General features: G+C 38.0%; 52 protein-coding genes. 29 read left to right on the forward strand and 23 right to left on the reverse strand.

Annotation, left to right across the window (positions count from 1 at the left end; translation table 11 throughout):
- Positions 1 to 1,083 precede the first annotated feature (1,083 nt).
- The 8 genes from H4J69_RS04260 (at position 1,084) to H4J69_RS04295 (ending at position 11,215) form a co-directional block, all read left to right on the forward strand.
- Positions 1,084 to 2,436 (forward strand): sigma-54 dependent transcriptional regulator, encoded by a 1,353-nt coding sequence (locus H4J69_RS04260; protein WP_182251921.1) that lies wholly within the window; start codon positions 1,084 to 1,086, stop codon positions 2,434 to 2,436.
- A gap of 56 nt (positions 2,437 to 2,492) precedes the next feature.
- Positions 2,493 to 3,785, forward strand: coding sequence for a PAS domain-containing sensor histidine kinase (locus H4J69_RS04265; RefSeq protein ID WP_182245020.1), 1,293 nt, complete (start codon positions 2,493 to 2,495; stop codon positions 3,783 to 3,785).
- A gap of 298 nt (positions 3,786 to 4,083) precedes the next feature.
- Positions 4,084 to 5,337: an HlyD family secretion protein gene (locus tag H4J69_RS04270; protein ID WP_182214799.1), complete on the forward strand. Its 1,254-nt coding sequence runs from the start codon at positions 4,084 to 4,086 to the stop codon at positions 5,335 to 5,337.
- 69 nt (positions 5,338 to 5,406) lie between these two features.
- Positions 5,407 to 6,111 (forward strand): ABC transporter ATP-binding protein, encoded by a 705-nt coding sequence (locus H4J69_RS04275; RefSeq protein WP_182245021.1) that lies wholly within the window; start codon positions 5,407 to 5,409, stop codon positions 6,109 to 6,111.
- Complete coding sequence (locus tag H4J69_RS04280) at positions 6,108 to 8,561, forward strand: ABC transporter permease (protein ID WP_182245022.1); 2,454 nt, start codon at positions 6,108 to 6,110, stop codon at positions 8,559 to 8,561. The genes H4J69_RS04275 and H4J69_RS04280 overlap by 4 nt, the downstream gene beginning before the upstream one ends.
- A gap of 273 nt (positions 8,562 to 8,834) precedes the next feature.
- Positions 8,835 to 9,536 (forward strand): ABC transporter ATP-binding protein, encoded by a 702-nt coding sequence (locus tag H4J69_RS04285; RefSeq protein WP_182214793.1) that lies wholly within the window; start codon positions 8,835 to 8,837, stop codon positions 9,534 to 9,536.
- A gap of 256 nt (positions 9,537 to 9,792) precedes the next feature.
- On the forward strand, positions 9,793 to 10,752 hold the full coding sequence (gene epmA, locus H4J69_RS04290) for an elongation factor P--(R)-beta-lysine ligase (protein ID WP_182229883.1): 960 nt from the start codon (positions 9,793 to 9,795) through the stop codon (positions 10,750 to 10,752).
- Positions 10,753 to 10,831: 79 nt separating this feature from the next.
- A complete protein-coding gene (locus H4J69_RS04295; protein WP_182214790.1) occupies positions 10,832 to 11,215 on the forward strand; it encodes a MerC domain-containing protein in 384 nt (127 codons plus the stop codon).
- Positions 11,216 to 11,237: 22 nt separating this feature from the next.
- On the opposite strand, the gene glnG is transcribed toward H4J69_RS04295, so the two are convergent.
- From glnG to glnA, 4 genes are all read right to left on the reverse strand, one after another.
- A complete protein-coding gene (gene glnG, locus H4J69_RS04300) occupies positions 11,238 to 12,644 on the reverse strand; it encodes a nitrogen regulation protein NR(I) (protein WP_182214788.1) in 1,407 nt (468 codons plus the stop codon).
- Positions 12,634 to 13,728 (reverse strand): nitrogen regulation protein NR(II), encoded by a 1,095-nt coding sequence (gene glnL / locus H4J69_RS04305; RefSeq protein WP_182214787.1) that lies wholly within the window; start codon positions 13,726 to 13,728, stop codon positions 12,634 to 12,636. Before glnL ends, glnG begins: the two co-directional genes overlap by 11 nt.
- A gap of 76 nt (positions 13,729 to 13,804) precedes the next feature.
- Complete coding sequence (locus tag H4J69_RS04310; protein ID WP_182245023.1) at positions 13,805 to 14,326, reverse strand: DUF4124 domain-containing protein; 522 nt, start codon at positions 14,324 to 14,326, stop codon at positions 13,805 to 13,807.
- A 112-nt stretch (positions 14,327 to 14,438) separates the two neighbouring features.
- Positions 14,439 to 15,845 carry a glutamate--ammonia ligase gene (glnA, locus tag H4J69_RS04315; RefSeq protein WP_070375027.1) on the reverse strand — a complete coding sequence of 469 codons (1,407 nt, stop codon included), beginning with the start codon at positions 15,843 to 15,845 and terminating at the stop codon, positions 14,439 to 14,441.
- A 342-nt stretch (positions 15,846 to 16,187) separates the two neighbouring features.
- On the opposite strand from glnA, the gene typA reads away from it, so the two are divergent.
- The 3 genes from typA to H4J69_RS04330 all read left to right on the forward strand — a co-directional run bounded on the left by typA (position 16,188) and on the right by H4J69_RS04330 (position 18,729).
- Entirely contained in the window at positions 16,188 to 18,002 is a 1,815-nt protein-coding gene (typA, locus tag H4J69_RS04320) for a translational GTPase TypA (protein WP_070375026.1), read from the forward strand.
- Positions 18,003 to 18,314: 312 nt separating this feature from the next.
- Positions 18,315 to 18,494: a hypothetical protein gene (locus tag H4J69_RS04325; protein ID WP_182214783.1), complete on the forward strand. Its 180-nt coding sequence runs from the start codon at positions 18,315 to 18,317 to the stop codon at positions 18,492 to 18,494.
- Positions 18,495 to 18,543: 49 nt separating this feature from the next.
- On the forward strand, positions 18,544 to 18,729 hold the full coding sequence (locus tag H4J69_RS04330) for a hypothetical protein (RefSeq protein WP_070375024.1): 186 nt from the start codon (positions 18,544 to 18,546) through the stop codon (positions 18,727 to 18,729).
- Between the two features lie 157 nt (positions 18,730 to 18,886).
- Here H4J69_RS04330 and H4J69_RS04335 read toward each other — a convergent pair whose 3' ends face one another.
- Entirely contained in the window at positions 18,887 to 19,537 is a 651-nt protein-coding gene (locus H4J69_RS04335; protein WP_070375023.1) for a DUF2959 domain-containing protein, read from the reverse strand.
- Positions 19,537 to 19,770: a hypothetical protein gene (locus tag H4J69_RS04340; protein WP_070377078.1), complete on the reverse strand. Its 234-nt coding sequence runs from the start codon at positions 19,768 to 19,770 to the stop codon at positions 19,537 to 19,539. The genes H4J69_RS04335 and H4J69_RS04340 overlap by 1 nt, the downstream gene beginning before the upstream one ends.
- 100 nt (positions 19,771 to 19,870) lie before the next feature.
- Here H4J69_RS04340 and H4J69_RS04345 point away from each other — a divergent pair, with 100 nt between their 5' ends.
- The 3 genes from H4J69_RS04345 (at position 19,871) to dtd (ending at position 22,238) form a co-directional block, all read left to right on the forward strand.
- On the forward strand, positions 19,871 to 20,752 hold the full coding sequence (locus H4J69_RS04345; protein ID WP_182214782.1) for a virulence factor BrkB family protein: 882 nt from the start codon (positions 19,871 to 19,873) through the stop codon (positions 20,750 to 20,752).
- A gap of 84 nt (positions 20,753 to 20,836) precedes the next feature.
- Complete coding sequence (pip, locus tag H4J69_RS04350; protein ID WP_182245024.1) at positions 20,837 to 21,799, forward strand: prolyl aminopeptidase; 963 nt, start codon at positions 20,837 to 20,839, stop codon at positions 21,797 to 21,799.
- Position 21,800: 1 nt separating this feature from the next.
- Positions 21,801 to 22,238: a D-aminoacyl-tRNA deacylase gene (gene dtd / locus H4J69_RS04355; protein WP_182176497.1), complete on the forward strand. Its 438-nt coding sequence runs from the start codon at positions 21,801 to 21,803 to the stop codon at positions 22,236 to 22,238.
- A gap of 10 nt (positions 22,239 to 22,248) precedes the next feature.
- Here the strand turns inward: dtd and H4J69_RS04360 are convergent, their stop codons facing one another.
- Positions 22,249 to 23,001, reverse strand: coding sequence for a spermidine synthase (locus H4J69_RS04360; protein ID WP_182251922.1), 753 nt, complete (start codon positions 22,999 to 23,001; stop codon positions 22,249 to 22,251).
- Between the two features lie 50 nt (positions 23,002 to 23,051).
- Here H4J69_RS04360 and H4J69_RS04365 point away from each other — a divergent pair, with 50 nt between their 5' ends.
- Genes H4J69_RS04365 through H4J69_RS04380 form a run of 4 tightly spaced genes read left to right on the forward strand, consistent with a single transcriptional unit; the run spans position 23,052 to position 25,611 of the window.
- Positions 23,052 to 23,942, forward strand: a complete 891-nt coding sequence (locus H4J69_RS04365; protein ID WP_182214777.1) for a bifunctional GNAT family N-acetyltransferase/hotdog fold thioesterase — start codon at positions 23,052 to 23,054, stop codon at positions 23,940 to 23,942.
- A 22-nt stretch (positions 23,943 to 23,964) separates the two neighbouring features.
- Positions 23,965 to 24,450 carry a nuclear transport factor 2 family protein gene (locus H4J69_RS04370; protein WP_182214775.1) on the forward strand — a complete coding sequence of 162 codons (486 nt, stop codon included), beginning with the start codon at positions 23,965 to 23,967 and terminating at the stop codon, positions 24,448 to 24,450.
- Between the two features lie 17 nt (positions 24,451 to 24,467).
- The gene (locus H4J69_RS04375; RefSeq protein ID WP_182214773.1) at positions 24,468 to 25,301 is read left to right on the forward strand and encodes an SDR family oxidoreductase; all 834 of its coding nucleotides are present in this window, start codon (positions 24,468 to 24,470) and stop codon (positions 25,299 to 25,301) included.
- A gap of 1 nt (position 25,302) precedes the next feature.
- Positions 25,303 to 25,611, forward strand: coding sequence for a hypothetical protein (locus H4J69_RS04380; protein WP_182214772.1), 309 nt, complete (start codon positions 25,303 to 25,305; stop codon positions 25,609 to 25,611).
- A gap of 87 nt (positions 25,612 to 25,698) precedes the next feature.
- On the opposite strand, the gene H4J69_RS04385 is transcribed toward H4J69_RS04380, so the two are convergent.
- The 6 genes from H4J69_RS04385 to hutC form a co-directional block, all read right to left on the reverse strand.
- Positions 25,699 to 26,643 carry an SPFH domain-containing protein gene (locus H4J69_RS04385; protein WP_259366409.1) on the reverse strand — a complete coding sequence of 315 codons (945 nt, stop codon included), beginning with the start codon at positions 26,641 to 26,643 and terminating at the stop codon, positions 25,699 to 25,701.
- On the reverse strand, positions 26,643 to 27,560 hold the full coding sequence (locus H4J69_RS04390) for a slipin family protein (protein WP_070375014.1): 918 nt from the start codon (positions 27,558 to 27,560) through the stop codon (positions 26,643 to 26,645). Before H4J69_RS04390 ends, H4J69_RS04385 begins: the two co-directional genes overlap by 1 nt.
- Positions 27,561 to 27,604: 44 nt before the next feature.
- Entirely contained in the window at positions 27,605 to 28,057 is a 453-nt protein-coding gene (locus H4J69_RS04395) for an NfeD family protein (protein ID WP_182214770.1), read from the reverse strand.
- 496 nt (positions 28,058 to 28,553) lie between these two features.
- Positions 28,554 to 30,098 (reverse strand): histidine ammonia-lyase, encoded by a 1,545-nt coding sequence (hutH, locus tag H4J69_RS04400; protein ID WP_182214769.1) that lies wholly within the window; start codon positions 30,096 to 30,098, stop codon positions 28,554 to 28,556.
- An 88-nt stretch (positions 30,099 to 30,186) separates the two neighbouring features.
- On the reverse strand, positions 30,187 to 31,869 hold the full coding sequence (gene hutU / locus H4J69_RS04405; protein ID WP_182243152.1) for a urocanate hydratase: 1,683 nt from the start codon (positions 31,867 to 31,869) through the stop codon (positions 30,187 to 30,189).
- 64 nt (positions 31,870 to 31,933) lie between these two features.
- The gene (gene hutC / locus H4J69_RS04410) at positions 31,934 to 32,656 is read right to left on the reverse strand and encodes a histidine utilization repressor (protein WP_182214766.1); all 723 of its coding nucleotides are present in this window, start codon (positions 32,654 to 32,656) and stop codon (positions 31,934 to 31,936) included.
- A gap of 236 nt (positions 32,657 to 32,892) precedes the next feature.
- Here hutC and hutI point away from each other — a divergent pair, with 236 nt between their 5' ends.
- Together hutI and H4J69_RS04420 are read left to right on the forward strand one after the other, a co-directional pair.
- Positions 32,893 to 34,125: an imidazolonepropionase gene (hutI, locus tag H4J69_RS04415; protein WP_182214764.1), complete on the forward strand. Its 1,233-nt coding sequence runs from the start codon at positions 32,893 to 32,895 to the stop codon at positions 34,123 to 34,125.
- Between the two features lie 240 nt (positions 34,126 to 34,365).
- The gene (locus tag H4J69_RS04420) at positions 34,366 to 36,465 is read left to right on the forward strand and encodes an EAL domain-containing protein (protein WP_182244732.1); all 2,100 of its coding nucleotides are present in this window, start codon (positions 34,366 to 34,368) and stop codon (positions 36,463 to 36,465) included.
- A 51-nt stretch (positions 36,466 to 36,516) separates the two neighbouring features.
- Here H4J69_RS04420 and rraA read toward each other — a convergent pair whose 3' ends face one another.
- Entirely contained in the window at positions 36,517 to 37,002 is a 486-nt protein-coding gene (gene rraA / locus H4J69_RS04425) for a ribonuclease E activity regulator RraA (protein WP_070375007.1), read from the reverse strand.
- Positions 37,003 to 37,251: 249 nt separating this feature from the next.
- Between rraA and H4J69_RS04430 the strand changes: the two genes are divergently transcribed.
- Complete coding sequence (locus H4J69_RS04430; RefSeq protein WP_182222521.1) at positions 37,252 to 39,252, forward strand: bifunctional diguanylate cyclase/phosphodiesterase; 2,001 nt, start codon at positions 37,252 to 37,254, stop codon at positions 39,250 to 39,252.
- 107 nt (positions 39,253 to 39,359) lie between these two features.
- On the forward strand, positions 39,360 to 41,219 hold the full coding sequence (locus H4J69_RS04435; RefSeq protein WP_182222522.1) for a methyl-accepting chemotaxis protein: 1,860 nt from the start codon (positions 39,360 to 39,362) through the stop codon (positions 41,217 to 41,219).
- Between the two features lie 124 nt (positions 41,220 to 41,343).
- Here H4J69_RS04435 and H4J69_RS04440 read toward each other — a convergent pair whose 3' ends face one another.
- From H4J69_RS04440 to priA, 5 genes are all read right to left on the reverse strand, one after another.
- Positions 41,344 to 41,709 carry a gamma-butyrobetaine hydroxylase-like domain-containing protein gene (locus tag H4J69_RS04440; RefSeq protein WP_182222523.1) on the reverse strand — a complete coding sequence of 122 codons (366 nt, stop codon included), beginning with the start codon at positions 41,707 to 41,709 and terminating at the stop codon, positions 41,344 to 41,346.
- Between the two features lie 59 nt (positions 41,710 to 41,768).
- The gene (gene hslU, locus H4J69_RS04445) at positions 41,769 to 43,097 is read right to left on the reverse strand and encodes an HslU--HslV peptidase ATPase subunit (protein WP_070375003.1); all 1,329 of its coding nucleotides are present in this window, start codon (positions 43,095 to 43,097) and stop codon (positions 41,769 to 41,771) included.
- Positions 43,098 to 43,158: 61 nt separating this feature from the next.
- Positions 43,159 to 43,677: an ATP-dependent protease subunit HslV gene (gene hslV, locus H4J69_RS04450; protein WP_070375002.1), complete on the reverse strand. Its 519-nt coding sequence runs from the start codon at positions 43,675 to 43,677 to the stop codon at positions 43,159 to 43,161.
- Between the two features lie 133 nt (positions 43,678 to 43,810).
- The gene (locus H4J69_RS04455) at positions 43,811 to 44,365 is read right to left on the reverse strand and encodes an SPOR domain-containing protein (protein ID WP_182229894.1); all 555 of its coding nucleotides are present in this window, start codon (positions 44,363 to 44,365) and stop codon (positions 43,811 to 43,813) included.
- A gap of 103 nt (positions 44,366 to 44,468) precedes the next feature.
- Positions 44,469 to 46,685, reverse strand: a complete 2,217-nt coding sequence (gene priA / locus H4J69_RS04460) for a primosomal protein N' (protein WP_182229895.1) — start codon at positions 46,683 to 46,685, stop codon at positions 44,469 to 44,471.
- Positions 46,686 to 46,940: 255 nt separating this feature from the next.
- On the opposite strand from priA, the gene rpmE reads away from it, so the two are divergent.
- From rpmE to alr, 6 genes are all read left to right on the forward strand, one after another.
- Entirely contained in the window at positions 46,941 to 47,153 is a 213-nt protein-coding gene (gene rpmE, locus H4J69_RS04465) for a 50S ribosomal protein L31 (RefSeq protein WP_070374999.1), read from the forward strand.
- Positions 47,154 to 47,394: 241 nt separating this feature from the next.
- Positions 47,395 to 47,931, forward strand: coding sequence for an RNA polymerase sigma factor (locus H4J69_RS04470; protein ID WP_182222548.1), 537 nt, complete (start codon positions 47,395 to 47,397; stop codon positions 47,929 to 47,931).
- Positions 47,928 to 48,464 carry a hypothetical protein gene (locus tag H4J69_RS04475; RefSeq protein WP_182222525.1) on the forward strand — a complete coding sequence of 179 codons (537 nt, stop codon included), beginning with the start codon at positions 47,928 to 47,930 and terminating at the stop codon, positions 48,462 to 48,464. The genes H4J69_RS04470 and H4J69_RS04475 overlap by 4 nt, the downstream gene beginning before the upstream one ends.
- 24 nt (positions 48,465 to 48,488) lie before the next feature.
- Entirely contained in the window at positions 48,489 to 49,439 is a 951-nt protein-coding gene (locus H4J69_RS04480) for a DUF4097 family beta strand repeat-containing protein (protein ID WP_182222526.1), read from the forward strand.
- Between the two features lie 138 nt (positions 49,440 to 49,577).
- Complete coding sequence (gene dnaB / locus H4J69_RS04485; protein ID WP_070374997.1) at positions 49,578 to 50,996, forward strand: replicative DNA helicase; 1,419 nt, start codon at positions 49,578 to 49,580, stop codon at positions 50,994 to 50,996.
- Positions 50,996 to 52,174 (forward strand): alanine racemase, encoded by a 1,179-nt coding sequence (alr, locus tag H4J69_RS04490; protein ID WP_182222527.1) that lies wholly within the window; start codon positions 50,996 to 50,998, stop codon positions 52,172 to 52,174. Before dnaB ends, alr begins: the two co-directional genes overlap by 1 nt.
- 210 nt (positions 52,175 to 52,384) lie before the next feature.
- On the opposite strand, the gene H4J69_RS04495 is transcribed toward alr, so the two are convergent.
- The 4 genes from H4J69_RS04495 to zur all read right to left on the reverse strand — a co-directional run bounded on the left by H4J69_RS04495 (position 52,385) and on the right by zur (position 56,393).
- The gene (locus H4J69_RS04495; RefSeq protein WP_070374995.1) at positions 52,385 to 52,849 is read right to left on the reverse strand and encodes a chemotaxis protein CheX; all 465 of its coding nucleotides are present in this window, start codon (positions 52,847 to 52,849) and stop codon (positions 52,385 to 52,387) included.
- Positions 52,850 to 52,924: 75 nt separating this feature from the next.
- Positions 52,925 to 53,440: a DUF6702 family protein gene (locus H4J69_RS04500; RefSeq protein ID WP_182222528.1), complete on the reverse strand. Its 516-nt coding sequence runs from the start codon at positions 53,438 to 53,440 to the stop codon at positions 52,925 to 52,927.
- The gene (locus H4J69_RS04505; protein WP_182251923.1) at positions 53,440 to 55,794 is read right to left on the reverse strand and encodes a M1 family metallopeptidase; all 2,355 of its coding nucleotides are present in this window, start codon (positions 55,792 to 55,794) and stop codon (positions 53,440 to 53,442) included. The genes H4J69_RS04500 and H4J69_RS04505 overlap by 1 nt, the downstream gene beginning before the upstream one ends.
- Positions 55,795 to 55,955: 161 nt before the next feature.
- Positions 55,956 to 56,393 carry a zinc uptake transcriptional repressor Zur gene (zur, locus tag H4J69_RS04510; protein ID WP_070374992.1) on the reverse strand — a complete coding sequence of 146 codons (438 nt, stop codon included), beginning with the start codon at positions 56,391 to 56,393 and terminating at the stop codon, positions 55,956 to 55,958.
- Positions 56,394 to 56,677: 284 nt separating this feature from the next.
- Here zur and H4J69_RS04515 point away from each other — a divergent pair, with 284 nt between their 5' ends.
- Entirely contained in the window at positions 56,678 to 57,478 is an 801-nt protein-coding gene (locus tag H4J69_RS04515; protein ID WP_182244735.1) for an enoyl-CoA hydratase-related protein, read from the forward strand.
- Positions 57,479 to 57,671 lie beyond the last annotated feature (193 nt).

Raw genomic sequence — 57,671 nt, forward strand, 5'->3', positions numbered from 1 at the left:
CGAACTCAGAAGTGAAACGCAGTAGCGCCGATGGTAGTGTGGGAGTTCCCATGTGAGAGTAGGACATTGCTAGGCTTCTAATTAAGAAAAACCCGTTACTAACGTAACGGGTTTTTTGCTTTCTGACGTTTAAAAAAGACAGCATTTATACCGTAGAGAAGTAGCGCCAACGGTAGTGTGACTCATGTTCGACATGCCCATATGAGAGTAGGACATTCTCCGCTTCTATTTAGGTCGCTCTTTGAACGCGACATTAGTATATCCCTACACGTCAGAAACCCGTAGCTGATGCTACGGGTTTTTTGCTTTCTGGCGTTTAAAAAAGACAAAACCCATAACTAGCATGCACTAATAACAAGGGTAGTGTGACTTATGTTTGACATGCCCATGTGAGAATAGGACATTCTCCGCTTCCAATTAGGTCGCTCTTTGCCATCCTTGGCAACGCGACATTAGTATATCCCTACACGTCAGAAACCCGATTCGAAAGAGTCGGGTTTTTTGCTTTCTGACGTTTAAAAAATACAGCATTTATACCGTAGAGCAGTAGCGCCAACAGTAGTGTGACTTATCTTCGACATGCCCATGTCAGAGTCTGACATTCACCACTTCTCATTAGAAGGGGCAATCTTTAGCATTCTTGCCGCCTAATTGCATTTACCTAAGCCAACCAATTACATTTAACTACGCCACAATATCTTGGCACTATTAAACCTGTTACCTTTTGATAAATTAAACTCTGCTAATACAGACTTCTGCTATAGAACGGTCCTACTTTTCATATCAATTATTACCAATATTATGCTCACGATTTCTAGAGGAAGCGGACATAAGTATTATATTTATACATCAATTTCGCTGCTCAATTTGGGGGGATAACCATAACTATTAGCACTTTATAAATTTTATTAGTAGGTGACTTCGACTAATTTATTTAAGTTGTATTATTTGCTAAGTATAAATTTTTCTCTTATAAGCCAAGTAAAATATGATTAACTTAAAGTAACAATATTTGTCTTGTTCAATAATGATTGGCAACTTATTATATTAATTCATATTGTCAGTGAGTTATTATAAATAGTGATGTCTAAGCCTCAAATACTGGTTGTCGATGACAGCCCTGAAATTCGTTTAAGTGCAGCCTTTATTCTAGAAGACCAAGGTTTTTCGATACTTGAAGCAGAAAATCACCACTATGCCCAAGCAATATTAGCTGACAACAGTGTCGATCTAATTTTACTGGACATGAATTTTTCACTTGATACTACCTCTGGCGAGGAAGGTTTACGTTTCTTAACTTGGTTAAGTAAATCGGATTTTGTTATCCCTGTAATAGCCATGACTGGTTGGTCTAATGTTGACCTTGCTGTAAGTGCTATGCGACTTGGAGCTTGTGACTTTGTTGAAAAGCCATGGAATAATCAACGATTAATCCAAATTATTCGCCAACAGCTAAAAATGTCTGGTCTGCAAGTTCAGAATCAAAAGCTTAAACAGCAGTTAGAGTCTGTTACGGAACAAGATTTTACGTGGCGGTCTGAATCAATGGAGAAATTGTTACACCAAATAGATTCTGTTGCTGCAACTGATGCCAGTATTTTACTAACGGGTGACAACGGTACCGGTAAAAGTCATTTAGCTAAACGTATTCATGAACAATCTAATCGTGCTTTAGATGCATTTATTTCGGTAAATATGGGCGCTATTTCAGAATCTTTATTTGAAAGCGAAATTTTCGGACACAAAAAAGGCGCATTTACAGATGCTAAAGAAAATCGTATTGGTCGTTTTGAACTTGCCAAACACGGTACTCTTTTTTTAGATGAGATTGCTAATATTCCCCACTCGCAACAAGCTAAATTACTTAGAGTATTGGAATCTGGGGAATATGAAGTATTAGGTTCTAGCCAAACACAGATTGCTGATAGTAGAGTTATTTGCGCTACAAATGGTGATATCTCCAAATTAATAAGAGATGGAGATTTTCGTGAAGATCTCTATTTTCGTCTTAATACTATTGAGTTGAGAGTGCCGTCGTTGCAAGAAAGGTTTCAAGATATAGCTCCTCTTGCAAAGCACTTTATGACTCAACATGGTAAAAAATATAAACGTGAAGAATTAAACCTCTCACTTTCAGCAATAAAAGCGTTGGAAGCATATCATTGGCCTGGTAATGTCCGAGAAATGAGTCATTTAATGGAGCGTGCGGTTTTGTTAGCTCAGGGGGATAACTTGGAACCAGAAGATCTACATCTTTCTATGATTAAACAGAACAACAGGTTGCCCATGATGACACTAGAGCAGGCTGAAAAAACTTTAATCGAACAAGCACTCGAGCAAAATCATAATAATGTGCCTAAAGCATCGATAATGCTTGGGTTAACTAAATCATCTATGTACCGCCGACTAGAAAAACACGGTATAAACATTCAGTAGTAGCATTAAAGTTAAAATCGAAATGTTATACCGTCTTAAAATACGAGTCCGATCTTATGAAATTATTTATCTTTAAATCCTTAGAGCAGCTTTTACAAGTTTGTTTTATTACCACGAGTTTTATTATAGTAAGCTTGTGGATGGTTATTGGAATAATTCAGGATTGGACAGCGTTAAATATTGTTTTAACCAGTACTGGAGTTGCTGCAGTTTTTTTCTTATTATTCTCTTATATATATAGTAGAACCATTATTGCTTTTAAACGTGCAAGTATGCATCTTGACGCTGTTCGTAATAATGATTATTGTCAGTATTCGAAACCTGCTTTCACTAAAGGTAAGGTCATAGAGTTTCATCAAGATCTCAAAAATTTGAGTTCTCATTTACAATTACTCAAGTCACGCTACGATCAACATATTTTCCTTGTTTATCGACTTATCGAACAACTTGACAGCCCTATTATGGTCTTTGATGAACGACCTCAACTTACTTATGCCAATACAGCCTTTAATGAATTATTCCCCCAACCGTGGCAGATTTTTAGAAATTCCTCTCCAGGGTTATTAGGTCTTGAATATGTAGATAATAATTGGCGTTTCAAAGAAAAACCACGTGACAATAAATGGCAAATACGCCACAGCGAGTTTATTGATCAAGGTAAAACTCATCATTTAATGGTTTTTGTTAATATTGAATCCGCATTGAGGCAAAGCCAGCTTAGTGCTTGGCAACAGCTTATTCGAGTACTCGGACATGAAATTCGTAATTCATTAACGCCAGTATCTGCATTAGCACAAGGATTAAGTTTAAAAGCAGAGGGTGAAAGAGAAAAAAAAGCCCTAGATGTTATCACCGAACGATGCCAGCACTTGGAAGAATTTGTCAGTAGATATGCTTCTATCACCAAACCATTTCATTTAAATTGCCAAATGATTTCGGTCACTAATATCGCTCAACGTATTCAGAGACTACTTAAAGATATTGATTTTGAAATTGAAATAAAAACAGAAAATTTTTGGGCTGATCCTGCTTTTATTGAACAGGTTTTGTTAAATGTGATTAAAAATGCCGACGAGGCTTCTGAACCTGGAGAGAAAATAAAACTGGTCTTTAGGGAAAAAGGAAACACATCATTAATTGAAGTCGTTGATAACGGTCACGGATTTGCTAATTTAGATAACCTTTTTGTTCCATTGTATTCAACTAAGCAAAATGGTCAGGGTATAGGATTGAGTTTTTGCCGAAATATTATAGAACATCACAAGGGCACCATTGAACTTATAAACAACACTAATGCGTCCGGTGTTACTGTTTCAATATCCCTCCCATTGCCTTCAATTGCATCTTAAAATTTAATTACATCTACTAACTCTACTACAAATATTTATCAGTTATTTTAATCACTGAATCTTTACGTCACTTCTTATTAATTTTTCAATTGTTTTATATTTTACTGATAGAGTAATTTTTTTACCTTTCACTATAACTGGTTCATATTCGGTTCGTTTAGTTCGATAGCGGTCTACTTTATAATAAAATAATGTAAAAACAAATATATGTCATTGATATTGTTACTTAATACTTGTTGGCACGAATTTCGCTATAAGTATTAATTATTAGAAAATATTTATTCAAGGTGTCTCCTAAATGGATGTGAAAAAAGTAAAAACCAAGCAAAGCAAACTCAAATCAATGCCAGTGTACAGTGCTGTTGCGATTTTTTTGCTCGCTGCCCTGACTTGGTATGTGAGTACTCAAACTGGTGGTACTTCGGTTAAGCGTGACGACATGCTTTTTGGCACAGTAAAACATGGTGATTTACAGGTGGAAATCGAAGGATATGGTGCACTACGCAGTGATAAACAGGTACTCATTACTTCACTAACAAGTGCCACAGTTCAGGAAATTGTTCTTAAACCTGGCGCTCTAGTAACAGCGGATAGTATTATTATTCAACTGGCTAATCCTGAATTACAACAACAGGTAGATAGTGCAGTTAGAGAGCTATCTCAACAAAAAGCAAACTTACGACAACTAAAGTTAAATCAAAAACGTGAGATTCTTAACGAAAGTGGCAATTTTGCAGAATTGGAGGCGCGTTACGAAACAGCGAAAGTTAAACTAGAAGCACAGTCTGGTTTGGTTAAATCGGGCATAGTTTCAGTACTTGATTATAAAGAAAGCTTTGTTCAAGAAGCGCAGCTTAATAAGCGTATCAAAATCCATAAACAACGTACTACGGCTCTAAAGTTAGTTAATCAAGAAGCTATAAATATACAGAACGAACAAATAATGCAACAACAAGGGCAGTTAGATATCGCGCAAAACCGACTCGAACGCCTTACCGTAAAAGCGGGTTTTGATGGTGTATTACAACGCCTATCAGTTGAGTTGGGTCAAAGCCTCGCAGCGGGACAAGAAATTGCTCTTATAGGAAGCGTCGAAAATCTTATTGCTTTAGTTAGAGTGCCTCAAAGTAAAGCGCAACAAATATTTATTGGTCAAAAGGCTATTGTTGATACACGTCGAGACAAAATTGTAGGCACCGTTTCACGCATTGATCCCGTCGTAGTAGACAATACCGTTGAAGTTGAAATAGCGTTACCTGATCAACTGCCAGCGAGTGCTCGCCCGCAACTAAGTGTTGATGCCGTTATCATTACAGAGACCTTAGCTAACATCACCTATATGGAACGACCGGTCAACGGTCTAGCTAATTCAAATTCAAGTTTATTCCTACTTGATGATTCAAATAACGCAGCAATAAGAACCAAAGTAGAATTCGGTAAAGAAGCCGGTCGTTACATCCAAATAATTAAAGGAGGCAAAGTTAATGACATTTTTATTGTGTCTGATTTGTCGCTTGTGAAAAATTCAGAGCTGACTATAGACAGCTTTTAAATGCTATTTAGTCAATAACGTTAATTACAAATAATTTAAAAAATTCCCACACATTTAAGGAAAATGAATATGTCTGAAATAAAAATTGAAATGAAGAGTATTAGTAAAATATTTGAAACTGATGATGTTGAAACCCATGCATTAAAAGACGTTGATATTGTTATTCGTGCAGGAGAATATGTTTCTATTGCAGGCCCGTCAGGGTGTGGTAAGTCTACGCTACTTTCTCTATTGGGTTTATTAGATATGTCTAGTTCAGGTTCTTATACAATAGAAGGGCTCGACGTCAGCTCACTCACTCTTGATGAAGCTGCTGCTATTCGTAATGAAAAAATAGGTTTTGTTTTTCAATCATTTAATCTCATTGATGAACTCTCTGTGTTTGATAACGTGGCGTTACCCTTACAATATAAAAAAGAACTTCCAACAGACGAATTTATTAAAGCAAGAGTTGAAGCCTGTTTAAAAATGGTAGAAATGAGCCATAGAGCTGACCATAAACCTAACCAGTTGTCGGGTGGACAGCAACAGCGTATTGCTATTGCTCGTGCATTGGTTGCCGATCCTGCAATATTACTCGTTGATGAGCCAACAGGTAACCTTGATTCACAAAGTGGTGACACTGTAATGGCAGTATTAGCTGAACTCAATAAAAACGGCACGACTATTTGTATGGTTACACATGATGCGCGTTACGCTGACATGGCTAATATTCAACTTAGATTGCTTGATGGGCAAATTGTCAAAGATGAAGCATTAAAGGTGGCAGTATGAGGAAATTAATTCTTCGACATAAACAAGCTTGGGCCAGTCTGAAAAAGAAACCTGGCTTTGTATTAACCGTATTAATGACCATGGGTATTACTTTAGGCGCTTTGCTATGTGCTGTAACATTAAACTATTTGTTATTAGTTGAGCCATTACCTTACCCAGAGCAAGACAGACTTTTTGTCGCTCAACATAAACTTATTGGCGCTGAAAAAGAAACCAAAGGTGTTGCTTATACCTATCCTGGATTAGTGCACTTATACAAGAGTAAAGAAGCATTTGAACAAGCTGCCATCATTATTTATGGGCAAGATGTTATTATTTCTCACAGCAGTCAACCGCTTGTTAATACAGCATATGTAACACCTGAATTGCACCAGATCTTAGCATCTCCAATGGCAATGGGTCGAATGTTTGAAGTAAGTGAAGCAATGGATACTAATAATCCTGTTGCAATGCTTAGCTATAATACTTGGAAGAAAGAGTATAAAAGTAGTGCTGATATTCTTAATCAAAAAATTAACCTTAGTGGTATCAGTTACCGAATTGTTGGCGTTTTATCTGAAAATTTTGTTGAACCTGAACTGAACGGAATTGGACGAGAAACACAAGTTTGGATGCCATGGGACTATAATCAGACAGGTAATGGTCAGAGACAAAGCTTTGGCAATATTAACGGTGGTCTTAAGTTTATTGGTCAATTAAAAAATGATGTGAGTAAAAGCCAAGCAGAACAACTGTTAACTCCCTTAGTAAGTGATCGTTGGCAAGAAGGTGTTGCTGAGATAGGTTTTTTCAAGGGTTGGTCAATTGTTATGATTGTAACCCCAGTTAAAGAAATTATTCTCGGTGACAGTGAATCTATTGCGATAAAGCTGTTAGCGGGTGTGATTGGTTTAGTTTTGATCGCTTGTCTTAACATCACAAATCTGTTTATGGCACGTACGGCCGAAAAGCAACGACAAATGGCTATTCAAGCGGCGATTGGGGCGACTAAAAAACATTTATTTAAAGGCATGCTTGCTGAAACAAGTTTGTTGATGTTTATGTCTATAATCATTGCCTTGGTGCTTGCTAAAGTCGGATTTAGTGTAATGCAACAATATTTGGGTGCTATATTACCTAGGGTTAGCGAGTTATCTATTAACCCGGTAACCTTTGGTAGTGCAGTGTTAATTACCGTTGTATTTGCATTGTTTTTCGCAAAATTAAGTACCAGTATGATTAATTACCGCGCACTAAATACCACATTGCAAAGCAGTGGTAAGGGCAGTGGTTTACAGGTATCTAAAAAAATTCGTCAGGTGTTAATTGCCAGTCAGGTAGCATTAGCAACAGTGTTAGTATTTGCTAATATTAGCTTACTTAAAGATGCGGTTAAAACCATTAATGCACCCATTGGTTTTACAACAAATAACATTTCTACTTTAATTTTAAACTTTTCATCGACAGAATTTCCAACTGAGGAAGAAGCGATTCCAATCATGGCTGAAATAATGGATAAACTTGAAGCACTTCCTCAAGTAGAATCGATTAGTCAGACACGATCACCACTTGATGGCTTTAATGTTAGAGCACTAACCAATGTTAGTAATAATGAAAGGTATACTCCTTATTTCAATGGGATTGATCATACTTATTTTAATATGATTGAGCAGCAGATATTACAGGGTGACAACTTTACTGAAATAGACCGTAAAGATGGCAATAATATTATGATTGTTAACCAAGCCTTTGCTAGGCAGTTGAAAGCTGATAGTGATGTCATTGGTTTGCAAATATCGACAGGTCGCCCTGAGCCATTTAAAATCGTGGGTATTGTAAAAGACATTTCTATTCCTAACGATACACCTATAGGAAGCGACAATGCTGATATAGGAGTTCCAAGAGCTTATATACCCAATAACCTAGGCAACCAAAGCTTTATGCTTAAGGTTAAACCTGGTCAGACTGTTAGTCGTGAACAACTCGGTAAATTATTGTCCTCGGTTGATTCTAGATATTCTGTTTTTAGTTATAAATCTGCTGATGACATTCTAACTCAAAGATTGTTTGCTGAAATTACTACAGCCGTTACTACTGCAGTTTTAGCGAGTTTGGTATTTTTACTGGCAGGCATAGGTTTATATGGAATTTTGAGCTATGGCACTCAACTTAGACGCTTTGAACTTGGCGCTCGCATGGCCATAGGTGCAACACGTAAACACTTGCTTTCAATGATAATTAACGATAATACGAAAGCTGTATTGATTGGTTTTGTCGGTAGTGTCGTATTGTTTGCTATCGCTTACATTGGAATGAGTGAATACATTCAACCATTTATTACTTGGCAAGCATTACCTATGGTAGTGGCTAGTTTAGTCTTGATTATAATGGTTACTTTATTCGCCTGTTACTGGCCTTTAAGGCAATACATTAACAAGCCAGCAATATTTAGTTTGCGTGGTAGTGATTAAGTTCATGACTTTGAATAATGTCATGTTTAAAATTAAAATTTTAGCGTAACTCTATGAATTAATAATACACGTGGACGTGACGCGATTTTATAAAATAAAGGTGGGCATGGCCCACCTTTTTTATTGTTAGTCATTTAGCTAAACTTAATTCGTTTGCCTTAAATTATAGAGTAAGCTGGTAAATACAAAAGCACATTTTTAGCTTAAACTATGATTTATAGACACCTATGATTATCTCTTTATTTCGAAATTACAGGGAGACTAAGCGTTTCAATGACAATACCCATAATTAAAGTGCAAAAATTAGACAAGGTGTTTAGCAACGATGACATGCTAACCCATGCACTGCAAGGCATAGACCTTGAAATCCAACAAGGTGAGTATATTTCAATTTCTGGCCCTTCAGGTTGTGGGAAATCGACTTTACTATCTATTATGGGGCTGCTAGATTTTGCTACTACAGGTAAGCTTTTTTTCGAAGGTGTTGATGTCAGCAACCTCACTTTAGAACAAACTGCTGCAATCAGGAATAAGAAAATTGGCTTTATCTTCCAGCAATTTAACCTGATAGATGAATTAAGCGTATACGACAATATAGCCCTGCCATTACGTTATGCAAAGCAACCTATTAGTGAAGAAGATATAAATAAAAAAGTTGATTACTGCTTGGATGTAGTTGGTATAGCCCCACTGGCCAGGCGTAGGCCCACCCAACTTTCTGGCGGCCAACAGCAGTGTGTTGCTATTGCTCGCGCTCTAGTCGCTGACCCTGCTATTTTATTAGTGGACGAGCCGACGGGGAATCTGGATTCTAAAAGCAGTGACCACGTTATGGCAATACTAGAGGCTTTAAATAATCAAGGGACTACACTTTGTGTTGTTACTCATGACATAGATTATGCTGAAATGGCAAAACGTAAGATCTATCTGCTTGACGGTCAGGTATTAGGTCAAACTCGCTTAAACCACCAGTGAATATTTTAAGTACAATCAAAATATACGACCATTTTATAGGCTATTTGTGAGTTTTTTAAGTATTGAGACTCACCAAGTAACTTACTCAGTGAACGTACATCGCTAACAATTATACGATAGCGTTGAAAAGTTATTCCCCTCTTTTTCAATATAGCGCTTTAGATATTTCTTATAGTTATCTGTCTACTTCTCAGATGATTAGCTTTTCGTATATACTCTATAGAATTATATTTTTTATTCTAAGTAGTGTACGTAAATGAAGTGGGAAGTAGCTAAGTCTAGAGGAAATGTTATTAATGAGATCAGAGATTTTTTTAAAAATAAAAATGTTATCGAAGTTGAAACACCATCACTCTCTATGGGAACAGTAACAGACCCTTACCTTGATGCCTTTAGCACCCAATACAACTATTTAGATAACAGCGATATAAATCAATCTCAACAACTATATTTACAAACTTCACCTGAGTTTCATATGAAACGACTACTTGCTTCAGGTTATGGCTGTATTTTCCAAATCTGTAAAGCATTTCGTCATGAAGATTCAGGCCGTTATCACAACCCTGAGTTCACCCTATTAGAATGGTACCGTATAGGTTTTGATCAACACGATTTAATGGCTGAAGTTGATGAACTATTATCTACAGTCGTAAAAACGCCAAAATCTGAAAAAATATCCTATCAAAATTTATTCATTAAATTCGTCAGTATAGATCCCTTAACAGCAACTTTTAATCAATTATATGAGGTTATCGAGTTACAGGGTAAAGCCGCAGATTGGTTGTATGAATCAGATGATTGTGACTTATTACTACAGTTTATCTTTTCAGAAATTATAGAAAAGAATATTGGCTTATCCCGACCATGCTTTGTCTATAATTTTCCAATTGCGCAAGCTTCTTTAGCTAAAGAGTGTGTTGAAGATAACCGTGTCGCCCAAAGATTTGAATGCTATTTTAAGGGCGTTGAGTTAGCAAATGGCTTTAATGAATTAACAGATGCTGATATTCAAATAACAAGATTTGAACAAGATAACAGTAAACGTCAACAACTAGGACTTGTTACTAAAAATATAGATGAGAACTTTATTAAAGCTCTACAATCAGGGCTACCACAATGTGCGGGAGTAGCTTTAGGTATCGACCGCTTAATGATGATCGCGCTAGAAAAAAGTGCTATTGAGGATGTAATTTCTTTTCCGATAGAACGCGCTTAAAAGTTTTGTGATACTATATCAATTGTGATATTATCCACTTTTAACAGTAATTATTATCTAATTGTAAGGGGAGTATAAAGTGCTTGATCGTATTGGAATAACCGCAACATCACTTTGTGCGCTTCATTGTATCTTATTACCGGTATTGTTACCGGCACTGCCTTTACTAGGATTAAGCTTTTTAGCTGACCATGCATGGGAACATGTATTTTTATTAATGACCGCTGCACTAGGTACTTTAGCCTTGTTTTCCGGTTTTAAAAAATACCATAGAAAATATTACCCTTTCTACTTACTTTTTTTAGGCGTTGGTATTTACTGGATAAAGCATGATTTTTCAGAAGATATTCAGCCATTCTTTATTGTGATTGGCGCAAGTTTGATTGTAGCTGCCCACATCATTAACTTGAAATTATGTAACAGTTGTAAACAGTGTATCAGTGATACATGTGAAAGTAGCTAAACAGCTACCTTCACATACGTCTTTACATATTAAGCTCTTTTAACTTTCTTGTTAGGGTATTTCTTCCCCAACCTAATTTTTTAGCAGCCTCTTGCTTTCTGCCTTGTGTATAATGAAGCGCACGTTCTAATAGTATTTTCTCAAATTCAGGCAAAGCGGTATCAATAATATTGTTATTCCCTTTGGCTAATTGCTCATCAACCCACTCTTGCAACGCAACTGGCCATGATGAAGCTTCTGCAGTAGGGTTTGTTAATGATGTGTTCTCAGCAAGTTCGCTCGGTAAATCATCTAATATAATTTCTTTACCACTTGCCATTACCGTTAAGTAACGACAAATATTTTCAAGCTGACGAACATTTCCTGGCCACGCACATTGCTGTAAATAACTAAGAGTGGCTTTATGTAGGGTTTTTTGTTCAACCTCTAATTCTTTTGCAGCTAAATGTAAAAAATGATTAATAAGCTGTTCAATATCTTCCTTGCGTTCACGTAAACTGGGTAACTGTATTCTAATGACATTTAAACGGTGAAATAGATCTTCACGAAAATCACCATTACTGACTTGAACTTCTAGGTTCTGATGTGTAGCCGCAATGATCCTTACGTCAACTTTAATCGGTGAATGACCACCGACGCGATAAAATTGTCCATCGGCGAGCACACGTAACAAACGTGTTTGAATATCTAAAGGCATATCGCCAATTTCATCAAGAAACAAGGTTCCTTTATGCGCTTGTTCAAAGCGACCCTGTCTTACGGCATTCGCGCCAGTAAACGCACCTTTCTCATGGCCAAATAACTCTGATTCAATTAAATCTTTTGGTATTGCAGCCATATTTAAGGGAATAAAGGGAGCATTCGATCGTGGACTATGCGTATGAAGCGCATGTGCAACGAGCTCTTTACCTGTACCAGACTCGCCATTAATGAGTACACTGATACTCGAACGTGATAGTCGTCCAATTGCCCTGAAAACTTCTTGCATAGCTGGAGCCGCACCAATTATCCCAACAGGATCAGGTGCTACTATAGAATGCTTACGTTTAGCACTTTGTTCTCGAGCATGTGTTAGCGCCCGTTTTGTTAGAGAGATAGCTTCGTCAGTATCAAAAGGTTTAGGTAAGTATTCAAATGCCCCACCTTGATAGGCATTTACAGCACTATCGAGATCAGAATGTGCAGTCATTATGATCACCGGTAGGTTAGGGAAATTCTCACTAACACGGCTAAGTAAAGTCATACCATCAATATTTGGCATCTTTATATCAGAAATTATTATTTCTGGTTGTTGATGCTCTAGGGCGATGAGTAAGTCTTCAGGTTTCTCAAAAGAGGCTACAGATATATTTGCTCCTGATAAGGCTTTTTCCAACACCCAGCGAATAGAACTGTCATCATCTACAATCCAAACTTGCTCAACATTCATTATTATTCTCTTCTTGTAAAGGCAGTAAAATTAAAAACTCAGTATGACCCGGTCGGCTATAGCAAGATAATTTACCCTTGTGCTGTTGCACTAAGGTTTGTGAAATAGACAAGCCTAAACCTGTACCGTTATCGCGTGCAGATACCATAGGGTAAAATAGAGTGTCTTGAATCTTTTTTGGAATACCAGGGCCATTATCAATAACACTGATTTGAACACAGAGCTTTACCCGTCTTCCATTAATGGTTTTATTACTAGCGGCTCTTGTTTTTAGGGTTATGTTACAACCCTCATCAATAATTTGAACGGCGTTGTTAACAATATTCAAAACAGCTTGTTGAAGCTTATCTTGATCAAAACTTATTTCAGGAATAGAGGGGTCATAGTCTCTAATAAATTTAATGTTTTTAGGATTGTTAAAATTAATCAGCTTAAAAACTTTTTCTAAGACAATATGAATATTTTGTTCTGCCATCTGAGGTAATTGATTAGGGCCTAAAAGCTTATCAACCAAATTAGTTAAACGGTCGGCTTGTTCAATAATCATTTCAGTATATTCTTGTTGCTCTTGCGTCAATTCTTTACTTAATAATTGTGCAGCGCCACGAAGACCGCCCAATGGATTCTTAATTTCATGAGCAAGCCCGCGTATCAAATCTCGAGACGACTCCCATTGCTGGTGCTGAAATGCTTCGATACTCATTTGTTTTTGCTGATCAATCTGTTTGAATTCTAAGATAATATGTGGCTGTTTGCTGAATTCAACAGACGAGGCTGTTATTTCCACGGTAATACGGCTGTGATCAAAAAATTCAATGGTGACATCACTGTCACTAAATTCTTGGCCTGAAGTCAGCAGCTGTTCTAAACGTTCCTTTTTAATCGGAGAATTGTAGAAGACTGTTGTTATTGGTAAGTTGCACAGCTTGTTAAAACTCTTAACTAATAGCGCTTCTGCTGCAGGGTTAACATATTTAATCGTTAATTTATTATCTAGCACTACAAGTGCTGTAACCATCTGATTTGGCAGCTTTTGTTGGTAGCTAAATTTTAATTGTTGATCTCTACTGCTGTTGCTAGACATAAAAACCTTTTGCACTGATGTAGTGCGACAAAATAGTAATGTAGTTACATTTGGTGCAAGTTGCAGCAAATGCTACTTAATTTGTGTTATTAACCGATGCTCTATGCATATAAAAGGTTATAGGTTTTGACGATGCAATTATCTTGCCTTTTTCATTAAGTAATTGCATTTTTATGATATGTTCGCCGCGATCTATATTTCGTAGCACAAACATCGAGTGAGATTGCGGAGGTTGATGGGGTTTACCATCTAAAAAAAGTTGAATAGCTAAGCCTTGTTTAAAGATAGGTTTGATACTACCTGCTATGTAAACAGAGCCAGTGTTGTCTCTAACCGTGGCATTTTGTTTAGGTTGGTTGATTTCAACTTGGTAATCATCTTTGATAATTTTTGGTGTTAAATCTAGCATTGAGGTATCAACAGAAGAGGCAGTATTGGGTTCTCTTATTTCAACTTCTTCCGCACCAGTTTGAGGGCTGTCAGAAAAAACTAAGATACCATCATCACTTCTCCAAACATAAATTTTGGTTGCCGTCGCAAAGGTATTACAACTAAGTAATGTGATAATTAAAGTTAATAACAATAAAGAATAACGCAAAAATTTAGCTCAACTTAAGATACTTACCTTAAACTTATATAATTAATCGTCTATTTGCCACAAAAAAGCTCACCGAAGTGAGCTTTTTTTTCATTTAATCATATAGTCGAGATTATACGCTGTAATATAATTCAAACTCTAGTGGATGAGTTGTCATGTTTACGCGTTGTGATTCAGCACGTTTAATAGCAATGTATGCATCAATCATATCTTTATCCATAACACCACCAGCGATTAAGAACTCATAATCAGCTTCTAAGCTTTGTAAAGCATCTTCAAGTGATGTTGCTACTTGTGGAATAGCTGCAGCTTCTTCTGCTGGTAAATCGTATAAATCTTTATCCATCGCATCACCAGGATGAATTTTGTTTTTAATACCATCAAGACCAGCCATTAATAAAGCAGTAAAAGCTAAATATGGGTTTGCTGCTGGATCAGGGAAGCGAGCTTCAATACGCATTGCTTTTGGTGATGGAACAATCGGTATACGAATTGATGCAGAGCGGTTACGTGCAGAATATGCAAGCATTACCGGCGCTTCAAAATGTGGAACTAAACGTTTGTAAGAGTTAGTAGCTGGGTTAGTAAAAGCATTCAATGCTTTAGCATGCTTAATAATACCGCCAATATAATAAAGCGCCATTTCAGATAAGCCGCCGTATTTATCACCAGCGAATAAGTTAACACCGTCTTTAGCAAGTGATTGATGAACATGCATACCAGAGCCGTTGTCGCCAACTAATGGCTTAGGCATAAAAGTCGCTGTTTTACCGTAAGCGTGAGCAACGTTATGAACAACATACTTGTATATTTGAACTTCATCAGCTTTTTTAACTAAGGTATTGAAGCGACATGCAATTTCGTTTTGACCAGCCGTTGCTACTTCATGGTGATGCGCTTCAACAACTAAGCCCATTTCTTCCATAACTAAACACATGGCTGAGCGAATATCTTGTGATGAATCTACAGGAGATGTTGGGAAGTAACCGCCTTTAACGCCTGGACGGTGACCCATATTGCCTTCTTCGTATTCAGTACCTGAATTCCAAGCGGCTTCTTTATCATCAATTTTATAGAAAGAACCACTCATATCAGTACTAAAGCGTACATCATCAAATAAGAAGAATTCTGGCTCAGGACCAATTAATACAGTATCAGCGATACCTGTGCTACGTAAGTACTCTTCAGCGCGTTTAGCAACTGAACGAGGATCACGGCTGTAACCTTGCATTGTACTTGGTTCTAAAATATCACAACGAATATTTAATGTTACTGCATCTGTAAAAGGATCTAATACCGCTGAATCAGCATCAGGCATCATTACCATGTCAGATTCATTAATACCTTTCCAACCTTCAATAGAAGAACCATCGAACATTTTACCGTCTTCAAAAAAGTCTTCATTTACTTGGTGATAAGGAATTGAAACGTGTTGCTCTTTACCTTTTGAATCAGTAAAACGTAGGTCTACAAATTTAACATCGTTGTCTTTGATTAAATCTAATACGGCTTGTGACATGTAAAGTCTCCAGTGTCATTAAAATAAAATACGTTTGCATTTCGCATGATGGGCATAAAGCGAAATTCATGCCAATAGATAAAGCCTTTATATATAAGGTGTTAACTTATTTACTAAAGCCTACTTGCACCACTACTGTGCGTGAGCTGCGCTAAATTGGTGCGCCTGCTGATTGTTGGTGCTTAAGAGTATAACAGGGCATTACGATTCGTGTATGGAGAATTTAATATGAGCTGAAATATTTGTTGCTGTCTTTGTTGACTTCGTTGCTGTATAATTCGCGCCCAATTATAGCCCTATATTCTTTTGATGAAAAAGTCTTGCAAGAAGTGAGTAAAACCCGTGTTAGATAAATTACGTAATGTTGCCATCATAGCCCACGTTGATCATGGTAAAACAACTTTGGTTGATAAATTATTAGAACAATCAGGTACCCTTGATGCCCGTGGCGGTCTTGAAGAGCGTACGATGGATTCGAATGATATCGAAAAAGAACGTGGTATCACAATCTTAGCTAAAAATACGGCTATTAACTGGAACGGTTACCGTGTAAACATCGTAGATACTCCTGGCCATGCTGATTTCGGTGGTGAAGTTGAGCGTGTTATGTCAATGGTAGATTCGGTTTTACTTATTGTTGATGCACAAGAAGGCCCTATGCCACAAACGCGTTTCGTAACGAAAAAAGCGTTTGCTCAAGGTTTAAAGCCAATCCTTGTTATTAATAAAGTTGATAAGCCTGGTTCTCGTCCTGATTGGGTTATGGACCAAGTTTTTGAATTGTTTGACAACCTTGGCGCTACAGATGAACAGCTTGATTTTAAAGTTGTTTACGCTTCAGCAATCAATGGTTGGGCTTCGCTTGAAGAAGGCGTAACCGGCACAGACATGACTCCTTTATTTGATACTATTCTTAAAGAAGTGCCTGCACCAACAGCGGATCCAGATGGTCCATTCCAAATGCAAATATCTCAACTTGATTACAGCTCTTACTTAGGTGTAATTGGCGTTGGCCGTATTACTCGTGGTTCTGTTAAACCAAACCAACAAGTAACGATTAAATTAGCAACTGGCAAGATCCATAACGCTAAAGTTGGTAAAGTATTTGGTTACTTAGGTCTAGAAAGACTTGATATCGAAGAAGGTTTTGCTGGCGATATTATTGCTATTACTGGTTTAGGCGAGTTAAAAATATCAGATACGGTTTGTTGTCCTACAGAAGTTGAAGGCTTACCAGCATTATCTGTTGATGAACCTACTATCAATATGACTTTCCAAGTAAACACTTCACCATTTTGTGGTAAAGAAGGTAAGTATGTTACTTCACGTAACATCAAAGACCGTTTAGACAAAGAATTAATTCACAACGTTGCTTTACGTGTTGAGCAACTTCCTGATGCTGATAAATTTAAAGTATCAGGTCGTGGTGAGCTTCACTTAGGCATTTTAATCGAAAACATGCGTCGCGAAGGTTTTGAGTTAGCGGTATCACGTCCTGAAGTTATTATTCGTGAAATTGATGGTCAAATACAAGAACCTTATGAAAACGTGACTATTGATGTTGAAGAGCAGCATCAAGGACCTATCATGGAAAGAATGGGTGTTCGTAAAGCTGAATTAACAGATATGGCACCTGATGGAACGGGTCGTATTCGTATGGACTTCATCATGCCAAGTCGTGGTTTGATCGGTTTCCAAACTGAATTCATGACATTAACGTCAGGTTCTGGCTTAATTTATCATACATTTTTTGAATACGGACCTCATAAAGGTGGCGATATTGGCCAGCGTAAAAATGGTGTAATGATCGGTAATGCAACAGGTAAAGCATTAACGAATGCAATATTTAACTTACAATCACGTGGTCGTATGTTGATCGGACACGGTGTTGATATTTATGAAGGTCAAGTTATTGGTATTCATAGCCGCGACAACGATTTAACAGTAAACGCTCTTAAAGGTAAGCAGTTAACTAACGTTCGTTCATCAGGTACTGATGAAGCACAAACGTTAACACCGCCTATCGTTATGTCGCTTGAACAAGCGCTTGAGTTTATTGATAACGATGAGCTAGTTGAAGTTACACCACTGAGCATTCGTATTCGTAAAAAGCTTTTAAAAGAAAATGAACGTAAGCGTGATACTCGTCCTAAATAAGCCTCTTATTTAGACGATTGATAAAAACCAGCTTCGGCTGGTTTTTTTGTCAGTAAATTTGAGTAAGCCTAAACGTAATATTGCGTAAGACATGTCTGAAAAATATATAGGAAGTAACACAATACACGGTTAATAAAGTGGATGGCTTTATTTTAATCTATTGTTTTTTAATGAAAATTAATTAAGTGAGTCAGTTATGTCTAAATGTTGAGTTGACGCTAATCATTACACCTCACTGGTGAATATTAGTTTTACTGATACGATTAGTTGCATGTGAACTTTGAAAGTAACGGTGCAGGGAGCAAACTTATTATGGAGCAGAGAAAATTAACTCGTTTAAATGATCTATTTGAAAAAGCTGTTGCTGATAAAGCTAACGTTATCGAACGCAGAGAGTTAAAAGTCCTTTATCAAGAGTACATCGATGATGGCAGGGAAATAGTTTTGCCGGTACAAGTCGCTATTTACCACCAACATGCCACGGCTTCATAACGACCAAGCGGTATCTTTAAAGAATATTATTAAGAAAGGGAATTTCGAAATGTCTCCAGAGCAACTCAAAGTGTTACAACGATTAAGTCAACTTTTTGAAGAAGGCCGAGCGGGTCCGAGTCAAATAAGAGAGCTGTCAAGCTTACTTACTGCTATTAACCAAAACCAAGATCGAAGTGATGTTTTTGCTAATCCCCCCTTTTCACACGCTAGATCAAGTAATGACACGTTATAACTTATAATCTCAGCAACATAAAACCCTACCAATAAAGAGTAAGTCTCTGTCATTAAGTTGATGGCGGCTCATTTAACATAAACAAGCTACCATCTATCATCACTCACCATTAATTTTATGGTACTAAGCAGACACTCATAAAAGTGCTCCTTTTGTACTAAGGGTTCTTAAGTGATTTTATGAATGTTTGTGATTTGTTAATTGAATTGTTCATTTCGTTAATTAAGCGTTCAACATCTTGTTCAATTAATTTATATTCTGTTTTAAGCTCACCGATAGCTCGCGCATTAAGATTATGTTTTAAATAAAGCATATTATCTTTAAGCGCATCAAGAATAGGTTGCATTCTCTTCTCCGCATTACGCATTGATTCAATCACTGAAGTATAACGATTTTGTGTTTCGTTATAACGCGATTGACTTTGACGTTTTAATGATTGATTAGTAAATTGTTCTAATTCACTATTCCATTCATTAAACAAAGCTTCAGCGACAGCTTCAATTGAATTAATACGAGCAGTTACATCCTCAGCAGCAACTTTACTCGTATGATAGTGATCATTACTTATTTCATATTGTTGTTGCAGTTCACCACCATCAAAATTTACTAATGCAGAGAACTGTTCTAAGGCATTTTTAAATTCTTCTTTTGCTTCCTCTTGTGACTCAGTAGCAGTTTCAACACGATCGATCAATATATCACGTTTATGTTTACCTACTTTTTCCATGGCCGAATAGTAAGCAGATTGACAGCCGACTATTGACAGTAAAAGAAAAAATAACGAGACCTTAATTGTAATCTTATTCATTAGTTCCTACCTTTATAGCGAGCAGCATCGATGACTGCCCACAGATGAAAAATAAGACCAGGAACCGCCATAAAGAATAAGATTCCTGTCGCTGCTAATGTGTAGTTAACCCAGGTTAACAGGAAAAACAGGATTGCTGCGAGGATCCTCCCTTGAACTAATTGACCTAAACCTGCAATAAAAAAACTACATATTGCCGCTAAAACATTACCACCTGAACCTTGATTAGACATCATTACTCCTACGTTAAATTTTATTACGATTATTATCACTATCACTTGCTTAGCAATTATCATAATATATTGTACACCATAAGATAATAACTAATTTGTAATGAACTGGATTAAAAGCATTAAAAACAACCAGCAAAGTCAGACTATTTGGCACTTTTGTTTGTTTTTTATCAATAGAATATTAAAAGAGCAAATACACATTACTGCCGGTTACTTATCTTATGTAACCCTGATGTCGCTGGTGCCTTTGATTGTAGTCATGTTGTCAGTTATGACCGCTTTTCCTATCTTTACTGATATTAAAGAAATTATTGAAAATTTTGTTTATCAAAATTTTATGCCTGCTGCGGGTGATGTGGTTAAAGAACATATTACCGGTTTTGTCACGAATGCTTCAGAGATGTCAGCTATCGCCATTAGTTTTTTATTCTTATTTGCCCTATTGCTAATTTCTGCCATTGACACCAGCTTAAATAAAATTTGGCGGGTCACAACCAAAAGACGCATTGTTACCGCTTTTTCTATGTACTGGATGGTACTGACTCTTGGACCTGTCTTAATGGGTAGTAGTATAGCGGCAACTTCATATATTGTTTCTTTGATATCGATAGGGAATTATGACGTTTTCGGCCTTACCAATATAGCGTTAAGAGCTTTGCCTATTTTTGCTTCGATTGGCGCATTCCTTATTTTATATATGGTGGTGCCTAATAAAGTGGTACCGCTTAAACATGCCTTGTTTGGTGCAACATTAGCGGCACTTTTATTTGAAGTTGCAAAAAAAGGCTTTGCTTTTTATATCACGCAACTCCCTTCTTATGAAGCTATTTACGGTGCTCTAGCGGGTATTCCGATTCTTTTTTTATGGGTGTATTTATCTTGGCTAGTCGTGCTTTTCGGTGCATTGTTTACGGTCAGCTTAGAAAATTTTAAACCAGAAGATCACCAAAGAGAACACTTAGATAAGCATCAGATAAGTTAATTTATAAAGGCTTGTTTGAAACTGACAGTTTTTAATATTTTGCGCCATAATATTATTTATGGTCTCAATAAACAGAGTAAATACATGTCACGGTCTTTATATCCTAAAATAGCAACATATTCTGAAGAGTTGTTACCTGTTGGGGGGCAGCATCAAATATATCTTGAGCAGTCGGGTAACCCAACAGGAATACCTGTGTTATACCTTCATGGTGGTCCTGGTAGCGGTTCAAGCGAGAACCATCGGCGTTATTTTGATCCTGAACTGTATCGTATTATTTTATTTGATCAGCGAGGTTGTGGGCGCTCAAAGCCCTCTCCGTCCTTACTAGATAATACCACCGTTCATTTAATTGACGATATCGAAGTTATTCGTCAACACCTAAATATTGAACAGTGGTTAATTTGTGGTGGCTCATGGGGAACAACTTTAGCACTAACCTATGGTATCGCTCATTCAGATAAAATCTTAGCTTTTATCTTACGTGGTGTATTCCTCGGGACTCGATCTGAATACCAATGGCTTTACAGTCAGAAGGGGGCAAAAAACTTTTTCCCAGAGTACTATCAAGAATTTGTTGAACACTTACCAGCCGAGCTACAACATTCTCCACTGTCAGGTTACCACCAAGTACTCAATTCAAGTAATGAGGTCGCGGTGATCTCGGCCAGTAAAGCTTGGACATTATGGGAATTAAGGTTATCAACCCTTGAGCATCACCATATAGGTCTGGCGCATGTTGATGACGCCCATCAAGCTCTATGCATGGCAAAGGTATCAAGTCATTACTTTACTCAAGATTGTTTTATCAATGAGAATTACATTTTAGAAAATATTGATAAACTAACCGCGATCCCTGCGATTATTCTTCATGGCCGTTACGACATGGTTTGTCAGCTTGATAATGCTTTTTCACTGACTAAATTTTGGGATAACGCGCAATTACAAATTTTGCCTTGTGCAGGACATAGTGGTTTTGAGCGACAAACTATTGATGCATTTTGTCGAGCGAGCGATACTATGGCAAATTTTCTAGCCGAGCAATAAAATGATCGCAGTTATTCAAAGAGTTTCACAAGCAAGCGTTACGGTTAATCAACAAGTAATAGGGAAAATTGATCGAGGGATTTTAGTGTTACTTGCCATTGAGCCTGACGACAACGAAACTAAAGCGAAACGATTAGCGCAACGGATTGCAGGTTATCGTATCTTTGAAGACGAAGTAGGAAAAATGAACCTAAATGTTAGCGATATTGACGGAGAAATTTTAGTTGTTTCACAATTTACACTAGCCGCCGATACGCGTTCAGGTATGCGTCCAAGCTTTACTTCTGCAGCTAAACCAGAAGTCAGCATCCCACTATATAATTATTTCTGTTTACAATTGCGTGGTCATGGTTTTGCCGTGCCTACGGGCGAGTTTGGTGCTGATATGAAAGTAGCACTAGTGAATGATGGTCCCGTTACCTTTACACTCACTTGCTAAGCGCAATGAACTATTGCATGCCATGTCGCCAATATTTACGCCAGCGTTTAAATGTTCTCGCGGGTAGCACGGTGTTAGCAAGTAAGCTCTCTTCAGCTTGACTTAACATATCGTAGGGCAGTAAATGAATAATAACATTTAAGTAATGAGGAATATGAAAGTACACTAGCTGTTTAGTTGGAGCGAGTACTTTTAACTCGGCGAGAAAATAATTAATTTCTTCGTTTGATGGGCTTGGCAAGTTAAGTGATAAAACAGCTCGCTCGTCCACTTTTTTTAAGATATTTTTGGTTAAAATCAATGAGTCGTTAATAGACTGATTTTTATGGTAAATGTCACAAATAAACCAATCAGGTTTCATTTTTTTATGGTGATGAAGCCAATCTAGTGCCGAGCAATGATGCAAATTAACCTTGGTAGCTTGTGGATTAAAAAAGCGTTCGAAACATTCAATAACTTCTTGTGAATATTCAATGGTGTGTAAGGTTAAATCAGGTAAATAATGCAATAAAAATCGTGCTAAATTACCACCACCTAAGCCAAATTCCACAACTTTTTTAGGGCGAAAAAAAAGTAAAGGTGATAATAAGCTGATTTGATGAGGAAATGTGAGCTGTGAGGGCTTGCGCTTTAGCATCATGCTTTGTACGACATTATCAAAAGCTAACCAACGATAGTGTTGGTTTTCACTCACCGAAATGGAGTTATCATTTTGCGTGTAGTAACTTAATTGACCCTGTTGGATATTTTTAACTAATTTCATAATAGCGTATACGAACGAATCTTTTTAATTGTTATAGGTAAGCATAACCAATGTTTGAGTGTCGAGCACCCATAAGCCAGCAAGAATTTGACCAATACTACCACTTACGCTGGACAATATTACGTAAACCATCACAACAAAAACAAGGAAGTGAAAAAGATGACTTGGAAAAACAAGCGATTCATCGAGCGATTTTTGATGATAAAGGTAATATTATCGCTGTTGCCCGTCTTCACTTTTGTAGCTTGTTAGCAGGGCAAATTCGTTATATGGCGGTTGCTGATGATTTTCAGGGCAAAGGGTTAGGGCAGCAGTTAATACTCGCCCTTGAACAGTTTGCGAGCCGTTTAGGTGTCACTAAGCTCTCTTTGAAAGCGCGAGAACAAGCGATCAGCTTCTATGAAAAACAATCTTATAAAAACATTGGCTTTTCGCACTTATTATTCAATAAAATTAAGCATTTCAATATGGAAAAAACGCTGGTAAGCGATGATTTTCATTGTGATGAACTATCAACAGCACTGCAAAATACTTGGCATAGCACTATACCAATGAGCAAAGCGATGAAAGTGACGGTTGGTTATTATGATCAACAAAATTTAGTCACGACTTGTGATGAGCTTTTTAATAAAAATTTACACAATACTATGTTTGCGGGCAGTATCTACACATTAGCAACATTAACGGGATGGGGCTGGGTTTATTTGTTAATGGAACAGAAAAATCTTATGGGCAATATAGTGTTAGCTGATGCCAAGATTAGATATCATAGCCCAATAGCAGGAATAGCTTTTGCAAAAACAGGACGCTCGTTAAGCTCTGGCAATATTGATAACTTAGTGACCAAGCAGAAAATAAAACTCTGCGTTGAAGTTCAGGTAATGAGTGGAGAAAAGGTAGCCGCAACTTTTAATGGCTTATATTTTGTTCTACCAAAATGAGCCAAATTTAGGATTTGATACCATGATAAAAATTATAGTTTGTCTTATAGGCCTCTGTCTTTTTAACGCCAGTGTATTTGCAAACAGTGACATAGATAAAGTGCTAGATACTTTTCATCAAGCTGCTGGCGATGCTGACCAAAAAATTTATCTTGATTTACTTGATGAGCAAGCCGTATTTTTAGGCACTGATGGTCAAGAGCGCTGGACAAAAAAACAATTTACTGAGTTTGTTACTCCTTATTTCAGTCAAGGACAAGGTTGGCGCTATAAATCTCGTCAAAGAAATATTACGCTTATTGCATCAGCAAATAATAGCGAACAATTGGCGTTTTTTGACGAGTTACTCGACAATAGTCACTATGGCGAATGTCGGGGATCTGGCGTGCTTAAGTTGACGTCTGATGGTTGGAAAATATTACAGTATAATCTTTCTATACCAGTTCCTAATATTATTTCAACAGACGTTGTCAGTAAAATTAAAGAATATCATCAAAAGAATCGTTAATAAATTAAGGGAATACGATGGTAAAAAATGTTGCGATTATAGGTTGTGGTTGGCTTGGCCACGCTTTAGCAAAGCAATTGTTGAGAGAAGAATATCGCGTCACTGTAACGGTACAAAGTGAAGAGAAAAAGCAAAGACTAGCTAAAGAGCAAATAGATACAGAGCTTTTGATTTTACCTGTTGAAGATCCTAAATCAACAGTGTTAAGTGTTTTTGGTCACGATACGCTTATTATTTCTATAACACCACAGATCCGCCAAGGGCGAAGCGATTACCCTGAAAAAGTTGCGCAGTTAATTGAAATGGCTGAACTAGGGCGTGTAAAAAAAATTGTCTTGTTAAGTAGTACTGCTGTCTATAATGGTTTGTCAGGTTTAGTTGATGAACAATCAGTGCTAGATATGAACGCTGATAAAGTGGCTACTCTTATTCGCGCCGAAAAAGCAGCAGAGGCCTTTTCAGGCGAAACAGTTATATTGCGCTTGGCCGGATTAGTTGGGCCTGAGCGCCACCCCGGTAGGTTTTTGCAAGGAAGAAAATTACTTTCTGACCCACAAGCCTTTATCAATCTAATCCATCAGGACGATGCGGTTGGTGTTTTAATGGAGATAATTAAAGATGAAAACATTAGGGGTATTTATAACGTGGTCAGCGCTACGGAAACGTCTAAACAACATTATTACCATGCGGCTGCTGAAGCTTTAAATTTGCCGCTGCCAGAGTTCTCGTTTGAAACATCAATGCGTTTTGGTAAACGTATTAATGATGAAAAACTGCGTAATAGTTTTACTTATCAATTTACTCATGATGATTTAATTGTTTGGTTATATAAATCGGTTGCAGGGTTATAAGATGCTTAAAGCTTGGTTAACCAACAAAGCCACTCAGTTGTTTTTTGTTCTATGGTTGCATATTTCGTTATTAAACTTATTTTTTGTTAACAAACGAGGCGTTGTGTTTTTGTGGCAACAAAATAGCGAACTGAACACCTTACTGACTCATTTTATTACTGCTTTAATTGCGGCCATTATTTATATTGCCATCACTAAAATACGAATAGGTTTAGCGGAAAAAAAACTCACGATGGGTAATAATGTTTTTGTGGTGGGCTCAGTGGTTATGGTGTTACTCATTGGCTTTTTTTTATTTTCAAGTGAGTAACATAATGCCATTCATCTATCAAAGCACGTAGTTAAAAAGCGAGTCAACTACGTGCTTTATTTATTCTACTATTTTTAAGCTTAGCTGTTATTTAATACCTGATACGGCTAACCACTGGTTAAAATCAAGCAAGTTTGCCGGTAAAATAACTTTTCTGTTTGCCTGGCTTAAGCCTTGCATTTGCTGAAGGTACTGCTCGGTTAATTGTAAATCAAGTGCTTGTTGCCCACCCGGTTGCTCAATGGCAATCGCTATTTTAGTGATTGAATCCCCCGTTGCTTGCGCAATAGCAATTATTTGTGCCGCTTTACCTTCTGCAGAATTTATACGACGTTGTTTTTCACCTTCTGAAATATTGATCATTTCAGTCATTAAGCCTTCTGAACGGTTAATTCGACTCGCCTTATCTCCTAAACTTTTTGCTAGAATTGCCCGGCGTTCACGTTCCGCATTAACTTCTAACTCCATGGCATTTTTAACAGTATCAGGTGGCGTTATATTTTTTATCTCATAGCGATGAACACGTATTCCCCAACTTTCGCCGGCTTTATCTAATACTTCTACCACTTTAGCACTGATAACATCACGCTCTTCAAAAGTTCTGTCCAAGTCTAAGGTACCAATAACAGAACGCGTGGTGGTTTGTGCTAATTGCATCGCGGCAAAACGATAGTCAGTGATACCGTAGCTTGCTTTTAATGAATCAATGACTTCGATGTAAATAACGCCATCAACTTCAACATTTACTTCGTCTTTTGAAAAACATTCTTGTGGTGGTACGTCGATTGTTTCTTCTTTTAAATCTTGAATAAAAGCCACACGGTCAATAAATGGCAATAAAAGATGAAAGCCTGCTTCTAAGGTACAGCGGTACTTGCCTAAACGTTCAACGACATAGGCAGACTTTGTTGGTACTAAGCAAATAGCTTGTACGAATTTGTAGGCTAGAAAGAGAAATATAGCGCCCCAGATAGCCAGCACCACGATATCAAGGTTACTGCCACTCATATTACTTATAGTTTGCTGGATCATTATTTTGCTCCTTGAACGGTTTGCGTTACTTTGTCCATGCCTTCGAAAAAGCCTTCTAATTTCGCCATTTCAGCGGGCATAATTGAGACATCTGCAGTTTTTAAAATAGACCCAGTTTGTTTAATGAATTGCTCTAGTAAACGCATTTTTATCGCTTTGTCGCCACCCGGAGTCATTGACGCTTTGGCAATCATGTTCATGCCCTCTGCGGTGGCTTGCGTTAGTATTTCAATTTCTTTTGCAAAACCATGTGCTTCATTAATTTGTCGTTGTTTATCACCCTCTGAAATATTAATGGCTTCTTGGCGCTCACCTTCTGATAAATTTATTGTCGATTCTTTGTCAGCTTCAGCTAAAGTAATTTCAGCACGTTTTTTTCGTTCGGCTTCCATCTGTTTTTCAAGGGTATGAATGACATTAGCAGAAGGGGTGATATTCCTAACTTCGTAACGCAACATTTTGATGCCCCAAGGATCTGATGCTTTGTCTATTTCACGGACAATCGTTTCGTTAAGGGTGTCTCGTTCTGAAAACGTTTGTCCGAGTTTTAACTTGCCAATTTCACTACGCATAGTGGTTTGCGCTAAATTCACACAAGCCCGGCGGTAATCTTCTATACCATAGCTGGCTTTGGCACCGTCCATAACTTGAATATAAACTAAGCCGTCGACTTCAATTTGAATATTATCGCGAGATATACAGCTTTGAGAAGGGATGTCTAAGACTTGTTCTCTTGTTTCATGACGGTAAGCGACGCGGTCAATAAAAGGAATAAGAAAATGTAATCCAGGTTGCATTATTGCGCGAAATTTACCTAAACGTTCGATAATACAAACTTCTTTCATTGGCACAATAAGGACCAGTTTGACAACAATAAACAGTAATCCAAGAAAGACAAAGGTGAGTGTGGCTAGCATAGGTTGCTCCCATATTTTTAGTTAGAATGATAGTTTTGTTGTTGTTACTTTATCGGTTCAACAACCAGAGAGATATTTTCTTTACAAACAATAGTGGCGTGACTACCTTTGGGTAACTCTGAACCGTCGCTCAGCGCGGTCCAAGTAGTGCCTTGAAATTCTACACGACCAGCATGAGTCCCTGGTCCAATTTTTTCTATAACCGTTACTTCTTTGCCATAAATGTCTAGTTCTTCATAAATATTTTCAACGGTATATTCACCACTGAAAAACCGCTCAGTGACAAAATAAAGTACAAATAGTAGAAATGAAGCAAGAATAAACCAAGTCGTTAAAGTCAGAGTCCAAGTATCGAGTAATTGTTGTTGTACACCAATAGCGACTAATAATGAGGCAATACCTAAATTTAAGAGGATACCACCGGGAACAAAAATTTCTGCGCAAGCAAATAATATGGCTAGAACAATCCACGTTTCAAATAAAAGTATGTACTCCACCGCTAACTCCTTGTCATTAATGCTTTAATAGATTAACAGGTTAAAAAAATATAGATACTGTTGTTATATTATTATGAAGAGGTAAAATTTAGGATCACTTCTGTAAAAATAAAGTTAGCAAGTACGACATATTATGTCAAGTTTGTTGTTGAATTATATTTCCTAGTTAAGTCTAGGTTATTAGGTAACTCCCTTAAGTTAGTCTGGCTCTGATATTATTGTTTCAAAAATTGATATACAGGAAAGTATTAATAAGGTGAATGCGCGTACCTAGCAGAAATATACGTTGCTTTACTTTTTACATCCATGTGATCACAGCATACCGTTCATCCTGAACATTGCTGTTCTTTCACATCCATGTGATCACAGCATACCGTTCATCCTGAACATTGCTGTTCTTTCACATCCATGTGATCACAGCATACCGTTCATCCTGAACATATAAAGCCCGTTAACTTTCATTAACGGGCTTTATTTTTTATATTGTTATTAAATACTAGAAGCTTGGTAGTATACCAGCGGGTATTAATTGATTTAATTCACCATCAGCAATAATATCTGAGGCTTCTGCAATATCGGGTGCAAAGTATCTATCTTTATCATAAAAGCTTACTTCTTGACGTAAAATAGCTTTGGCTAATTCAACTTTTTCAGCACCTTTAAGAGGAGCTCTAAAGTCTAAACCTTGCGCGGCGGCTAAATACTCTACGGCCAAGACACCATTGGTATTTTCTGCCATATCAGCTAAACGACGACCAGCAAAGCAAGCCATCGATACATGATCTTCTTGGTTAGCCGATGTTGGTAAACTGTCAACCGAAGCAGGGTGAGCTAACGATTTATTTTCTGATGCTAAAGCTGCTGAGGTCACCTGAGCTATCATAAAACCTGAGTTAACACCGCCGTTATCTACAAGAAATGGAGGGAGTTTACTTAAGTTTGCATCAATCAATAGTGCCATTCTACGTTCCGACAACGAACCTATTTCGGCAATGGCGAGGGCTAAATTATCAGCAGCCATAGCGACAGGTTCAGCGTGGAAATTACCTGCCGAGATAAAATCACCTTCATTTGCAAAAACCAGTGGATTATCCGTTACTCCATTGGCTTCGATATGAAGCACTTCAGCAGCCTGACGAATTTGTGTTAAACATGCCCCCATCACTTGTGGCTGACAACGTAATGAATAAGGGTCTTGTACTTTTTCACAATCAACATGAGAGCCACCAATTTCAGAGTTTGTATCTAAAACATAACGGTAAGCGGTTGCTGCATCTATTTGGCCTATTTGCCCACGTACTTGGTGAACGCGATCGTCAAAAGGGGCACGTGAACCTAATGCGGCTTCAACAGACATTGAGCCAATAACCACAGCAGCAGCAAATAAATCTTCAGCGTGAAATAAACCTTCCAAAGAAAAAGCCGTAGATGCTTGTGTACCGTTAAGTAGCGCTAAACCTTCTTTCGCGGCAAGTGTTACCGGTTCAAGACCTGCAATTTTTAAACCTTCAAGGGCGGTAATGACTTCACCGTCATGCGACATTTCACCTTCACCTAGTAAAGGTAAAACCATATGTGAAAGTGGCGCTAAATCGCCAGATGCGCCAACTGAACCTTTTTTGGGTACACAAGGATAGACTTCAGCATTAAGCAGAGTGATTAAGGCTTGGATGACTTTTAAACGTATACCTGAAAAGCCACGTGACAATGAATTGATTTTTAACACCATCATTAAGCGTACAGTGGCATCTTCCATATATTCGCCAAAACCCGCTGAGTGAGAAAGTACGATAGAGCGTTGTAATAATTCTAGCTCTTCTGTCTTTATGCGTGTGCTGGCTAATAAGCCAAAGCCGGTATTAATACCATAAACGACACGGTTTTCACGGATAACTTGTTGTACCGCTTCAGCACTTTGATGAATCGCATCAAAGGCACTCTCGTCAAGGCTATATTGAATACCTTCGTATTTAACGACGTTGCGTAATTGCGCTAGGGTTAATTGCCCTGGAATAATGTTTAATGTGCTTATATCTGACATGTATTTCTCGTTAATTCTAATTAATTCGTTAAATGAGTTTTCTTTAATGTGGCTGCATTAAGTCATTACGTCAGCCACGAAGAAAAAGTTACTTACCGTTAGCGCCTTCAATCATAGGTAAATCAAGGCCTTGCTCTATTGCACAATCAACGGCTATATCATAACCCGCATCGGCATGACGCATAACACCTGTCGCAGGGTCGTTCCATAAAACGCGGCCAATACGCTGTGCTGCTTCGTCAGTTCCGTCAGCAACAATAACCACACCTGAATGTTGGCTAAAGCCCATACCAACACCACCTCCATGATGTATGCTTACCCAAGTAGCACCACCAGACGTTGAAAGTAGGGCATTAAGTAATGGCCAATCAGAAACAGCATCTGACCCATCTAACATACTTTCAGTTTCTCGATTTGGTGAAGCAACTGAACCTGAATCTAAGTGATCTCGACCGATAACAACGGGGGCAGATAATTCGCCAGTTTTAACCATTTCGTTAAAGGCTAACGCTAAACGCGCACGGTCTTTTAAACCAACCCAACAAATACGTGCTGGTAGACCTTGAAAGTCGATACGCTCACGAGCCATATCCAACCAATTGTGTAAATGAGGATTATTGGGGATCAATTCTTTAACTTTTGCATCGGTTTTATAGATATCTTCTGGATCGCCAGACAATGCTACCCAGCGGAAAGGACCTATGCCCTCACAAAATAAGGGACGAACATATGCAGGTACAAAACCGGGGAAGTCAAAAGCATTTGTAACCCCTTCATCTAAAGCCATTTGACGAATGTTGTTGCCATAATCTGTTGTTGCAGAACCTGCCGCTTGTAAGTCGAGCATGGCTTGTACTTGTATCGCCATTGATTTTTTCGCCGCTTTTACTACAAAAGCTTCGTCTTTTAAGCGCATCTCTGCTGCGTATTCCATGGTCCAACCTTGTGGAAGGTAGCCATTTAATGGATCATGTGCTGATGTTTGATCTGTGGTTACATCGGGTGTGATACCACGCTTTACTAATTCAGGAAAAACGTCAGCGGCGTTACCTAATAAACCAACAGATATCGCTTCACCTCTAGCACATGCTTCGTTGATCATGACTAAAGCTTCATCTAACGTTTTTGCTTTTTTGTCTACATAACGAGTTTTGATACGAAAGTCGATTCGGGTTTCATCACATTCAACCACTAATGCTGAAAAACCAGCCATAGTTGCTGCGAGAGGTTGTGCACCGCCCATACCGCCTAACCCACCAGTAAGTACCCACTTACCTTTAGCGCTTCCGCCAAAGTGTTGCTTAGCCATTGCGACAAAGGTTTCATAAGTACCTTGAACAATACCTTGTGAACCAATGTAAATCCAAGAACCCGCAGTCATTTGGCCATACATCATCAAGCCTTTTTTATCGAGCTCGTTGAAGTGTTCCCAATTACCCCAATTTGGCACTAAGTTTGAGTTAGCAATTAAAACACGTGGCGCATTTGAGTGGGTTTTAAATACACCAACCGGCTTGCCTGATTGCACCATTAAGGTTTCGTCATCTTCTAAACGATTTAATACTTCAATAATTTTGTCATAGCAAGCCCAGTTGCGTGCGGCACGGCCGATCCCGCCGTAGACCACTAATGATTGTGGGTGTTCAGCAACTTCAGGGTCAAGGTTATTCATTAACATGCGTTTAGCTGCTTCAGTTAACCAACTTTTTGCGGTGATTTTATTACCACGATCGGCTCTGATCACTCGGCTTGTATCTAATCTTGGGTCTATTGAGGTATTTTCGATAGTCATGATATTTTCCTAACTATGGGTTGTAAAAAGGATGATTATTTCTTTAGAATTTTAAGTGACTGCCTAAACGATACTTATTACCCGGAGAGGTTAAGGTCGCTAAACTGACCACCCCTTTACTTGACCAAGTACGACGTTTCACTTGTAAGCAAGGCATTGATTCTTCTATATGAAGTAATTGGCAAATATAGGCTTCTGCTAATACAGCTTCTATTTCGTGTGTTGCTTCTGTTAATGGTGCTTCACTTGATAAATATTCGTGAGGCGTTATTTGCGTGAAGTCTTGCTGTAAATAATTTTTTACTAAGTCGCTATTAACAAAACGTTGTTCGAGTTGAATCGGTTGATCATTTTCAAAATGCAGTACTTCAGAATAAAAAACTGACACGCTATTAATTGAATTAGTTTTTAAGTTAAGTAAAATAGCGATTTCTTCGTTAACAGCAACCGCTTTCAAGGTCAGCTGTTTAGCGTGATGTCGATGACCTCGTTCTTGAATTTCATCAGCGATATTACGAATTTCTAATAACGAAGACTGTGACTTAAACGTTGCAACAAAAGTGCCTGAGCCTTGCGAACGAATCAATAGTCCTTGCTCGGTAAGTTCTTGTAAAGCACGTCTTGCTGTCATACGACTTACTGAAAATTGATCCGCGAGTTCATTTTCAGAAGGGACTTTTGCATGTTGTTGCCATTCGCCAGATTCAATTTTTTGGCAAATATGCTGCTTTATTACGGTAAATTTTGCTGTTTTTACTTTAGTCATGTTAATTCGCTAGGTTTATTGTTTATAAGACTGTTGTCGTCTTAACGCTATAACTTGTATATACAATCTCATTTATTAGTGCTGATGTCAATAGTTGTATATACAAGCTTGCTTGTCTATTCTCTATCGCGTAAAGTAGCGTTATTAGCAATCAAACACTACGCTTATAATGCCGCCATCTTTTGATATAAACGCTGGTTAAAAGTTTAGCGTTAAAATCACCTTTTGGATCTATTATGACGATTAATTCTTCTGCTTGGCACACTCTCTTCATTAATGTAAATCTAGCGACTATGACTGATGGCGCTAACAGCTATGGTGCGATTGAAAATGGTGCTTTAGCAATAAGTGGAAGTAAAATTGCTTGGTTAGGCGCTGAAACTTCTTTACCCCCATATGATGAAAAATCAGTACGGGTTATTGATGGAAAAGGCAAATGGTTAACGCCCGGACTCGTTGATTGTCATACTCATATCGTTTATGGCGGTAACCGAGCCAATGAATTTGAAATGCGCTTACTCGGGAAAAGTTATCAAGAAATTGCTAATGCCGGCGGAGGCATAGTCTCAACAGTATCTGCCACACGCAAAGCCAGTGAAAGTGAATTATTAGCCAGTGCCTTACCCAGGTTAACTGCATTACATCAACAAGGTGTGACCAGTATTGAAATTAAATCGGGTTATGGTCTTGATACAGAAAACGAAATTAAAATGCTTAAAGTAGCAGGGCAGTTAGCTGAAAAACTGCCTGTTACTATTAAGCGGACTTTCCTTGGCGCTCATGCTTTACCTGTTGAATACAAAGATAATCCCGATGAATATGTCGACTTAGTCTGTGATGAAATGATACCCATTATTGCCGAAGGTAAACTAGCCGATGCGGTTGATGTTTTTTGCGAAAGTATTGGTTTTAGTTTAGTACAAACAGAACGTGTCTTTGCTGCGGCTCAAAAGCATCATCTACCGATAAAAGTTCACGCTGAGCAATTATCAAATTTAGGCGCTACCGCATTAGCGGCAAAATATAATGCGCTTTCATCTGATCATATCGAATTTTTAGATGAAACCGGTATTAAAGCCATGAAAGATGCAGACATGACTGCAGTACTGTTACCCGGAGCCTTTTATTTTCTTCGTGAAACACAATTACCGCCAATGGAATTATTACGCAAGTATCAAGTGCCAATGGCGATTGCTACCGATGCAAACCCCGGTTCCTCACCCATTCATAATATTCAACTGATGCTTAATATGGCATGCACATTCTTTCGATTAACACCGGCAGAAGCACTAGCTGGTGTTACTTGTTATGGTGCTAAAGCACTCGGTTTAGCTAATAAAGGTCAGCTTGCGCTTGGCTTTGATGCAGATATTGCCTTGTGGAATATAGAGCAACCAGCGGAACTTTGTTATCAATTTGGCGTAAACCCACTGAGTGAATTATTTGTAGCGGGTAATAAAGCCATTTAATTTCATTAAATGGGCTTATATTCAGGCGATAATTTTTTCTGCGATAAGCCTAGTTAAAAACACCCTATACAAACTTCACTATATTGCTTAGTCTTAATATATATCCGTTCTACTTCAATACGCAGGTTCGTCTAATGGTGTTTAGTTATAAACCCCGTTTGGCATTGCAATAATTGATCTAATTTCCTAGTTAAACTCATCAATCGTATAGGTTTGTTGTCATTAGGTAAAAGGCTTTATATGAAACACTTTCGCTCGACGCGCTTATCACTCACTGGTTTTTTGATGCTAGTGTTAAGCTTGTTTTTATTTTCGAGTACGGCACAAGCCGCCTCTTTTTCTTTTGCTGAATTTAATATTGCCTTTGTTTTGGGGTTAATGTTTCCTGTTATATTAATTATCGCCTTAGTTAAGCCCTTAAAAAACATTCGTCTTCGTTACCCCTTACTGATTTCTCTGAGTGTTTTATTGATGCTTTATGCCTTGGCTTATCCAAAAAGCTATCAAAGTGAATTGATACTTTCATCAGCCATGATTTTTTCTTCGGTGTTATTTTTTTGGCTACGAAGCACTTATTCTCAACCGGCAGAAAAAGTAAATTATTTAATCAATTTTATTGTTGTCGCAACAGCGGTATCTTTTGTTTTTAGTTTATGGTTTTTACCCGATATTGATGGTTATTTAGCCTGGCTGGCGGCAAGTTTACTGGTGCTTGCATGTGCTGGCGTTACGGTGCTTTCATCAAAAAAAATTAAAGAGCCTAGTAGTGTGAGATTAACGGCACAGTGGTTTATACATCTTTGTTTCGTGGTTATTCTTTTCGCGTGGTTAAATGCTTTTATCAGTGTTGTTTGGTTAGTGTCGGCAATCGTTATTTCTTATCTAGCCGCTTTGGTCAATGGTTGTTGGTATTTAGTGCAAGCCATTCGCGTCGAACTTAATAATAGCGATGATATTCGTCAAAAAATATCAACAGCATATTTGTTAGACCCAGCAACAAATTTACCCTGTTATCAGCAAGCCTTGGAAAAACTAGACAATGTTATAAAGCAGAAGCCTAAAAGTCGCTTTGTGAGTATTGTTTTTAAGCCGGTAAACTTTCAAGCGGTTAACACCGTTTTAGGTCACCATAATTCTGATATTTTATTATTACAATTAGCGTATTGTTTACAGAAAAAAGTCGCTGAAAATATTTTATTAGTTAACTTTTCAGATGAACAATCACCGATAAAAATCGCTCGGCTACAAGGGTTACACTTTTTAGTGGTGCTAGACTTGAGTACTGACAACTATCCTGACCATACTAAAGTTGACCAGCTTTGCCGTGAGCTTATGGCTGCTGTGCCCAGTGCAATGAGTTTTAAAAGTTTTTCTCTCAATTTCGAATTGGCTTTTGGTGCTGCTTATATGGGTGAATACAGTCATAGTGTCAGTGAGGTTATTTCATTTGCTGAAGATGCCTTACTCGTTTCAGAACAAACTCAACAAGTTGTTAGTTACTTTGACCACAATAGTGCACTCTATACCGAACAACAATTACAGCGTATGGAACAATTAAAACAAGATATAGCCGATGAAAAATTACATTGGTATTTACAACCACAAATAGGTCTAGCAAATAAAAAAGTAGTAGGCTTTCACATGGAGGTGCATTGGTATTGCGGTGATCAAACACCTCGTGTACTCAACCAATTTGTCGATATTGCCGAGCATAGTGGCGATATCTATCTATTAACAAAGCAGATGATTGTTGAAGCATGTAAGGCCATTGCTCAATTACAAAAGGTAGGTTTTGAAAAGCCAGTAACCATTACCTTTGCTAGTAAAGAGTTACTTGAACCGGCATTAATTGACTACATTGTTTTGCAAGCTAAAGAATATAGTATTAATACAAATTCTTTAATTATCGAGTTTAAAGAAGCGCTAATTTTATCTGCTAGCCAAAGAGCAAAAGCGATCATTGATCAGCTGAAATCTTTAAATATAAAGATCGCGATAGGAGATTTTTCAGGCAGCTATGAATCATTACGATACTTACGAAAGCTGAGTATCCATCAAGTAAAAATTAATTGTGGCTTGTTGGGTAATAGTGATAATAATATTGAGAGTGGTAGCTCAGATAAGGCCATTATTAATGCGCTAATCAATTTAACCCGGGCAATGAAACTCCCCCTTATTGGCACCTCAATTAATAACAGTAATATTGAACAAGCATTTATATCAATGGGTGGTGAATATGCTCAGGGTAGATATTTAAGTCGTGGGGTTGTTTTTGATGAAATTGAAATTTGGACGCAACGTTGGCTCGAACAATATCCACATAGTGAGCCAGCTAAGTGAGCCAAATTTAAGTCAGTGGGCGTAACTTACTGAATGTAAAGTCTAGATGATTTATTCAATGTCTAACGGCTCTGGTGACAAAATAATACCAGTATTGTCAGCATAAATGTGGTCTTCAGGGAGAAATGTTACCCCAGCAAAGTTTATTGCTAAATCACTTTCGCCAATATCTTGGTCGCTAGCACCGACAGGAATAGAGACTAAGCCTTGAATACCTAAGTCGAGTTCTTCTATTGCATCTACGTCGCGGACACTTCCATAGCAAACAATTCCTTCCCAAGCATTGTTAGCGGCCTGTTCAGCAATGTTAAAATCAATCAGTGCCCTACGTGTTGAGCCACCACCATCAATAACAAGTACTTTTCCTCGTCCATCTGTCGCTACAATTTGTGCTATTAAACCATTATTTTCAAAGCACTTAATGGTAACAACTTGACCACCAAAAGAGCTGCGCCCGCCATAATTACAAAAGATAGGATCAACAACATCAATTAGGTCGGCATAAATATTACAAAGCTCTGAGGTGTTGTATTCCATGATTTTTCCTTAATGCTATGATTGAATGCTTATACCTATGCTACTAAATTTTTGCTCACGGCAACAGTAAACATAAAGTGTGAAAAAATTTAATCGATTGGCTGTTAGTATAGCTCGATGTACAAACGTTGTGTGAAATATATTCAATGGTAAATAACCGTATAATCAGCAAATAATAATAGCGACTGTCTTGTATTGCTAAGCAAAAGAATATTTAATGGTCGCCCGCAACTTAATAGAGAATATAACATGGTAGGTGAGAAAGACTTTTATCACGGTCTATTATTTTCTGTTGAAGCCGTAGTTTTTGGCTTACTTGCTACATTTTTTTTGCTGTATTATCGGGGGATAGGTCGGCAGTATGTTAGCTACTGGACGGTGAGCCTATTTTCTTTAAGTGCCCATCAACTTTGCCTTGCCATTGAAACCCAACTTACCGACCTCAGTGTTATCGCCTTAGAGAAAGTTCTTCTTACAGTAGGTATTCAAGTTAGTTTTTATTTTCATCTCTGCGCACTTTTACTCGGAATATATAGCGCAGTTTCAAAAAAAAGTATTTCTAAAAAAATCACCAATAGCAGCTTTATACTCAGTGCTTTGTTCGCACTAACGGCAACGTTACTCTATGGATTTGAGGTTAACGAGGTTTATAACCGCTTTTACCTGCGAGAGAGTTTACCTGCATTTGTGATGGGCTGCAGTTTATTGCTAACGGCCTTTTATCTATATAACTTGCCAAAAAAATATTTTTCTGCATATGTTTTTATTATTTATAGTCTTATTATGGGGGGCAGGTACGTTTTATTTTCTTTTCTTTCTATTGTACTTATCAATGAGTATTGGTTTAGGCCATTAGCAGAAGTACTGATTTATTTTGATTTGGGTGCCTTTACTTTATTAGCATTTACTATGCTTATTTGGATGCAAGGGGCAGAGCGAAGTATTGCGACCTCTGCGATGAATAAGGCTCAATATTTAGGTAAGCACGATTCATTAACCGGGGCGTTAAACCGACAACAAGTCATGGAAAAACTGCCTTTAATCATCGAAAAAACCGCCTGTAATCAACAAAATTTAGCGGTTTTTTTACTAGATATTAAAGGCTTTAAATTTGTCAATGATACATACGGGCTTAAGGTTGGGGATGCTATTTTGGGTGAAATAGCGCGTAGACTTGATGAAAGTATATTTTTACCCCAGGTGGTTGGACGATTAAGTGGTGATTCTTTTACTTTTATTATTGATGGTGTTGACGAAAAGCAACAAGCGGCTGCAATAGAACATTTACACGGCTTAATAAGTCGGGCGTACCACATCAAACAACATAAAGTATTATTACAATGCTCTGTTGGTTATTGTTTATATCCTGGGGATGGGCTATTAGCTGAAGATTTATTGCAGAAAGCTAATTTAGCCTTAGCGCAAGCTGAAAGTCAAAATGTGGCGACGGTCAAATATAAAACGGGAATGCAATCGCATGGTCGAAGATTACTTGCCATGGAAAAAGAAATTCGCGATGGTTTTGAAAACAATGAATTTGTACTCTATTTTCAACCACAGCTTAACTTATTAAATAATCGTATAGAAGGCTTCGAAGCGCTTGTTCGCTGGCAACACCCAGAACGTGGTTTATTACAACCCGCAAGTTTTTTACCTGATATTGAATCGCTTAACCTGCTTAGTGAGCTAGACAGTTATGTGCTTGAACGAGCATGCCAAACTATTGCACGTTTGCAAAAAGAATATCATCGACGAGTGACCATAGCGGTTAATATTACCGCCGTTGAATTTCAAGATCCAAAATTGATTGAAAATATCCAAGCCTTACTTTTTAAATATCAAATTACACCAAGATGTTTAGATTTAGAAATTACCGAAAATGTTGTGATGACTGAAATCGCAACAGCAATGAATACCATTGTTATTTTGCAAAATATGGGCATAAAAGTTTCAATTGATGATTTTGGTACAGGGTATTCCTCATTGGCATACCTGCGTAAACTGCCGATCGACAAAATTAAAATTGATCGAAGTTTTATTGAAGAAGTCGCAAGTAATGATTCAGATTTAACGATTGTTAAATCTATGGTTGAGCTTTCTCATGGTTTAGGTAAGCGTGTTTTAGCCGAGGGAGTTGAAACCGAAGAACAACTAAGGGTATTACGCAACATTGGCTGTGATGCTGTTCAAGGATATTACATCAGTAAACCTATACCCGAAGAAGCATTGAAAAAATACTTTGCCCGATAATTATCATCTTATTATTTCATATAAAAAAACATATAAATTTGTTTCAAATTTTAATTTTCTACCTATACTAAAAATATCAATCTATTAATATTTTTAGGATCTCCTTTATGCTAATCAAGCACAAGCTTATTGCTAACACCGGTATTTTGGTTTTATCAATGGTCTTTATGTTGGGCTTACTTAATTTTACTATGTCGTCTTTGGAAACTGATATAAAAATTGCTCGAGAAATTGGCAATATCGAAACCGAAATTTTACAGTTGCGTCGTAATGAAAAGGATTTTTTAGCTAGAAAAGATATCAAGTATTTTGAGGCGTTTAGTGAAAATTATGCTGAGCTTATAAGAAATATTGGTTCACTTGAGCAAGCTTACGAAACGATAGGCAAAGACCTTCCTGAATTAAATAAGCTTCGCGCTGTGCTAAATGATTATCAACAGTTCTTTAAAGACTTAGTTGATGCACAAAAAGATCTTGGTTTATCTTCAACCGACGGTCTATACGGCTCATTAAGATCTGCTGTTCATGTAGTTGAAGAGTCGATTGGTAATAGTGACTATAAATTGCTGAGCAATATGCTACAACTTAGACGCAATGAGAAAGACTTTATGTTACGTCTTGATGCGAAATACGTCGACCGTTGGAATAATAATGCCAGTTCTTTTGTTCAAGACATAAACGTAAGCGATTTATCCAGTGATGCTAAATCACAAGCCATTGATAATATCTCTCTCTATGAACAAGCATTTACAGACTTTGTTGCCGGACAAAAACGGCTTGGTTTCACCGCTAAAGAAGGTTTAAAAGGTGATATGCGCAACGCTGTTCATCAAGTGGATGAAATTTTAGATAAACTTGTTTTACTGAGTAAAAATGAGGTTGTTGAGCACACCAAATTTGTTGACTTGGTTGCCTACAGTGTCTTTTTTAGCATATTACTTATTGCCATCAGTTTTGCCTTTTTTGTCAGTAGAAGTATTTTATTAAGCATAAATCAGCTAAACGAGACCATGAAAAAAGTGGCTGATACTCAGGATTTATCGTTGACCGTATCTACTCACAGTGATGATGAACTCGGCGAAATGGCCACTATTTTTAATAATATGCTGGGTAAGTTTAGAAACTTAATTACGGCCGTTAACCTTTCTGTTGATACTGTGCACGAAGCAACAGATAGTTTATCAAAAAATATTCACCTTGCTAATGCCGGAGTCGACTCACAAATTCAACAAACGGATATGGTCGCTACCGCGGTGACTCAAATGGTTGCGACCGTTGATGAAATTGCTAATAATACCAATGCCGCTGCGAGTAAAGCTGAAGCAACCAATAATAATGCTATTAGTGGTAAAGAAGGGGTTGAGCAAACTATTGCGAAAATTGATGAGCTTTCTGAAAAGTTAAGGGAGTCAGAAAATATAGTGCACGAACTTGCTAAAGATAGCGATACTATTGGTTCAGTATTAGATGTTATTCGAGGCATAGCAGAGCAAACAAACTTACTGGCGTTAAATGCGGCTATCGAAGCAGCCAGGGCGGGAGAACAAGGGCGTGGCTTTGCTGTGGTTGCTGATGAAGTTAGAACATTAGCCAGTCGGACTCAAGATTCGACACAAGAAATTGAAACGATTATTAGTTCATTGCAAGGACGAACCAAAGAAATTGTTTCTCATATGGCTATTTGTCGAACACAAGGCCAAGACAGCGCTGACCAAGCAAGCTCAGCGGGTAAAATGCTAGAAGAAATAACCTATGATGTTTCAACCATCATGGAAATGAATACAGCTATAGCATCAGCCATTCAAGAGCAAAGTACGGTCGCTTCTGAAGTTAATCAACATGTGGTTGAGATAAGAGACGTCGCCGAACAAGCCGGGCTAATATCTCATCAAAATGCACAAATGAGTGAAGAGTTATCTCAGCAAGCGGCAGTGTTGAATAATGAAGTGAGTCAGTTTAAAGTTTAGAAATATACTTTTCTCTTGAAGATACCGAACAGGTGTTTTCAAGAGAAAACGTTATCTCTGTCTAGTTATTACTAGGCAAAGTTCGCTAAATAAAAGCCATCTTGAATGTTCGTGTTAACTTATTTTATTTCACTTCAACAAAACTAATCGACGCTTCTCTATTTTGGCTTGTGGTTAAACTTGAACAATAGCTTTGCCAATTAATGTCGTAATTATCAAAGAGATTTTTGAATGTTTGGTCAGTGAAAATAGCGCCGTGCTTGTCATCAAATACTAAGCGGTGGCCATGCTTACCTAGCGGTTCAATATCAGTTAATAGCACGTCTTTTTTATGAAACACTTCTGGTATTTTAACGCCATTTTTAGCTTTCGTTTCTACGGGAGAAAATACTCTTAGGTATTCAAAGGAGAAACTAAGTTGAAGGTTACTATCAAAATTAAGGGTTAATTTTTTTTGCTTGCTATCAAGCGTAAACTGAATGATTTTCATTAATTCCTGCGCTTATATTGGCTAAAAGAGTAGGAAGTTAACTTCCTACTCTTTTCTTTCTATAGAATAAAACGGCTTAAATCTTCATTTTTAACTAATTCAGAAATAGTGTCATCTACGTATTTTTGATCAATTATAATGACTTCCCCAGCACGCTTATCAGCATTAAATGATAGGTCTTCGATTAAACGTTCCATCATAGTATGTAAGCGTCTTGCGCCAATGTTTTCTGTACTTTCATTAACTTGCCATGCGGCATTAGCGATTGCCTGAATACCATCTTCACTAAAAGAAACATGTACACCTTCTGTTGCCAACAAAGCAATATACTGTTCAGTTAATGATGCGTTTGGTTCAGTCAAAATTCTAACAAAATCATGGGTAGTTAGCGCTTGTAACTCGACACGAATTGGTAATCGACCTTGCAATTCAGGGATCAAATCAGATGGTTTTGCCATCTGGAATGCGCCTGAAGCAATAAATAAAATATGGTCTGTTTTAATCATGCCATGCTTAGTGCTTACTGTTGAGCCCTCAATCAGAGGGAGTAAGTCTCTTTGTACCCCTTCGCGAGAAACATCAGGACCTGAGCTATCACCACGCTTACAAATCTTGTCAATTTCATCGATAAAAACGATGCCATTTTGCTCTACTGCATAAATAGCCTTTTCTTTGATATCGTCATTGTTAACAATTTTGGCGGCTTCTTCTTCTTGCAACGCTTTAAAAGCATCTTTAATTTTTAATTTACGCTTGCTGGTTTTTTCATTAGACATGCCCTGAAACATATTTTGCAGCTGCGAAGTCATCTCTTCCATACCAGGAGGAGCCATTATTTCAACCCCCATTTGTGGGGCAGCTAAATCTAATTCTATTTCTTTATCATCAAGTTGACCTTCACGAAACTTTTTGCGAAAAGCTTGACGAGTACTGCTATTATCCGTAGCTCCATCAGCGCCAAAACCGTCTCGTGGTGGTGGCAATAAGATATCTAAAATTCGTTCTTCAGCGGCTTCTTCGGCGATATGTTTTACCCGAGCCATTTCTTGCTCTTTGGTCATTTTTATTGCCATATCAGCCAAGTCACGAATGATCGTTTCGACTTCTTTACCAACATAACCGACTTCGGTAAATTTAGTTGCTTCAACTTTAATAAAAGGAGCGTTGGCAAGTTTGGCTAGACGCCTTGCTATTTCTGTTTTACCAACCCCCGTTGGACCAATCATTAGAATGTTTTTAGGGGTAACTTCGGTGCGTAACTCTTCGTTTAACTGCATTCTGCGCCAGCGATTTCTTAAGGCGATGGCTACAGCACGTTTGGCATCACTTTGACCAATAATGTGGCTGTCTAATTCACTGACTATTTCACGTGGTGTCATATTCGACATGATAATTCCTTAAGCATTTTACTTATTTGATACACTTACTAAGCGAGACGAAAGTTGAGCTTTATAACTCGTCAATCGTATGTTGATGATTGGTGAATACACAAATGTCGCCAGCGATTTTTAACGACTTTTCAACAATTTCAATCGCAGAAAGCTCGGTATTCTCTAACAGTGCAGTTGCTGCCGACTGTGCAAAGTTACCACCACTACCGATAGCAATTAAGTCATTCTCTGGTTGTATAACATCGCCATTGCCGGTGATGATTAATGAAGCTGTTTCGTCTGCAACAGCAAGTAAAGCCTCTAATTTTCTTAAGGCGCGGTCACTTCGCCAATCTTTAGCAAGCTCAACAGCGGCTTTAGTTAAATGGCCTTGGTGTTGTTCAAGTTTACTTTCAAAGCGCTCAAATAAAGTAAAAGCATCAGCAGTGCCGCCAGCAAAACCAGCAAGGACCTTGCCGTTATATAAACGACGAACTTTGCGAGCATTACCTTTCATTACGGTATTTCCAAGCGATACTTGGCCATCACCACCAATTGCTACTTTGCCATTACGTCTTACGGATACGATAGTTGTCACAATTAACCTCAAATATTTATTTATATCTATGAAGAATAGATAAGGCTAATTATGACTTTTTCAAGGAGGGAGCTAGATAAATGTGTCTATTATGTCAATCGGACTAACTTATTGTTCACTAATCCGTTGGATTTTATTTCCAAAGCCAAATTTGGCAGCCATTAACATTATTACTTTTTAGCTTATGTTTGTCTTTTTCTGCTTCACGTTTACGCTCATAAGGACCTAAAAACACTTTGTAATAAATTCCGTTTTTACCTTTAGATTCACTTATTTGAGCCGTTAAGCCAGTAAAGGCAATATTGGCTTTTAATACTTCGGCTTGTCTCATCGTTCTAAACGACGCGCACTGCATCTTATACGGTCCTTTATCCTTAACTTCATATTTACCCACTTCAACTTCTTTACTCTTTAGGTTGTCAACATATGCCCATATCTCTTTTGGTGGAGCGGGTAATGCTTTTTCTTTTACAGCTTGTGGGGCTTCTTTTACTATTTTCACGGGAGAGATTTGCGGTTTATTGTCTTTTATTGACCATAATCCATAAATAAAACCACCGATCAATAACATGACTAAAAAGAGTAAAAGCTTAAATTTTAAGGTGAAGGTTGGTTTAGGCGCTACCTTGCCTTTATAGGGACTTTTCTTTTTGTTTTGTGCGCGGGAAACGTAATCTTGATGAGCCATGAAATAATAATATACCGGTAAACGTCGGGTAATTCTAACCAACTGGTAAGGAAATGACACTAGTTTAAAAAGAAAATTGTAACAGAAGGCTTATTACTTAAAGTTACCAACTTAAATCAAGTGGATCAACATCTACTGTCCAGCGTACTTTTTTCTGCCATTCATTCTGAGAAATAGCGTTAATCAGCTGATAAATAGCAAGATGAAGTTGCTTGCGTGATTTAGCTTGTACAATTAAATGATAGCGATATTTACCTGCTTTTTTTTCCATCGCAGCTGGCACCGGACCGGCAAATTGGCAGCCATCAAAAGTAAATTCGGTTAATGCACTGAGAAATTTTTCAGGATAAGAAGGATAGTTAGCTTCTGCCCGAAAAAGTGCTTGATAACTAAACGGTGGTAATAAGGCCTGTTTGCGCTCAGTTAACGCATATTTAGCAAAGTGTGGGTAACCGTTGTTGACTAAATCTTGCAGTAATGGATGTTCAGGGAAGTTGGTTTGTACTAATACTTTTCCGGGCTTACTTTCTCGACCTGCACGGCCAGCAACTTGCACTAATAATTGTGCCATGTGCTCGGCGGCACGAAAGTCAAAACTAAAGAGTGCACCATCAACGTCTAACACTGCAACCAGTGTTACATCAGGGAAGTGATGCCCCTTCGCCAACATTTGTGTACCAATCAGTAACTGATGTTTTTTATCACTGACTTCTTGTAATAATTTTGCCAATTCGCCTTTTTTACGAGTACTGTCGCGATCGATTCTTACGGTACTATAGTCAGCAAAAAGTTCGCCGATGCGCTCTTCTAATTGTTCTGTACCTTGTCCCATAGGTTTAATACGAACACTTCCGCAACTAGGACACTGGTATGGGATACGCTTTTGACTACTACAGTGGTGACAAATTAATAATTTTTTTCCTTGGTGCAAAGTATAAGGTTTATTACAACGCTGACAATCGGCTACCCAGTGACACTCTTGACAATTAATCGCTGGCGCATAACCACGGCGATTTAAAAATATTAAGGCTTGTTCACCGCGTTTAAGTGTTGTTTCAATCGCCTTTTTTAACGTACCTGATAAGCCATGTTCCATTTGCTGTTGGGCAACATTAATAAGACTGATTTTGGCTTGAGTACTTTGACCGGGTCTTTTAGTTAATTGATGATATTGATATTTACCCGACAATGCATTTTGTAGCGTTTCTAAACTAGGCGTGGCACTACCGAGTACAATAGGAATATTTAACTGACCCGCGCGTAAAATAGCAATGTCGCGCGCGTGATAACGAAAACTGTCTTGTTGTTTAAAAGAGCCATCGTGCTCTTCATCAACAATAATTAAACCTAAATGATGTAGCGGCGCAAAAACAGCTGAACGCGTGCCAATAATTATTGCGGCGGTGCCCCGTTGTGCAGCCAGCCAAGTTTGTAAACGTTCTTTGTCGTTTAATCCTGAGTGGTGCAAACAAATAGGTAAATTAAAGCGTTGTTCAAACCGACTGAGCATTTGTGGTGTTAGACCAATTTCAGGCACTAATACCAGTACTTGTTTATTGGCGGCGAGAGTTTTTTCCATCGCTTGTAAATAAACTTCGGTTTTACCACTACCGGTGACACCGTCTACTAAATGACAAGAAAACTGCTCAAAGGACGCTTTCACCGCTGAGACAATAACCGCTTGTTCAACGGTTAAGGTTAGCTTTTCACTCTCAGCTAAAGCGTCTTGGTGATAGACAAAGGTTTCAGCTTTTTGTTGCCTTTCTTCAATTAACTTTTTCTTTTCAAGCGTATTTAATTGTGCTTTTGTATAGCCTAATGTTCTAATTTCTGCCCAAGTTAGCCCTGGGTGGGTTTTAATGACATTATACAGTTCGGCTTGTTTTGGGGCTCGCTTAACTATTTTTTCTAATACCAGCTTTTCTTCACTGTCTTGCTCAAGCAAGAAACAATGCCAAGTGGTCGCTAAATCAATAGTAGGTTGCTCAATTTGACGAAGCAACACGGGAAGAGCCAGTTGTAGTACGTCTCCAATCGGGTGATGATAATAATCAGCACAGCGCAGTAAAAACTTTAACAGCGCGGGAGGAAAACGAAAGTTGTCATTGACTAAGCCAATAATCGGCTTAAGTTTTTTGTCGTCAATATCGCAGACTTCACTGGTACTTATAATAATACCAATAACTTCTCTATGACTAAAAGGTACGATCACTCGTGCGCCTATTTGAATCTCGTCACTACTGATGCTTTTTGGCACGATATAAGTAAATAACTGACGCATAGGTACAGGAATAGCGACTTGAATATAACTAACCTGCATAACGAGTACTTTTTTGACGATAATTAAGCTTATTCTGCCGACTTGTTGTTAATATGCCAAGTACGATTTTATAGAAAGTTTAACTTTAATCACCTTAACGGATTAATTGTTCATTTTTTAGCAATTAGTGTCATTAGGCTATTGCTAAGCATGTGTCGATGATTTAAAATTCGCCTCCATTATTTTTAACTCGTATGGTGCTTAGCAGCAATAATGACTGACTAAGTGGCGATACGGCCTTATACAGAGGTTTCTATGAAAGACGGTATTCATCCTAATTATGTTGAGTTCAAGGCAACTTGTTCTTGCGGTAACATCATCGTAACTCGTTCTACAGCGAAAAAAGATATTCACTTAGACGTATGTTCAGCTTGTCACCCATTTTACACGGGCAAACAAAAAGCTGCTGAGACCGGTGGTCGTGTTGATAAATTCAACAAACGTTTTGGTGCACTTAGTAGCAAGTAATTTTGCGCTAAAATCAAAATGTAAAAAAAAGCGTCGTAAGACGCTTTTTTTATGCCTAAAAATCCATTGAAATACCATTCAGCTTTGCTACGTTCTCAAAAAATATAATATTTTTCGCTTTTCTTTAAACCCTTTTCATAAATACTGTATCTTACTTTATAACGACACCATTATTGAGAGTTAACCTTTGGATAACCCGAAAGTTATTTACATTAAAAACTGTGCTGAACCGCCGACCACTATTGCTGAAAACCTTGCAAAAGAACGTGCGATTATTAGTCGAGCACAGCAGGGTGATCAGCAGGCTTTTTATCAACTTTATCAGCAGTATCATCGTAAAGTTTATGCTATTTGCTGGCGCATGCTTGCAGATAAAGATAGTGCAGAGGATGTTTGCCAAGAGGTTTTTGTACAACTATGGCAAAAGATAGCTAATTTTCGTGGTGAAAGTAAATTTTCTACTTGGTTACACAGTGTCACCAACAATATTGTACTTGGACACTTACGCAAACATAAAAACTGGTTGCAACGTATCTTTAGTATCGAAGATCAAACCATGGCAGATATTGCCGTAGAAATGCCAGATAGTGCGGGTCTAACCGAATTAGATAAACATATCGCTCGTTTACCTGAAAGAGCTCGCTTAGTTTTTGTGTTGTTCGCGGTTGAAGGTTACCGCCATGAAGAAATTGCAAATATGCTCGACATGGCAGTAGGTACTAGTAAAGCGCAATACCATAGAGCTAGAAATTTGTTAATGGAGTGGATCGAGATATGAATAAATTATTATCAGAGCAAGCTTTACAAAAAGCACTGGCAAAATTACCTGATGAAATGACACCACAACGTGATTTATGGGCTGGTATTGAACGGGCGATTGAAGTTAAAACACAAGACAAACCTGTCTTTGTATCACCGGTGAAAAAAGTGTTTATGCCTACAGCATGGGCGGCATCTTTAGTGCTCGCAGTATTGGCTACTTGGTTTTCTTTTTCGCCTCAATTTTCAGAACAGCCGCTGGATTTAGCGCAACACAATAACTCACCCCTGACCTTAGTAACTGCAATGCAAGAAAATTTTATGCACACCAAGCAATCGATGTTGATTAGCTTTGGCCAGCCTAAAATATCGGCCCTGCCAAAAGAAATTCAACAAGAGTTAATAAACCTAAGCTCAGCCCAAGCTACGATTGAAAAGGCTCTAAATGAAGACCCAAGTAATAATGATTTACTTAATTTATTACGTTGGACCCAAAAACAAGAATTAGATCTATTAAGCCAACTATACAGCCCTAAATGGCAGAGTATTTAAAGATAACACTATAAAGAGGTAGTTATGAGAGTTTTACAAAAAGTTATTCCGATGATGCTATTTTCAGCCGCTTGTTCAAGCTTTGCGGGTGAGCAGATAGACAAGTCATTACTGGTCAGTGATGTCAGTAGTGTAAATATTGAAAATTTACGCGGTAATATTACGGTTATTGGTTGGGATAAAAACACTATTTCGATAAAGGGAGAATTGGAAGACGACGCCGAAGGTTTACTCTTTAAGCAACAAGGATCGCGTGTAAAAATTAAGGTTGAGCTTGAAAATCATAACAACAACTTCTGGGGTAACAATGCTAAAGGCTCAGTATTAACGATTCATATGCCTAAAAACATTCGTGTCAGTTTTGAGGGGATTGCCAGTGATATTAATTTTGAGAACTTGCATGCCAGCGCCGAAGCAAAAACAGTAAGTGGTAACATCAAAGCGGTAAATTTGAGTGAACGCATTGAATTAATTTCAGTTAGTGGTGATATTAACAGTAGCAAATTATCAGGGAAAGTGAGTTTGTCGAGTGTTAGCGGTAATATTAAAGATCGTCAGTCACGTGGACGTTTAAGTTTGCGCGTGGTCAGTGGTGAAATTGACGCGCAATCAACAGCAAAAGAAGTGACGATCGAAAATGTCAGTGGCGATATTAACATAGGATTAAATGAGATTGACGAACTTACCGTTGCAAATGTCAGTGGCGATCTGTCAGCAACGTTATCGTTAAATGATGGTGGTGTCGTTAAGATGTCGAGTGTTAGTGGCGGTTTAGCATTAAAGCTACAGAAAAATGTTCAAGCAAGCTTCCGTTTATCAGCCAGTGCTGGTGGTCAGATCACTAATAAAATTACCACGCAAAAATCAAATAAAGCTAAGTATGGACCAAGCTCAAAATTAGACTTTGAAACCGGTAGTGCCAACGCGAACGTACGTGTAAATACGGTAAATGGCAATATTAGCGTCAGCAATTAATTTTTATGACTCTGGCATTGAAAATAGAACGAGTTAGGGCGCTTTCTGGCTCGTATTTATATTCTGTTTCAAAGTAAATTCTGCTAACCTACCAAAAGTTTTAATCTCGCATTTGCGATAGAGTTTTAGGGTATATAAATGGCAGAGCGCAAGCCAAATAAATTTTTCAAAGATAAAAAGTATTCTCAAGATAGTCAAATGAATGCTTTAAAAGTTCCACCTCATTCGCTTGAGGCAGAGCAATCTGTATTGGGCGGTTTATTGCTCGATAACGAGACGTGGGATCGTGTTGGCGAACGTGTTGTCGCTCAGGATTTTTATAGTCGTTCACATCGTATTACTTTTGAAACCATAGCTGCGTTAATTGAACTAGGCAACCCTGTTGATTTAATTACCTTATCTGAAGCTTTAGAAAACGAGCAACGACTTGAAGATGCTGGTGGCTTTGCTTACCTTGCCGAAATGATGAGGAATACACCCAGTGCGGCCAATATCACCGCTTATGCCGACATCGTTCGTGAACGTGCGGTTACTCGTGAAATGATCAGTGTGGCAAATGAAATTGCTGAAGCGGGTTATGATCCTCAAGGCCGTGCTAGTGCAGAGCTTCTCGATTTTGCTGAAACTAAAATATTTGCTATCGCGGAACAACGGGCTAACAAGTCCGAAGGGCCAGAAAACATTACCTCAGTACTAGAAAAAACAGTCGATCGTATTGAACAACTTTGTTCATCGCCAAATAATGGTGTTACCGGTGTTTCTAGTGGCTTTTCTGATTTAGATAAGATGACCGCTGGTTTTCAAAAGTCAGATCTTATTATCGTTGCTGCACGTCCATCAATGGGTAAAACTACCTTTGCGATGAACATCGCAGAAAACGCGGCGATGACTGAAGATAAACCCGCATTGATTTTTAGTTTAGAAATGCCTGCAGAACAACTGATGATGAGAATGCTAGCCTCATTAGGCCGTATTGACCAAACCAAAATTCGTACGGGGCAATTAGGTGACGAAGATTGGGCGCGTTTATCATCAACCATGGGGTTACTTATTGATAAAGGTAAGATGTTTATTGATGATGCCGCTGGTTTAACGCCAACCGATGTTCGCTCTCGTGCGCGCCGCATTGCCCGTGATCACGGTGGTATAAGTATGATCATGATCGATTACTTACAGTTGATGCGCGCGCCACAATTTGCTGATAACCGCACCTTAGAGATTGCCGAAATATCACGGTCATTAAAAGCATTAGCTAAAGAATTACAAGTACCGGTTGTGGCACTGTCTCAGCTAAACCGTAGTTTGGAGCAACGTTCAGATAAACGGCCGATTAACTCGGATCTTCGTGAATCAGGCTCTATTGAGCAAGATGCCGATTTGATCATGTTTATCTATCGTGATGAGGTTTATCACGATGATTCAGAGTTTAAAGGTATGGCAGAAATTATTATTGGTAAACAACGTAACGGCCCTATTGGTCGTGTTCCGTTGACTTTCCAAGGACAGTTTTCTCGTTTTGATAATTATGCCGGCCCGCATGTATTAGATGAAGATTAATGGCATTAACGACCGCAACGGCAATTATTAATTTATCTGCGCTCAAGCACAACTTAGCGCAGATAAAATCACTTGCACCGACAGCAAAGGTGCTAGCCGTTTTAAAAGCTAATGCCTATGGCCATGGCCTTGAACGCATTGCGCACGCATTGTTTTCTGAGCAAGCTAAAATAAATGAACACGGTCATTCATCGATCACCGCTGATGCTATTGCCGTGGCAAGAATTGATGAAGCGCTGGCATTACGGTCTTCAGGTATTACTCAACCGATTGTCTTGCTCGAAGGTTTTTTTAATGCAAAAGACTTAGCGATACTTGCGGTCAATAATTTACAAACGGTTATTCATAACCATCAACAACTTGATGCTCTTTTATCGGCAACGCTTCCTTCTCCGTTAAAGGTTTGGCTAAAAATCGATACCGGTATGCACCGTTTAGGTATAAATCCAGAGGAGTTTAGCCATTTTTATCAGCAATTAACGGACTCAGTAAACGTTCAAAAAAATATTGTGCTAATGAGTCACTTAGGTTGTGCTGATGATAAAAGCAATCAGGCGACTCGCCAACAAATATCACTCTTTGAAAAAGTAACGTTAGGCTGTAACGAAGAACGAACATTGGCAAACTCTGCCGGTATTTGTGCATGGCCAGCAAGCCATTACCAATGGCTTCGCCCCGGTTTATTATTATACGGGATTTCTCCTTTACCCTTTGAAACTAGCGCAGCAAATTTATCAACTTGTGCGCCAGAGAGTGCTTTGCACAATAAAGATATAACCTTGGATGTTCTGCCAGTAATGACGCTGAAGTCAAGTTTGATCGCCGTACGTGAATTAGCCGCTGGCGAATCAGTCGGTTACGGTAATGCTTGGACAAGTGAGCAAAAGACTATTATTGGTGTTGTTGCCATTGGTTACGGTGATGGTTACCCTCGGCATGCTAAAAATGGCACACCTGTTTTGGTCAATGGACGAAGGGTTCCTTTGGTAGGAAGAGTATCAATGGATATGATCACTGTTGATTTAGGGATAAATGCACAAGAACAGGTTGGCGATGTTGTGACTTTGTGGGGAGAGCAATTATCTGTTGCCGAAATAGCGCTATGTGCAACTACCATTCCCTATGAGCTCTTATGTAATATTACTCGCCGTGTACAAATCACCTTGTCAGCGCAGTAAAGGTCTTTTTTAAATACTAAGTAAACTACTCATCTTCTTGGTAAAGTCGCCAAAAATTCATTTACAGCGCACTTAACCGCCACTGTTTATTATAATGTCATTAATTGTCAGTTGTTATTGAGTCAATAAACTAAATATAGCGTAAAAAATAAAAAACCTCGTTTATTGCTAAACGAGGTTTTGGTCTATGACTACAAATTACTTAATTCACTATTTATCGAAACTGAACTCAATAAAAGCTTTACCAAATTCAGAATTTAACGGAATAATAATGATAGGGCCATCAGCTTTGTGGTGAATAGTATGGTTTTGACCAGAAACAACCATAGGCGTTGCCATGTCAAATTCAAAGCCTTTTTCGCTCAGCATACGCTTAGCGCCACCGGTGACCATATTAGTAATTTCACCGACTAAATCGGTAATTTCTTCATTGATTTCGTCAGGACCTTCGCCAACCATTTTTTTCATGGTGGCCAGTGCTAACTTTCCTTCAAAAGTAATTGATAGTGAGCCTTTTGTTTGAGCGCTCACCATACCAATTAAACCAGAAACATCGCCCATAGCAACTTCATTTTTTTTCAAACGAGGTTTTTCAGGTACTAATTCCATTTGTGCCATAGTAGACATTACATTGAGCATTGAAGATAAAAAAGGGTTAATAAACTCTACATTCATGAATGTTTCCCAAGGGCTTAGTTATACTAGTCATTTTATTTTGCATGTTAATTTAGCAAATGTAAATCGTTCCTACTAGTTATTGTTTTTTATTATCGCAATTTTAACTGATTTCGAAAAAGTTAAGCTGCCAATAATTGTTTCGTCTTTATAATTTACAGTATTTACTTGCTTAGGGTAAGTATCGATGAGTAAATCATTTTTTACCACTAATCCGGATAAAAAGTTTTCAAAATTAGCTTCTTGGTAAATATAAACATTACCTTTAGCGACTTCTAAACCTATCCAATTGAGCTTGATTGGCTGTTTTTTATTATCTTGAACATCAATAAGTTGGAAATGTGCTTCAACATAGTTTTGAATGAACTTTTCGTATTTAGGATGCTCAGCTGAAAAGCGTATTTGCTGTTGCTCAGCAATAGCATTATCAATATCGTGAGCCGTAAATTGATGAATAACTTCTATGTTATGGGTTCTTGGATTAACTGATAAATCAGTTAATCCAAAGAAGTATCGGTGGGCTGCGCTTGAAAGCGCAACGCCACACAATAAACAAAAAACAAAGCTTTTAAATAATGAGGTTTTTGACATTATTTATCTTCTTCTTCTTCCTTGTCTTCTTTTTCGTCATCAGCTGACTTTAATTTAACATTATAGTCACGCATCATGTCTTTTTTCTTACGTTTGTATAATTCAAAGCTTGATTTAATAGGGCGTGCTGGCCAGTAGTTATTGTTAACATCTACATCGGCTGTTTCCCAGTTTGGATCAATAGCGATAGCGGTAATCTCTTTGTCAGTAATAAATAATTTAGAAACATTTTTACTGTTTTTACGCCAGATTTCTGCAGGAATATGTACTTGTTCTGTTGTTTTATCTGCAAAAGTTAATTGCACAATAATAGGCATGACCAAGCCACCCTTATTTTCAAAATCAACGATGTAGAAATTTCTTTCATCAACAAGGAGATCTTTTTGCCATTGTTCTAACTTTTTATTTGCGCTGTTATAGGTATTACGTGCTTTATTGGTTGCCGTAAATTTATCATGCTCATTGTAAAAGTCTAACAATTCAGGCTTGTCAGTTGTTCTAAGCCATTGACCTTTATCACGAAGGTCACTAATAAATGTTGGCTTTTCACTCTCTAAGGCACGATTCCAAGCGGCTTCTGTATCAGGGTTTTGGCTATCAGGACGATATAAATGAATATTACCTAAAGCGATATCAACATGATCTGTTGTGTAGAACCAACCACGCCAGAACCAATCTAAATCAACGGCTGATGCATCTTCCATGGTGCGGAAAAAGTCTGAAGGTGTTGGGCGTTTAAACATCCAACGTTGTGCATATTCCTTAAAGGCAAAATCAAATAATTCACGGCCCATAACGGTTTCACGTAAAATATTTAATGCTGTTGCTGGCTTACCATAGGCATTATTACCAAACTGAAGAATTGATTCAGAGTTGGTCATAATAGGTACCTGGTTAGTACTTTTCATGTAATTAGTAATGTCAGCAGCATGACCACGGCGTGAAGGATAACCTTCTTCCCATGCTTGTTGTGCTAAAAACTGTAGGAAAGTGTTTAAACCTTCATCCATCCAAGTCCATTGACGTTCATCAGAGTTAACGATCATTGGAAAGTAGTTATGACCCACTTCGTGAATAATTACTCCAACTAAGCCGTATTTAGTACCACGAGAATAGGTTTTTTCACCTGTTTCTTTGTCAAGTGTTGGGCGAGGACCATTAAAAGTGATCATCGGATATTCCATGCCACCAACGGGTCCATTGACTGAAATTGATACTGGGTATGGGTAAGCAAAGGTGTATTTATTATACTGTTGCATGGTATGGATAATAGCTTCAGTTGAGTACTTTTCCCATAATGGATTACCTTCATTAGGGTAAAAAGACATCGCCATGGTATCGGTACCGCCTTCTTTATAACCTTGAGCGTCCCAAATAAATTTACGGCTTGATGCGAAAGCAAAATCACGAACATTTTTAGCTTTAAAATGCCAGGTTTTCGTTTTTGTTGAGCGAGATTTTTCGTTTTCAAGTGCTTCATCAACGGTAACTATAAGCACAGGTTTCTTTGCGTTTTTAGCTTGTTCTAAGCGTTTACGCTGTGTTTTTGTTAAGACCTTGCTTTCATTTTGTAACTCACCGGTAGCGGCAACAATATGATCAGCAGGAACGGTGATCTTAACGTCGTAATCACCAAATTCTAAAGTGAATTCGCCGTTACCTAAAAACTGCTTGTTTTGCCAGCCCATAACGTCATAGTATGCTGCTGCGCGAGGAAACCAGCCAGCAAGCTCATACAAATAGTTATCGTCTTCTTTAAAGTATTCGTAACCCGAACGGCCACCTAACACTTTTTGTTCATGAAGCTTATAGTTCCACTTAATATTTAATTCAACATCATCGCCGGATTTTAATGCCTTAGGTAAGATAACGCGCATCATTGTGCCGTTAATTACATAGTCAAGAGCACTACCGTTTGATGCTGTAACTGCAGTAATTGTATTACCACCATCAAATTCAGTTGACTCGATAGCGCCACGCAACCCGCTATAAGTTATTTTTTTACTAGGAGCTGTCGCTGTTAAGCGATTATCAGAGTCACGTTTTAAGCGGTTTTGATCTAGCTGTATCCACAAGTAGCGTAAAGTGTCAGGTGAATTATTGGTATAACTCATTGTTTCGCTACCCGTTAAGGTTTGCGTTTTATCATCAAGTTGAATATTAATTTTATAATCAACTTGTTGTTGCCAATACTGGTGACCTGGTGCGCCTGATGCAGTTCTGTAAGTGTTGGGTGTTGGTAAAGATTCTTCTAATTGACGAAATTTATCGCTACTAATGGTGTTTTTCGCTATTGCGCTACCACTGGCAACAACAAATAAGCAAATTAACGCTGACTTGATTGAATAATTCATAGGCTTCCTGAATATTTTATAATATGGGAATGTTTAACCGTGTACTTATAGCATAAATAAGTTCACTGAGTTAAGGGGGAGGGTACTTCTTATGCGACCAATAGCTCTAAATATGAGTTTAATGGGGGTGTTAAAGTTATTATTACTCCTGAATAATAACGCTATTTACTGCAGCTTTGACAAGCACCATGCGCTTCAACAATTTGATGGCTAATGGTAAAGCCGGTTGCATCTGCCATCGAGCGTAAAGCTAAGTCTAAATTAGACGATTGAATTTCTTCAACATGTCCGCAACGGTCACAAATAAGTAATTGCACGGGATGATTACATTCACTGAAATGATGGCACATCACAAAAGCATTTATAGACTCAATCTTATGAACAAAGCCCTGCTTACCAAGGAAATCTAAAGCACGATAGATGGTTGCTGGTTTTGCTGCTGGGTCAATTAGCTTTAATTCGTCAAGCAAATCATAAGCACCAATAGCACCGCTATGTCCGGTTAATAGTTTAAATACTTGTTCGCGAGCCAAAGTAAATCGTGCACCACGCTTCTTGCAAGACTCTTTTGCTTGTATTAATAATTCTTCTGCATTCATTATGAGTTAGGTACTTGCATGATTAGGTTATTTTTTAGCAGTTTAACACAGAGATTTTGATGATGTAATATGCTTGAAAGGTTAATTACTTAACCCTTTAAATTAAAAGCGTGTTGTTGGCACTCTCAACGTTTACGAAAATGTAATGTAATATTTGATAGTTGGCTAACAGCTAAGTACCAAGATAAATTCACTTTACTGGTTTAGCAATTTTATCTTGCCCTCTTCGATACCTACGTGTCATCTTTAATCAATAAGAATAAATTTTTTACTATGGACTGAACATGCCTGAATTTGAATATTTAGATTTAACGCTCCAAAATAATGTCTTACATTTACAACTTGCACGCCCGAATAAGGCGAACGCGATGAATAAAAAAATGTGGTTTGAAATTGGTGACGCTTATCGTTGGATAAATAACCAAAACGATATTCATGTCGTGGTATTGAGTGGCAAGGGGAAACAATTTTCATCGGGCGCCGATATCAACTTTTTATTAGACGTTATGGCGTCAACACAAGATTGCCAAAATGATAAAACAGCGCACTTGAGGGCTGAAATCATTAATATGCAACAAGCATTTTCAGCGATTGTTGATTGTTCTATTCCAACAATCGCAGCGGTCCATGGTGTATGTATCGGGGGGGCGGTTGATTTAATTTCGGCATGCGATATTCGTTTAGCGTCGATGCGGTCTTACTTTAGCATTTTGGAAACGCAATTAGGTATACCTGCAGATATGGGAACATTGCAACGCTTGCATTTTAATTTACCCGATGGCCGATTACGAGAATTAGCATACACTTCGGCTATTTTCTCAGGACGTCAGGCAAAAAAATGGGGCATGATTAATGATACCTATTTAACACGTAAGCGTTTAATGAAAGCTGCTTTCAGTTTAGCCAACCGCATTGCTTTATTACCTAATTATGCCGTAAAAGCGACAAAACGCAGTTTAAATGTAAATACCGATACTATTGTGGCTAATGGCTTAAGTGCTGTTGCCGAATTAAACGCAGAATTACTGCAGTCTCCACAAGCAATGTTGACAATGGAAGAGCTCAAACGAAAACTGAAAAAGTGATATAAAATTAAGTCATTTCAGTGAAATTATTTAAACGTTCTCCTCAATAAATATTTGTTGGCTTTAGCGCTATAGAGTTAATCTTTATATTTTACTAAAGAGTGTGCGTCGGGCACCTGCACTTGCTCAGGAAAGCCCTAGAAGAGACTTTGGGAAAATAATCGTTAATTAAGCAGTATTGTCAGTAACGTTT

It is taken from the genome of Colwellia sp. BRX10-9 (assembly GCF_014077405.1).
In the GTDB taxonomy this organism is placed as follows: Bacteria; Pseudomonadota; Gammaproteobacteria; order Enterobacterales; family Alteromonadaceae; genus Colwellia_A.

What these genes read in the sequence shown, in the direction of transcription:
- H4J69_RS04260 (WP_182251921.1), top strand. Translation starts at nt 1,084, where the DNA reads ATGTCTAAGCCTCAAATACTGGTTGTCGATGACAGCCCTGAAATTCGT.
- H4J69_RS04265 (WP_182245020.1), top strand. Translation starts at nt 2,493, where the DNA reads ATGAAATTATTTATCTTTAAATCCTTAGAGCAGCTTTTACAAGTTTGT.
- H4J69_RS04270 (WP_182214799.1), top strand. Translation starts at nt 4,084, where the DNA reads ATGGATGTGAAAAAAGTAAAAACCAAGCAAAGCAAACTCAAATCAATG.
- H4J69_RS04275 (WP_182245021.1), top strand. Translation starts at nt 5,407, where the DNA reads ATGTCTGAAATAAAAATTGAAATGAAGAGTATTAGTAAAATATTTGAA.
- H4J69_RS04280 (WP_182245022.1), top strand. Translation starts at nt 6,108, where the DNA reads ATGAGGAAATTAATTCTTCGACATAAACAAGCTTGGGCCAGTCTGAAA.
- H4J69_RS04285 (WP_182214793.1), top strand. Translation starts at nt 8,835, where the DNA reads ATGACAATACCCATAATTAAAGTGCAAAAATTAGACAAGGTGTTTAGC.
- epmA (WP_182229883.1), top strand. Translation starts at nt 9,793, where the DNA reads ATGAAGTGGGAAGTAGCTAAGTCTAGAGGAAATGTTATTAATGAGATC.
- glnG (WP_182214788.1), bottom strand. Translation starts at nt 12,644, where the DNA reads ATGAATGTTGAGCAAGTTTGGATTGTAGATGATGACAGTTCTATTCGC.
- glnL (WP_182214787.1), bottom strand. Translation starts at nt 13,728, where the DNA reads ATGTCTAGCAACAGCAGTAGAGATCAACAATTAAAATTTAGCTACCAA.
- glnA (WP_070375027.1), bottom strand. Translation starts at nt 15,845, where the DNA reads ATGTCACAAGCCGTATTAGATTTAATCAAAGACAACGATGTTAAATTT.
- H4J69_RS04325 (WP_182214783.1), top strand. Translation starts at nt 18,315, where the DNA reads ATGGAGCAGAGAAAATTAACTCGTTTAAATGATCTATTTGAAAAAGCT.
- H4J69_RS04330 (WP_070375024.1), top strand. Translation starts at nt 18,544, where the DNA reads ATGTCTCCAGAGCAACTCAAAGTGTTACAACGATTAAGTCAACTTTTT.
- H4J69_RS04335 (WP_070375023.1), bottom strand. Translation starts at nt 19,537, where the DNA reads ATGAATAAGATTACAATTAAGGTCTCGTTATTTTTTCTTTTACTGTCA.
- H4J69_RS04340 (WP_070377078.1), bottom strand. Translation starts at nt 19,770, where the DNA reads ATGTCTAATCAAGGTTCAGGTGGTAATGTTTTAGCGGCAATATGTAGT.
- H4J69_RS04345 (WP_182214782.1), top strand. Translation starts at nt 19,871, where the DNA reads ATGAACTGGATTAAAAGCATTAAAAACAACCAGCAAAGTCAGACTATT.
- pip (WP_182245024.1), top strand. Translation starts at nt 20,837, where the DNA reads ATGTCACGGTCTTTATATCCTAAAATAGCAACATATTCTGAAGAGTTG.
- dtd (WP_182176497.1), top strand. Translation starts at nt 21,801, where the DNA reads ATGATCGCAGTTATTCAAAGAGTTTCACAAGCAAGCGTTACGGTTAAT.
- H4J69_RS04360 (WP_182251922.1), bottom strand. Translation starts at nt 23,001, where the DNA reads ATGAAATTAGTTAAAAATATCCAACAGGGTCAATTAAGTTACTACACG.
- H4J69_RS04365 (WP_182214777.1), top strand. Translation starts at nt 23,052, where the DNA reads ATGTTTGAGTGTCGAGCACCCATAAGCCAGCAAGAATTTGACCAATAC.
- H4J69_RS04370 (WP_182214775.1), top strand. Translation starts at nt 23,965, where the DNA reads ATGATAAAAATTATAGTTTGTCTTATAGGCCTCTGTCTTTTTAACGCC.
- H4J69_RS04375 (WP_182214773.1), top strand. Translation starts at nt 24,468, where the DNA reads ATGGTAAAAAATGTTGCGATTATAGGTTGTGGTTGGCTTGGCCACGCT.
- H4J69_RS04380 (WP_182214772.1), top strand. Translation starts at nt 25,303, where the DNA reads ATGCTTAAAGCTTGGTTAACCAACAAAGCCACTCAGTTGTTTTTTGTT.
- H4J69_RS04385 (WP_259366409.1), bottom strand. Translation starts at nt 26,643, where the DNA reads ATGATCCAGCAAACTATAAGTAATATGAGTGGCAGTAACCTTGATATC.
- H4J69_RS04390 (WP_070375014.1), bottom strand. Translation starts at nt 27,560, where the DNA reads ATGCTAGCCACACTCACCTTTGTCTTTCTTGGATTACTGTTTATTGTT.
- hutH (WP_182214769.1), bottom strand. Translation starts at nt 30,098, where the DNA reads ATGTCAGATATAAGCACATTAAACATTATTCCAGGGCAATTAACCCTA.
- hutC (WP_182214766.1), bottom strand. Translation starts at nt 32,656, where the DNA reads ATGACTAAAGTAAAAACAGCAAAATTTACCGTAATAAAGCAGCATATT.
- hutI (WP_182214764.1), top strand. Translation starts at nt 32,893, where the DNA reads ATGACGATTAATTCTTCTGCTTGGCACACTCTCTTCATTAATGTAAAT.
- H4J69_RS04420 (WP_182244732.1), top strand. Translation starts at nt 34,366, where the DNA reads ATGAAACACTTTCGCTCGACGCGCTTATCACTCACTGGTTTTTTGATG.
- rraA (WP_070375007.1), bottom strand. Translation starts at nt 37,002, where the DNA reads ATGGAATACAACACCTCAGAGCTTTGTAATATTTATGCCGACCTAATT.
- H4J69_RS04430 (WP_182222521.1), top strand. Translation starts at nt 37,252, where the DNA reads ATGGTAGGTGAGAAAGACTTTTATCACGGTCTATTATTTTCTGTTGAA.
- H4J69_RS04435 (WP_182222522.1), top strand. Translation starts at nt 39,360, where the DNA reads ATGCTAATCAAGCACAAGCTTATTGCTAACACCGGTATTTTGGTTTTA.
- H4J69_RS04440 (WP_182222523.1), bottom strand. Translation starts at nt 41,709, where the DNA reads ATGAAAATCATTCAGTTTACGCTTGATAGCAAGCAAAAAAAATTAACC.
- hslU (WP_070375003.1), bottom strand. Translation starts at nt 43,097, where the DNA reads ATGTCGAATATGACACCACGTGAAATAGTCAGTGAATTAGACAGCCAC.
- H4J69_RS04455 (WP_182229894.1), bottom strand. Translation starts at nt 44,365, where the DNA reads ATGGCTCATCAAGATTACGTTTCCCGCGCACAAAACAAAAAGAAAAGT.
- priA (WP_182229895.1), bottom strand. Translation starts at nt 46,685, where the DNA reads ATGCAGGTTAGTTATATTCAAGTCGCTATTCCTGTACCTATGCGTCAG.
- rpmE (WP_070374999.1), top strand. Translation starts at nt 46,941, where the DNA reads ATGAAAGACGGTATTCATCCTAATTATGTTGAGTTCAAGGCAACTTGT.
- H4J69_RS04475 (WP_182222525.1), top strand. Translation starts at nt 47,928, where the DNA reads ATGAATAAATTATTATCAGAGCAAGCTTTACAAAAAGCACTGGCAAAA.
- H4J69_RS04480 (WP_182222526.1), top strand. Translation starts at nt 48,489, where the DNA reads ATGAGAGTTTTACAAAAAGTTATTCCGATGATGCTATTTTCAGCCGCT.
- dnaB (WP_070374997.1), top strand. Translation starts at nt 49,578, where the DNA reads ATGGCAGAGCGCAAGCCAAATAAATTTTTCAAAGATAAAAAGTATTCT.
- alr (WP_182222527.1), top strand. Translation starts at nt 50,996, where the DNA reads ATGGCATTAACGACCGCAACGGCAATTATTAATTTATCTGCGCTCAAG.
- H4J69_RS04495 (WP_070374995.1), bottom strand. Translation starts at nt 52,849, where the DNA reads ATGAATGTAGAGTTTATTAACCCTTTTTTATCTTCAATGCTCAATGTA.
- H4J69_RS04500 (WP_182222528.1), bottom strand. Translation starts at nt 53,440, where the DNA reads ATGTCAAAAACCTCATTATTTAAAAGCTTTGTTTTTTGTTTATTGTGT.
- H4J69_RS04505 (WP_182251923.1), bottom strand. Translation starts at nt 55,794, where the DNA reads ATGAATTATTCAATCAAGTCAGCGTTAATTTGCTTATTTGTTGTTGCC.
- zur (WP_070374992.1), bottom strand. Translation starts at nt 56,393, where the DNA reads ATGAATGCAGAAGAATTATTAATACAAGCAAAAGAGTCTTGCAAGAAG.
- H4J69_RS04515 (WP_182244735.1), top strand. Translation starts at nt 56,678, where the DNA reads ATGCCTGAATTTGAATATTTAGATTTAACGCTCCAAAATAATGTCTTA.